Annotated in this window: 39 protein-coding genes and 2 pseudogenes (1 of these 41 cut by a window edge); 20 read left to right on the plus strand and 21 right to left on the minus strand. The window is 68.8% G+C overall.

The features are described from left to right. Both ACX9NE_RS10310 and ACX9NE_RS10315 read right to left on the minus strand, forming a co-directional pair. Nucleotides 1–626 carry the 5' portion of an alpha/beta fold hydrolase gene (locus ACX9NE_RS10310; protein ID WP_459361569.1) on the minus strand. 325 nt of this gene lie to the left of the window's left edge, so 626 of the gene's 951 nt are visible here — the first part of the coding sequence; its start codon is at nt 624–626; its stop codon lies off the left edge, out of view. Continuing rightward, nucleotides 627–1,169, minus strand: coding sequence for a phage holin family protein (locus ACX9NE_RS10315; RefSeq protein WP_459361570.1), 543 nt, complete (start codon nt 1,167–1,169; stop codon nt 627–629). 254 nt (nt 1,170–1,423) lie between these two features. Between ACX9NE_RS10315 and ACX9NE_RS10320 the strand changes: the two genes are divergently transcribed. Further along, a complete protein-coding gene (locus ACX9NE_RS10320; protein WP_459361622.1) occupies nt 1,424–2,110 on the plus strand; it encodes a S1 family peptidase in 687 nt (228 codons plus the stop codon). Here ACX9NE_RS10320 and acs read toward each other — a convergent pair. Beyond that, nucleotides 2,107–4,077: an acetate--CoA ligase gene (gene acs / locus ACX9NE_RS10325; protein WP_459361571.1), complete on the minus strand. Its 1,971-nt coding sequence runs from the start codon at nt 4,075–4,077 to the stop codon at nt 2,107–2,109. The two genes, ACX9NE_RS10320 and acs, sit on opposite strands and share 4 nt — an antisense overlap. 85 nt (nt 4,078–4,162) lie before the next feature. Here acs and ACX9NE_RS10330 point away from each other — a divergent pair, with 85 nt between their 5' ends. From ACX9NE_RS10330 to ACX9NE_RS10355, 6 genes are read left to right on the plus strand one after another with little or no spacing between them, the layout of a single operon-like run. Further along, on the plus strand, nt 4,163–4,687 hold the full coding sequence (locus tag ACX9NE_RS10330; protein ID WP_459361572.1) for a DUF4232 domain-containing protein: 525 nt from the start codon (nt 4,163–4,165) through the stop codon (nt 4,685–4,687). A 35-nt stretch (nt 4,688–4,722) separates the two neighbouring features. Continuing rightward, nucleotides 4,723–6,327 carry a peptide ABC transporter substrate-binding protein gene (locus tag ACX9NE_RS10335; RefSeq protein ID WP_459361623.1) on the plus strand — a complete coding sequence of 535 codons (1,605 nt, stop codon included), beginning with the start codon at nt 4,723–4,725 and terminating at the stop codon, nt 6,325–6,327. A gap of 1 nt (nt 6,328) precedes the next feature. Then, nucleotides 6,329–7,255 carry an ABC transporter permease gene (locus ACX9NE_RS10340; RefSeq protein ID WP_459361573.1) on the plus strand — a complete coding sequence of 309 codons (927 nt, stop codon included), beginning with the start codon at nt 6,329–6,331 and terminating at the stop codon, nt 7,253–7,255. Then, entirely contained in the window at nt 7,221–8,069 is an 849-nt protein-coding gene (locus ACX9NE_RS10345; protein WP_459361574.1) for an ABC transporter permease, read from the plus strand. The genes ACX9NE_RS10340 and ACX9NE_RS10345 overlap by 35 nt, the downstream gene beginning before the upstream one ends. After that, nucleotides 8,066–9,691: a dipeptide ABC transporter ATP-binding protein gene (locus ACX9NE_RS10350; protein WP_459361575.1), complete on the plus strand. Its 1,626-nt coding sequence runs from the start codon at nt 8,066–8,068 to the stop codon at nt 9,689–9,691. Before ACX9NE_RS10345 ends, ACX9NE_RS10350 begins: the two co-directional genes overlap by 4 nt. Before the next feature lie 35 nt (nt 9,692–9,726). After that, on the plus strand, nt 9,727–10,458 hold the full coding sequence (locus tag ACX9NE_RS10355) for an oxidoreductase (protein ID WP_459361624.1): 732 nt from the start codon (nt 9,727–9,729) through the stop codon (nt 10,456–10,458). Nucleotides 10,459–10,935: 477 nt separating this feature from the next. Here ACX9NE_RS10355 and ACX9NE_RS10360 read toward each other — a convergent pair whose 3' ends face one another. Further along, entirely contained in the window at nt 10,936–11,793 is an 858-nt protein-coding gene (locus ACX9NE_RS10360; protein WP_459361576.1) for an HAD-IB family hydrolase, read from the minus strand. 501 nt (nt 11,794–12,294) lie between these two features. Between ACX9NE_RS10360 and ssd the strand changes: the two genes are divergently transcribed. The 4 genes and pseudogenes from ssd to ACX9NE_RS10380 all read left to right on the plus strand — a co-directional run bounded on the left by ssd (nt 12,295) and on the right by ACX9NE_RS10380 (nt 15,302). Then, nucleotides 12,295–13,347, plus strand: a complete 1,053-nt coding sequence (ssd, locus tag ACX9NE_RS10365) for a septum site-determining protein Ssd (protein WP_459361625.1) — start codon at nt 12,295–12,297, stop codon at nt 13,345–13,347. Beyond that, nucleotides 13,344–13,949, plus strand: a pseudogene (locus ACX9NE_RS10370) (ATPase, T2SS/T4P/T4SS family); the annotation flags it as partial. The gene ssd and the pseudogene ACX9NE_RS10370, both read left to right, overlap by 4 nt. Nucleotides 13,950–14,133: 184 nt before the next feature. Continuing rightward, on the plus strand, nt 14,134–14,478 hold the full coding sequence (locus ACX9NE_RS10375) for an amino acid aminotransferase (protein ID WP_459361577.1): 345 nt from the start codon (nt 14,134–14,136) through the stop codon (nt 14,476–14,478). Beyond that, nucleotides 14,475–15,302 carry a tyrosine-type recombinase/integrase gene (locus tag ACX9NE_RS10380; RefSeq protein ID WP_459361578.1) on the plus strand — a complete coding sequence of 276 codons (828 nt, stop codon included), beginning with the start codon at nt 14,475–14,477 and terminating at the stop codon, nt 15,300–15,302. The genes ACX9NE_RS10375 and ACX9NE_RS10380 overlap by 4 nt, the downstream gene beginning before the upstream one ends. Here ACX9NE_RS10380 and ACX9NE_RS10385 read toward each other — a convergent pair. From ACX9NE_RS10385 to ACX9NE_RS10435, 11 genes are all read right to left on the minus strand, one after another. Then, nucleotides 15,299–16,381, minus strand: a complete 1,083-nt coding sequence (locus ACX9NE_RS10385) for a BsuBI/PstI family type II restriction endonuclease (RefSeq protein ID WP_459361579.1) — start codon at nt 16,379–16,381, stop codon at nt 15,299–15,301. The genes ACX9NE_RS10380 and ACX9NE_RS10385 overlap by 4 nt on opposite strands. After that, nucleotides 16,378–18,099 carry an Eco57I restriction-modification methylase domain-containing protein gene (locus ACX9NE_RS10390; protein ID WP_459361580.1) on the minus strand — a complete coding sequence of 574 codons (1,722 nt, stop codon included), beginning with the start codon at nt 18,097–18,099 and terminating at the stop codon, nt 16,378–16,380. The genes ACX9NE_RS10385 and ACX9NE_RS10390 overlap by 4 nt, the downstream gene beginning before the upstream one ends. A gap of 77 nt (nt 18,100–18,176) precedes the next feature. Next, nucleotides 18,177–18,374 (minus strand): ribosome modulation factor, encoded by a 198-nt coding sequence (locus tag ACX9NE_RS10395; RefSeq protein ID WP_459361581.1) that lies wholly within the window; start codon nt 18,372–18,374, stop codon nt 18,177–18,179. 90 nt (nt 18,375–18,464) lie between these two features. Continuing rightward, a complete protein-coding gene (locus ACX9NE_RS10400) occupies nt 18,465–18,788 on the minus strand; it encodes a hypothetical protein (RefSeq protein WP_459361582.1) in 324 nt (107 codons plus the stop codon). Nucleotides 18,789–19,066: 278 nt separating this feature from the next. Beyond that, nucleotides 19,067–19,777 carry a hypothetical protein gene (locus ACX9NE_RS10405; protein ID WP_459361583.1) on the minus strand — a complete coding sequence of 237 codons (711 nt, stop codon included), beginning with the start codon at nt 19,775–19,777 and terminating at the stop codon, nt 19,067–19,069. 92 nt (nt 19,778–19,869) lie between these two features. Next, complete coding sequence (locus ACX9NE_RS10410; protein WP_459361584.1) at nt 19,870–20,235, minus strand: hypothetical protein; 366 nt, start codon at nt 20,233–20,235, stop codon at nt 19,870–19,872. Beyond that, on the minus strand, nt 20,236–20,613 hold the full coding sequence (locus ACX9NE_RS10415) for a hypothetical protein (protein WP_459361585.1): 378 nt from the start codon (nt 20,611–20,613) through the stop codon (nt 20,236–20,238). It lies immediately after the preceding gene. Beyond that, a complete protein-coding gene (locus ACX9NE_RS10420) occupies nt 20,610–20,855 on the minus strand; it encodes a hypothetical protein (RefSeq protein WP_459361586.1) in 246 nt (81 codons plus the stop codon). Before ACX9NE_RS10420 ends, ACX9NE_RS10415 begins: the two co-directional genes overlap by 4 nt. Before the next feature lie 711 nt (nt 20,856–21,566). After that, nucleotides 21,567–22,121, minus strand: a complete 555-nt coding sequence (locus ACX9NE_RS10425; protein ID WP_459361587.1) for a hypothetical protein — start codon at nt 22,119–22,121, stop codon at nt 21,567–21,569. After that, complete coding sequence (locus tag ACX9NE_RS10430; protein WP_459361588.1) at nt 22,118–22,369, minus strand: hypothetical protein; 252 nt, start codon at nt 22,367–22,369, stop codon at nt 22,118–22,120. The genes ACX9NE_RS10425 and ACX9NE_RS10430 overlap by 4 nt, the downstream gene beginning before the upstream one ends. Nucleotides 22,370–22,981: 612 nt before the next feature. Then, nucleotides 22,982–24,409: a recombinase family protein gene (locus tag ACX9NE_RS10435; RefSeq protein WP_459361589.1), complete on the minus strand. Its 1,428-nt coding sequence runs from the start codon at nt 24,407–24,409 to the stop codon at nt 22,982–22,984. 4 nt (nt 24,410–24,413) lie between these two features. Here ACX9NE_RS10435 and ACX9NE_RS10440 point away from each other — a divergent pair. The 6 genes and pseudogenes from ACX9NE_RS10440 to ACX9NE_RS10465 form a co-directional block, all read left to right on the plus strand. Next, nucleotides 24,414–25,007: pseudogene (locus tag ACX9NE_RS10440) on the plus strand (CpaF family protein); the annotation flags it as partial. After that, on the plus strand, nt 25,004–25,807 hold the full coding sequence (locus tag ACX9NE_RS10445; RefSeq protein WP_459361590.1) for a type II secretion system F family protein: 804 nt from the start codon (nt 25,004–25,006) through the stop codon (nt 25,805–25,807). The pseudogene ACX9NE_RS10440 and the gene ACX9NE_RS10445, both read left to right, overlap by 4 nt. After that, on the plus strand, nt 25,804–26,388 hold the full coding sequence (locus ACX9NE_RS10450; protein ID WP_459361591.1) for a type II secretion system F family protein: 585 nt from the start codon (nt 25,804–25,806) through the stop codon (nt 26,386–26,388). The genes ACX9NE_RS10445 and ACX9NE_RS10450 overlap by 4 nt, the downstream gene beginning before the upstream one ends. A gap of 15 nt (nt 26,389–26,403) precedes the next feature. Then, nucleotides 26,404–26,604 (plus strand): DUF4244 domain-containing protein, encoded by a 201-nt coding sequence (locus ACX9NE_RS10455; RefSeq protein ID WP_459361592.1) that lies wholly within the window; start codon nt 26,404–26,406, stop codon nt 26,602–26,604. A gap of 23 nt (nt 26,605–26,627) precedes the next feature. After that, complete coding sequence (locus ACX9NE_RS10460) at nt 26,628–26,927, plus strand: TadE family type IV pilus minor pilin (protein WP_459361626.1); 300 nt, start codon at nt 26,628–26,630, stop codon at nt 26,925–26,927. 16 nt (nt 26,928–26,943) lie between these two features. Continuing rightward, nucleotides 26,944–27,270 (plus strand): Rv3654c family TadE-like protein, encoded by a 327-nt coding sequence (locus tag ACX9NE_RS10465; protein ID WP_459361593.1) that lies wholly within the window; start codon nt 26,944–26,946, stop codon nt 27,268–27,270. An 18-nt stretch (nt 27,271–27,288) separates the two neighbouring features. Here ACX9NE_RS10465 and ACX9NE_RS10470 read toward each other — a convergent pair whose 3' ends face one another. The 6 genes from ACX9NE_RS10470 to ACX9NE_RS10495 all read right to left on the minus strand — a co-directional run bounded on the left by ACX9NE_RS10470 (nt 27,289) and on the right by ACX9NE_RS10495 (nt 39,058). Further along, complete coding sequence (locus ACX9NE_RS10470; RefSeq protein WP_459361594.1) at nt 27,289–28,878, minus strand: PE family protein; 1,590 nt, start codon at nt 28,876–28,878, stop codon at nt 27,289–27,291. A gap of 474 nt (nt 28,879–29,352) precedes the next feature. Further along, nucleotides 29,353–30,390 carry a PAS domain-containing protein gene (locus ACX9NE_RS10475; protein ID WP_459361595.1) on the minus strand — a complete coding sequence of 346 codons (1,038 nt, stop codon included), beginning with the start codon at nt 30,388–30,390 and terminating at the stop codon, nt 29,353–29,355. A gap of 111 nt (nt 30,391–30,501) precedes the next feature. Further along, nucleotides 30,502–32,268: a PE family protein gene (locus tag ACX9NE_RS10480; protein WP_459361596.1), complete on the minus strand. Its 1,767-nt coding sequence runs from the start codon at nt 32,266–32,268 to the stop codon at nt 30,502–30,504. A gap of 803 nt (nt 32,269–33,071) precedes the next feature. Then, nucleotides 33,072–33,887, minus strand: coding sequence for a PE family protein (locus ACX9NE_RS10485; protein ID WP_459361597.1), 816 nt, complete (start codon nt 33,885–33,887; stop codon nt 33,072–33,074). 193 nt (nt 33,888–34,080) lie between these two features. Next, nucleotides 34,081–36,615, minus strand: a complete 2,535-nt coding sequence (locus tag ACX9NE_RS10490) for a PE family protein (protein ID WP_459361598.1) — start codon at nt 36,613–36,615, stop codon at nt 34,081–34,083. 115 nt (nt 36,616–36,730) lie between these two features. Continuing rightward, nucleotides 36,731–39,058, minus strand: coding sequence for a DEAD/DEAH box helicase (locus ACX9NE_RS10495; RefSeq protein ID WP_459361599.1), 2,328 nt, complete (start codon nt 39,056–39,058; stop codon nt 36,731–36,733). Nucleotides 39,059–39,379: 321 nt separating this feature from the next. Here ACX9NE_RS10495 and cspA point away from each other — a divergent pair, with 321 nt between their 5' ends. The 3 genes from cspA to topA all read left to right on the plus strand — a co-directional run bounded on the left by cspA (nt 39,380) and on the right by topA (nt 43,301). Continuing rightward, a complete protein-coding gene (cspA, locus tag ACX9NE_RS10500) occupies nt 39,380–39,583 on the plus strand; it encodes a cold shock protein CspA (RefSeq protein WP_003419650.1) in 204 nt (67 codons plus the stop codon). Nucleotides 39,584–39,710: 127 nt separating this feature from the next. Next, a complete protein-coding gene (locus ACX9NE_RS10505; protein ID WP_459361600.1) occupies nt 39,711–40,289 on the plus strand; it encodes a hypothetical protein in 579 nt (192 codons plus the stop codon). Nucleotides 40,290–40,493: 204 nt separating this feature from the next. Beyond that, a complete protein-coding gene (topA, locus tag ACX9NE_RS10510) occupies nt 40,494–43,301 on the plus strand; it encodes a type I DNA topoisomerase (RefSeq protein ID WP_459361601.1) in 2,808 nt (935 codons plus the stop codon). The last annotated feature ends 240 nt before the right edge of the window (nt 43,302–43,541 follow it).

Genomic DNA, 43,541 nt, shown 5'->3' on the forward strand with positions numbered 1-43,541 from the left:
TTGACGGTCTGTGAAAAGTCTTCGGAGGCAATCCATTTGGGTCCGCTGCGGCTGCGGACCAGTCGCTCGATCTCGGCGCCGTCGTGTCTGGTCAGTAGCCGCTCCGGCAGCAGTGGCGCCTGGTATCGCAGCAGTGTCGGCAACAGCGCACGGCTCTGGTCCCGCTGCGTGAGGGCGGATCGCCGCAGCGCCGCCGGATGCGGGGAGCTGACCAGCGCGACGCCGCGCACCAGCCGTGAGTGCAGCAGCGCGGTACCCCAGCAGGCCAGCCCACCGTCGGCGTGGCCGATCAGCGTCGCCGACGAATGCCCGAGCGCACGAATGAGTCCCGCTGTATCGCCGGCCAGCGTCCAGCCGTCGTAACCGCGGGGCGGCTTGTCGCTGCCGCCATAGCCGCGTAGGTCGACCGCGACCACTCGGGCGCCGGTCAGAGCGCGCAGCTGGTGCCGCCATGACCACCAGAACGACGCGAATCCGTGCAGCAGCATCACCAGCGGCCGACCGGCGGCGGCACCGGGGTTGTCGGCGTTCGCTTCGACGACGTGGAACCGGATGCCGTTGGCGTGTACATCCAGATGGCGCCAGGGCCCGTCGATGCGGACTATCGACGGAGCGGGAACCGGCATCTACCAGCCCGAGGGATCGGCGGGAGCGTTGTCCTCAGGCTTCTCGTGTCTGCCGCGATGCTCGGGAAGCTGCTTGGGGCCCGCCGTTGCCTTGTCGTGGCCGGGGGCGAATGCCGTGCGCGCTTCCTTGACGGATTCGATGGTCTTCTGAGGTCCGCGGATCCTGCGGACCTTCAAGAAGCCCAACAACGCGAGCGCGCCGGTGACCACGACCATGATCGCGAAGACGATCAGGAACGCCGCCCAGCGCCACAGCCAGGAGTCCAGCAACTCGGCGAGAAAGAAAAAGAAGAAGAACGTCGAGTAGAACAGCACCACCAGCGCGGAAATGAAGAAGACGCTGCCGGTCAGTCCTTTCTTGACGTCGCGGGTGATCTCCGCGCGGGCTAGTTCGACCTCGGCGCGCACCAGGGTCGACATCTGCGTCGTCGCGTCTTTGATCAGATCGCCGACCGACGGCTCGCCGGCCCTGGCGTGCGGGTCGGTCAGCGGAATCGTGGTCAGCGTGCTGGGCACACCGTTCTTGCGATCAGGTTTGCTCACAGACGGTCCTCTCCGTTTCGCGCTGGTCGGTGTCCCTGTGGGCCGCGTAGTGCGCGTCGTCGCGGTTTATGTTGCCATGCGGCCCCAGGACAAGACGATGCCGGCCGAGGCCAGCCGAAGGCCTTCGAAAATGCGACGGACCTGTGCGATTGATCCTCTACACTGGCCCACTGGTCTGAAATCTCTCATTCCACCGCTTGACAACCGAACGGGGTATCACTTTGCGGAAGGCGCCACGCGGCCTGAAATCCGCTTTGAAATCGGCTTCTGCCGAGGCCGTCGTGGCCGTTCTCCTGGGCCTTCTGTTCCTGCCGGCGAGCGCCGCGTCCGCTGACGACAAGGTCCCGCTGGGTGGTGGCGCGGGCATCGTCGTCAACACGGGCACGCTGTGCACGCTGACCGCGATCGGCCACGACAAGTTCGGCGACCTGATCGGGTTCACCTCGGCGCATTGCGGTGGTCCGGGTGCACCGGTCGCAGCCGAAGGCGCCGAGAATCGCGGTCCGGTCGGCACCATGGTCGCCGGGAACGACGGCCTGGACTACGCGGTGATCAAGTTCGACCCGGCCAAGGTGAACCCGGTGAACAACTTCAACGGGTTTGCCATCAACGGCATCGGCCCCGAACCCGTCTTCGGTCAGGTGGCGTGCAAGCAGGGCCGTACCACCGGCAACTCCTGCGGCGTCACCTGGGGTCCGGGTCAGGATCCGGGCAGCATCCTTATGCAGGTCTGCGGCGGGCCCGGTGACTCTGGGGCCCCGGTGACCGTCGACAATCTCCTGGTCGGGATGATCCATGGCGCCTTCAGCGACAGCCTGCCCAGTTGCGTCACCAAATACATTCCGTTACACACACCCGCGGTGGTGATGTCGATCAACACCGACCTTGACGACATCGTCGCCAAGAACCGGCCCGGATCGGGATTCGTCCCGATCGGCTAGGTTTGCTTCGCCTCGCGGATCGCGTCGAAGACGTTGGGGTCCAACAGCGTTGAGGTGTCGCCTAGGTCGCGGTTCTCTGCGACGTCGCGCAACAGCCGGCGCATGATCTTGCCACTGCGGGTCTTCGGCAGTTCGGGCACGATGTGGACTTCGCGTGGTTTGGCGATGGGTGAGATCTCGTGGGAAACCTCCGCGCGCAACTCCTCGACGGTGCCTTCGCTCACCTCGTAGTTGCCGCGCAGCACCACGAAGGCGCAGATCGCCTGACCGGTGGTGTCGTCGGTGACTCCGACAACCGCGGCCTCTGCCACCCCGGGATGCCCGACGAGTGCTGATTCCACCTCGGCGGTGGAGATGCGGTGCCCGGAAACATTCATCACGTCGTCGATCCGGCCCAGTACCCAGATGGCGCCATCGGGGTCGAAACGGGCGCCGTCGCCGGCGAAGTAGTAACCCTTGTCGGCGAACTTGGACCAGTACGTCTTGCGGTACCGCTCCGGGTCACCCCAGATGCCGCGCAGCATCGACGGCCATGGTTGGTCCAGCACCAGGTAGCCGGTGACGTGCGTTGCGGCCTTCTCCTTCTGGTCGTCCGGCGGAGCAAGCGGTTCGCCGTGGTCGTCGACGATCTTGGCTGAAATGCCGGGCAGCGGGGTCATCGCCGAACCGGGCTTTACCTCGCTGACACCCGGCAGCGGCGAGATCATCGCCGAGCCGGTCTCGGTCTGCCACCAGGTGTCCACGACCGGCACCCGGCCCCCGCCGATCACGTCGCGGTACCATCGCCACGCCTCGGGGTTGATGATCTCCCCGACCGAACCGAGCAGCCGGATGCTTGACAGATCGTGTGCGTCCGGGATGTCACGGCCCCACTTCATAAAGGTCCGGATCAGTGTTGGCGCCGTGTAATAGATTGTGACGCCATACTTTTCGATGATCTCGAAGTGCCGGTGCTCGCTGGGGGTGTTGGGCGTCCCCTCGTAGAGCACCACGGTGACGCCGTTGGACAGCGGGCCGTACACGCTGTAGGTGTGGCCGGTGACCCAGCCGATGTCGGCCGTGCACCAGAACACGTCGGTCTCGGGTTTGACGTCGAAGACGGCGTGCATCGTGTACGCGCACTGCGTCAGGTAGCCACCGCTGCTGTGCACGATGCCCTTGGGCTTGCCGGTGGTTCCCGAGGTATAGAGCAGGAACAGGGGCTGCTCGGCGTCGAACGCCTCAGGGGTGTGCTCGGGCGAGGCCTTACCCACGACGTCGTGCCACCACAGGTCCCGGTCGTCGTTCCAGGGGACGTCGATTCCCGTGCGCCGCACCACCAGAACTTTTTCGACGGGACTGTCATCGACCGCCACCGCCTCGTCGGCGGCTTCCTTCAGCGGCGCCGGCTTGCCGCGGCGGAACTGCCCGTCGGCGGTGATCAGCAGTTTGGCGTCGGCGTCTGCGATCCGGGTCCGCAAGGCGTGCGCGGTGAAGCCGCCGAACACCACGCTGTGCATGACGCCCAACCGCGCGCAGGCCAGCATCGCGATCACCGCCTCAGGAATGAGCGGCAAGTAGATGGCGACCCGGTCGCCGGCGACCAGGCCGAGGTCGGTCAGCGCGTTGGCGGCCTTGCCCACCTCCTGCTGCAACTGGGCGTAGGTCAAGGTGCGGCGGTGGTCCCGCGGTTCACCTTCCCAATGGATCGCGACGCGGTCACCGTTGCCGGCCTCCACGTGCCGGTCCACGCAGTTGTAAGCGACGTTGAGTTTGCCGCCGACGAACCACTTGGCGAACGGCGCGTCCGACCAGTCCAGCACCTCGGTATACGGCGTCGCCCATGACAGCCGGTCGGCTTGCGCGGCCCAGAACGCCAGCGGGTCTTCCTCGGCCTGCTCGTACAGCTCCGCCCGGGCGTTGGCCTGTTCGGCGAACTGCGTCGGAGGGGGGTAGGAACCAGGCTGCTCTGCTTCGGTGGCGGTCACGCGTGTGAGCGTAACTCCGCGGCGGCGCGGACACTGATGGGCTTCGATTCGTCGCCGTGAGTCCATCTGCCGGACAATGCATTGCATGGCATCCGCACTTCGTTTGGTGGCCGTTCTGGCCACTGCAGCAAGCTTCTCCGCCCCGGCTGCGTGGGCGGCGCCGACCGACCTGGCGCCGTGCGCGTCGGGGCAGGTGGTGGTGACTGCCGCCGGGCCTGAGGCGGCAGTGGGTCACCGCGCGGTGACGCTGATCTTCGCAACAGCGCAGGGCGCCGCACCATGCACGCTGACCGGCTACCCGGTGGTGGAAACCGGCAGCGGCGGACCTCTGGTCACCGCCCAGCCGACTCCGCGCGGATACATGGGCGGGTTGCCCGGCGACGTGGAAGTGTCGCCGACCGTCACGGTGTCGCCGTCGCAGCGGGCGGAATCGATCGTCGAAGGCATGTCCGTCAACGCCGGCGGCGATCCCTGTCCCAACTACACCGAGCTACGCGTCACGCCGCCCGGCGGGATCGGCGCCGTCACCGTGACCGCGGCGATCGAGGGCTGCCAGCTGCAGGTGCACCCCGTCACCGAAGTGATCATCGAACCGGTGCCGTCTATATAGCAGCGGCACGCTCTAGGGTCGCTGGTGTGGGTCGGATGCTGCGGGCGGTGCTGGCTGCCTTGCTGGTGACTGCCTGCCTGGCCGGGTGCGGTGGCGGCATGCTGACGCCCGACGTGGTGGTGGTCAACGGTGGCGAGCCGCCCAACCCGCTGATCCCGACCGGCACCAACGACAGCAACGGTGGCCGCATCGTCGATCGGCTGTTCGCCGGTCTGGTGTCATACGACGCAGCCGGCCGGCCCTCGCCGGAAGTCGCGCAATCGATCGAGAGCGTCGACAACATCAACTACCGGATCGTTCTCAAACCGGACTGGAAGTTCAGCGACGGCTCTCCGGTGACGGCCCACTCGTTCGTCGACGCCTGGAACTACGGCGCTTCGGGCGCCAATGCTCAACTGCAGCAGCAGTTCTTCAGCCCGATAGCGGGTTTCGACGGTTTGTCGGGTGCTACGGGCGACGGCAAGCCGACCACCATGTCCGGGCTGCGGATAGTGAGTGACCTCGAATTCACGGTGCGCTTGCGGGCACCAACCATCGACTTCATGTTGAGCCTGGGGCACAACGCGTTCTATCCGTTGCCGTCCTGGGCATTTCGCGATATGGCTGCATTCGGTCGCCACCCGATAGGCAATGGTCCCTACAAGTTGGACGACCGTCCCGACGAACCGGCATGGGAACACAACGTCAAGATCGACCTGGCAGCCAACCCGGACTACCACGGCAACCGTAGGCCCCGCAACAAGGGCCTGCGGTTCGAGTTCTACGGCAATCTGGACACCGCCTATGCCGACCTGCTCTCGGGCAATCTCGATGTGCTGGACACGATTCCGTCCAGTGCGCTGACCGTTTACCAACGTGACCTCGGCGGTAATGCCGTGCGGGGCCCGGTGGCCGTCAGCCAGTCGCTCGATACACCGCTGCGGCTGCCGCATTTCGGCGGCGAAGAGGGCAGGTTACGGCGGCTGGCCATTTCGGCGGCCATCAACCGCGCTCAGATCTGTCAACAGATCTTCAATGGAACACGCAGTCCCGCACGCGATTTCACCGCCAGTTCGTTGCCCGGCTTCGACCCGCACATCCCGGGCAACGAAGCGTTGGACTTCAATCCTGAACGTGCCCGCCAATTGTGGGCGCAGGCCAACGCGATCTCGCCGTGGAGCGGCAGATACGCCATCGCCTACAACGCCGACAGCGGCCATCAGGAGTGGGTGGACGCGGTGGCCAACAGCATCAAGAACACGCTGGGCATCGACGCGGTCGGCGCACCGCAGCCGACCTTCGCCGGGTTCCGAACCCAGATCACCAACCGCACCATCGACTCCGCGTTTCGCGCCGGCTGGATCGGTGACTATCCGTCGATGATCGAGTTCCTCGCGCCGCTTTACGCCACCGGCGCGGGATCCAACGACGTCGGATACTCCAGCCCCGAATTCGACGCCGCATTAGCTGCCGCGGAGGCCGCGCCGGATCTGCACCAGGCCGACATACTGGCCAACGTGGCGCAACGAATCCTGTTGCACGACATGCCCGCCGTGCCGCTGTGGTACTACATCAGTGTCATCGGATGGTCGGGCCAGGTCAGCAACGTCAAGCCCACCTGGAACGGGCTACCCGACTACGAAAACATCGTGAAGGGCTGAGATGGGCTGGTACGTACTGCGCCGCATCGCCGTCATGATCCCGGTCTTCCTGGGCGCCACGCTGTTGATCTACGCAATGGTGTTCCTGCTGCCCGGCGACCCGGTGGCCGCGATCGCCGGCGACCGGCCGCTGAGCCCGGAAGTCGCCGCACAACTGCGCGCCCGCTACCATCTGGATGATCCGTTCCTGGTCCAGTACCTGCGGTACGTCGGCGGACTGGTGCACGGCGACCTGGGCCGCGCCTACTCCGGCCTGCCGGTGAGTGCTGTTCTGGCCCACGCGTTTCCGGTGACGATCCGGCTGGCGCTGATCGCGCTGCTGGTGGAGGGACTGCTCGGCATCGGCTTCGGGGTCGTCGCGGGACTCCGCCAGGGCGGCATCTTCGACGCCACGGTGCTGGTCAGCGGGCTGGTCATCGTCGCGATCCCGATTTTCGTGCTGGGTTTTCTGGCGCAGTTCGTGTTCGGCGTCCGGTTGGGCTGGGCTCCGGTCACCGTGGGCGGACGGGCCAGCGTCGGCCGGTTGTTGCTTCCCGGAATCGTGTTGGGCCTGGTGTCGTTCGCGTATGTGGTGCGGTTGACGCGGTCCGCGGTCGCCGTCAACGCGCACGCCGATTACGTGCGGACCGCCACCGCCAAGGGACTGTCACGACCGCGGGTGGTGACAGTACACATTCTGCGCAATTCGTTGATCCCGGTGGTCACTTTTCTCGGCGCCGACCTCGGGGCGCTGATGGGCGGAGCGATCGTCACCGAGGGCATCTTCAACATTCACGGCGTCGGCGGCGTGCTGTACCAGGCGGTCACCCGCCAGGAGGCGCCCACGGTCGTGTCGATCGTGACGGTGCTGGTGTTGATCTATCTCATCAGCAATCTGTTGGTGGACCTGATGTATGCGGCGCTGGACCCGCGGATCCGTTATGTATAGGCGCCCCAAGTTCGTCATCGCCACCGCACTGATCCTATTGATACTCTTGGTCGCCGCGTTTCCGGCCTGGTTCACCGGCGTCGACCCCGGCTACGCTGACCCGGCCCAGAGCCTGCTACCTCCGTCGGCGTCGCACTGGTTCGGTACCGACCTGCAGGGGCACGACATTTATGCGCGCACCGTGTATGGCGCCCGGGCGTCGGTCACCGTGGGGGTGGGAGCGACGCTGGCCGTGTTCGTGATCGGCGGTGCACTGGGTGCGCTGGCCGGCTTCTACGGGGGCTGGGTTGACGCGATCGTTTCGCGGGTCACCGACGTCTTCTTCGCGCTGCCGTTGCTGCTGGCGGCGATAGTGCTGATGCAGGTGATGCACCACCGGACGGTATGGACGGTGGTCGTCATACTGGCGTTGTTCGGGTGGCCGCAAGTGGCGCGGATCGCGCGCAGCTCGGTGCTCGAGGTCCGGGGCAGTGACTACGTCCTGGCTGCACGAGCACTGGGCCTGAGCAGTTTTCGCACCCTGCTGCGGCACGTGGTACCCAACGCGATCGGCCCGGTGATCGCTGTGTCCACCATCGCACTCGGTGTCTTCATCGTCACCGAGGCCACTCTGTCCTACCTCGGCGTGGGGTTGCCGACGTCCGTGGTCTCCTGGGGCGGGGACATCAACGTGGCCCAGATGCGGCTGCGCGCGGGATCACCCATTCTGTTCTATCCCGCTGGGGCGCTGGCGATCACAGTGCTGGCCTTCATGATGTTGGGTGACGCGTTGCGCGATGGCCTGGATCCGGCCTCTCGAGCGTGGCGGGCATGAACGAGCCGCCCCTGCTGTCGGTCGACGGCCTGGAAGTGAGGTTCGGTGATCACGAGCCTGTGGTGCGCGGGGTCGATCTGAGTGTCCGTCGCGGCCAGACCGTGGCCGTTGTCGGCGAATCCGGGTCCGGGAAATCCACCACCGCGGCCGCGATCCTGGGGCTGCTGTCGCCTGGCGGACGAATCACCGCTGGCCGCATCACGTTTGACGGTCGCGATATCACCCGCGCCGACCGACGACTGATGCGGTCCATCCGAGGGCGCGAGATCGGTTACGTGCCGCAGGATCCGATGACCAACCTGAATCCGGTGTGGACGGTCGGTTTCCAGGTGCGGGAGGCGTTGCGGGTCAACACCGATGGGCGCGATGCGCGCCGACGCGCGGTGCAGCTGCTGGCCGAGGCAGGCATGCCGGATCCGGTCAAGCAGGCCGGGCGGTACCCACACCAACTCTCCGGCGGAATGTGTCAGCGCGCGCTGATCGCCATCGGTCTGGCGGGCCGGCCCCGGCTGTTGATCGCTGACGAGCCCACCTCGGCGCTGGACGTTACCGTGCAGCGGCAGGTCCTTGACCACCTGCAGCGACTCACCGGCGAACTGGGTACCGCATTGCTGCTGATCACCCACGACCTGGCCCTGGCCGCCGAGCGGGCCGAGCTGGTGGTGGTGATTTATCGCGGAAATGTGGTGGAAGCCGGTGCCGCACAATCGATTCTGCGCCAACCGAAGCACGAGTACACGCAGCGGCTGGTGGCCGCCGCGCCGGCGCTGACGGCACGCGACAAACGTTGCGCCCGGGTCGGCCCACCGGTGGCAGGGCCGGCGGGTGCACAAAACGACATCCTGGTGGTGTCGGAGCTGACGAAGGTGTTTCGGGAGACCCGCGGCCTACCGTGGCAACGGACGGGATTCCTTGCTGTCGACAAGGTGTCGTTGCGGGTGCGGCGCGGGAGCACGCTGGCGGTCGTTGGGGAGTCCGGCTCGGGCAAGTCCACGCTGGCACGGATGGTGCTGGGGCTGATGCAACCCACCTCGGGCAGCGTCGTCTTCGACGGAATGGACGTCAGGTCGGTGCACAGGGCGCTCGCCTTCCGTCGCCGGATCCAGCCGGTCTTCCAGAACCCGTACAGCAGTCTGGATCCGATGTACCCGGTGTTCCGCGCCATCGAGGAGCCGTTGCGCATCCATCGGATAGGTGACCGCCGCCGGCGTGCACAGATGGTGCGTGAGCTGGTGGAGCAGGTGGCGTTGCCGTCGTCGCTGCTGGACCGGCTGCCCCGCGAGCTTTCCGGTGGCCAGCGGCAGCGGGTTGCAATCGCGCGGGCCCTGGCGCTGCGTCCCGATGTCCTGGTGTGCGACGAGGCGGTCTCGGCGCTGGATGTGCTTGTGCAGGCACAGATCCTGGACCTGCTGGGCGAATTACAGGCCCAGCTCGGGTTGACCTACCTGTTCATCAGCCACGATCTGGCGGTGGTTCGGCAGATTTCTGATGACGTCATGGTGATGCGGGCCGGCCGGGTGGTGGAGCACGCAGCCACCGAGGCGGTTTTCGCCGCGCCCGTCCACGACTACACGCGGCAACTACTGGAGGCCATCCCCGGGACCTCAGCCAGGTCCCGATAGGTTGGCAACCTGTGACTGACCCGCTGGCTCCGCTGATGGACCTACCCGGTGTTGCCGAGGCGAGCGACCGGGCACGCGAGGCGCTGGGCCGGGCCCACCGGCACCGGGCCAACCTGCGTGGTTGGCCGGTGACGGCGGCGGAGGCCTCGTTGCGGGCGGCGCGGGCATCCTCGGTACTCGACGGTGGTCCGGTACGTCTGGATGACATCGCCGACGCCGCCGGCGTGAGTGACCCGGTGTTCGGTGGCGCATTGCGGGTGGCGCAGGCCCTCGAAGGCGGCGGGAACGCCCTCGTGGGGGTGTGGCAGAAGGCACCGTTGCAGGCGCTGGCCCGGCTGCACGTGCTCGCGGCCGCCGATCTCGTCGCCGATGAACAGCTGGGCCGGCCGCGCGCAGACGCTGACGTCGCACCGCGGCTCGAGTTGCTGGCCGGGCTGGTCAGCCGTCCGACCCAGGCTTCGGCGCCGGTGGTTGCCGCGGTGGCGCACGGCGAGTTGTTGACGCTGAAGCCGTTCGCAAGCGCCGATGGTGTGGTCGCGCGCGGCGTGTCGCGGTTGGTCACCATCGCCACCGGCCTGGACCCGCACGGCCTCGGCGTGCCCGAGGTGATCTGGATGCGTCAGCCCGCGGCATACCGGGACGCCGCGGTCAAGTTCGCCGAAGGCACTCCGGACGGTGTCGCGGCCTGGCTGGTGCTGTGTTGCCGTGCGATGAGAGCCGGCGCGCAGGAGGCGTTGACCATTGCTGAGTCGGTGCCTCGACGGTAGCTGGCGGGTCGCTGAGAAGATCATGCCGGAAATGCAAAGCGGGCGACGACCCGAATTATTCGAGTCGCCGCCCGCCAACACGGCTCTCGGTTACCAAGCGTGCATTCGTAGGCTGCGTGGGTGGCCTCGGCGCGTTTGCGACACTTCTCGCTGCAACCCCACCCAAAGGGCCGTCGGGGCGGTCCGTTCTTCGCAATTACGCAGGCCCGCAACACTTCTGCCATTATCGCGGCTATGACTCCGCGTGGGTGCCGGGAACCGTGCTGGGTGCCCGGGTCGGGAGATCGAACCTTCTCTTCCGGATCGACCTTGGCCTCACCAGGCTGCCGTGTCTCCTTTGTACTACTAGACCCCAGGCACAGCAAGGGCTAGACGCGTCAAGATTTATGTGTCGGAACTTATTTGCGCCGACTAACTATTTGCTGGCGTAGGCTTTTGCCACTAGAAGTGCCGCTAGAAGTGCCACGAGAAGTGCCACTAGAAGGCGAAGCGGCGCAACAGCGCATAGGTGACCGCGCCCGCAGCCGCCGCGGTGACACCCACCGCAGCCGTTGTCGCGATAGCCGCACCGGACGGCGCCGGAATCCGGTCGCGCAGCGACACGGGCCTGGAGAAGGACAACACCGGCCAACCGCGTTCCAGGGCTTCCCTGCGTAGTCCGCGATCGGGGTTGACGACGGATGGATGGCCGACGGCTTCGAGCATCGGCAGGTCGGTGATCGAGTCGGAATACGCGTAGCAGTGCTCCAATGGATAGCCCTCGCGCGCGGCCAACTCGCGGATCGCCTGCACCTTGCCCTCGCCGTAGCAATAGAAGGCGATATCCCCGGTGTACTTGCCGTCCTCGACCACCATCCGGGTCGCCATGGCATGGGTTGCGCCCAACGCGCGGGCGATCGGCCCGACGATCTCCTCACCCGAAGCGGAGACCACCACGACATCGCGCCCGCACAGTTTGTGGGCGGCGATGAGGTCCGCCGCTTCCGCGAACACCAGCGGTGTCACGATGTCGTGCAGGGTCTCGTTGACGATCGATTTAACCTGCGCCACGTCCCAGCCGATGCACATATTGGCCAGGTGTATGCGCATCCGGTCCATCTGGTCATGATCGGCGCCCGAGAGCAGGAAGATGAACTGGGCGTAACTCGACTTCAGCACCGCTCGCCGGTTGAGCAGGCCCTGCGCGAAGAAGGGTTTGCTGAACGCCAGGGTGCTCGACTTCGCGATGATCGTCTTGTCCAAGTCGAAGAAGGCGGCCGTGCGGGCGCTCGGAGCGATTGTCTCCGATGTTTGCACCGAGGTTTGCTGCGGCGCGGCCGAGTCCGGGGCGGTCACCAACCCAGCATAGGTCGGCGGTCCCGTGTCGCTGCGACGTCGGCCCCGATTTCGGCGTCCGGGTACCCCTGTTGTGTTTACGCCCACCGCATTTACCCGGCTCAAGCCCCGCCTTCCTTGCATTGAGTACTTGCGTCACTCCCGGCTGGCATGTGTATAGTAAGCATTACTCGGCCTTGAGCCGAGGGTGTATCAGCCCGACCCCCCGGGGCTGATACACGACGACCTCCGCCTCCTCCCCCCCTGGCGGGGGTCGTCCCTTTTCCGGGGTAAAAATTCTTCTCGGCTTCGCCCGGCGCCCGCTCGTTCATGCGTTGCGGGACGGTGCTGCTGTCGGCCCGACCATCGTCCGGCGAACGGGTTTGTGCACAGACCGCTCTCAATCCACAGATCGCGCTCTGGCACTGGTGTGCACCACCGTCCGGCCCGCACGGTGGACACGTGACCGAGCATTCTTCCGGGGGCCCCCGCTCCGAGCCGACCGGTTCCGGAGTACTGGCGATGCTGGCGGACCCGGTGCTGCGCGAAGAAGTCGACCGCGTCGCCGCGGCCGTCGGAGTGCGGGTGGTGCATGCCGGCGCCCGAACTCCGGCCGGCACCAGGACTTGGTCTGCGGCCGCGGCGGTGGTGCTCGACGGGGCGGCAGCCCAACAGTGTGCTCGGGCCGCGCTGCCGCGCCGACCGCACGTCACGGTCGTCACCGGCGCCGAAGCCGGCGTGCAGGCCTGGTCCGCGGCGGTGGCCGTGGGTGCCGAGCGGGTATTGCGGATGCCCGAGCAGGCTCATGATCTGGTCGGCGAACTCGCCTCGGCTGCGGAGTCGGCGCGAGAAGACCGGCGCCGTGGCGAGGTCGTGGCAGTCATCGGCGGTTGTGGCGGCGCCGGCGCCTCGCTGCTGGCTGCGGCCTTGGCGCACGCCGCCGGCGAGGCGCTGTTGCTCGACCTCGACCCGTGGGGTGGTGGCATCGATCTGCTGATGGGAGGCGAGTCGAGTCCCGGGGTGCGCTGGCCCGATCTGGCTCTGCAGGGTGGACGGCTGAGTTGGCCGGCGATGCGCGAGGCGCTGCCGCGACACCGCGGCATCAGTGTGCTCTCGGGCACCCGCCGCGGCTACGAGCTGGACGCCGGCCCAGTGGCCGCGATCGTCGACGCCGGCCGCCGCGGCGGGGTCACCGTGGTGTGCGACCTGCCGCGGCGGCTGACTGAGGCGGTGCACGTGGCGCTGGACAATGCCGACCTGGTGACGCTGGTCAGCCGCTGCGACGTGCGGGCGTGTGCGGCGGCCGCGACGCTCGCACCGGTGCTGGGGGCGATCAATCCGAATCTCGGGCTGGTGGTGCGTGGCCCGGCCCCCGGCGGCCTGCGCGCGACTGAGATTGCCGACATCGCGGGCGTGCCACTGTTGGCCTCGGCGCGTGCCGAACCGGGGCTCGCGGAACGACTCGAGCACGGCGCACTGCGGTTGGGGCGGCGGTCCGCGCTGGGTGCGGCTGCCCGGTCCGTGCTCGAGGTGCTGCCGAGCAGGCGTGGGTCCCTCCGCGGCAGGGCGGCATGAGCGAATCGTTGATCGAGCGCGTTCGGGAGCGCTTGGCGACCGAGTCGGGCCCGTTGCGGCCGAAGGTGGTGGCCGCGGCGATTCGCGCCGAATCCGGCGGGATTCTGGGCGACACCGAGGTGCTGGCCAATCTCCGGCTATTGCAGACCGAACTGACCGGAGCCGGCATCCTCGAGCCGCTGCTCTGCGCGGAAGGCACTACCGACGTGCTGGTGACGGCACCGCATAAGGTTTGGATTGACGCCGGAAATGGTCTGCGGCGCAGCCATATTCGATTTGTCGATGAGGCTGCGGTGCGGCGATTGGCCCAGCGGCTGGCGCTGGCTGCCGGGCGCCGGCTCGACGATGCTCAGCCATGGGTCGACGGACAGCTGACCGGAATCGGTGCCGGCGGATTCGCGGTGCGCCTGCACGCTGTCCTGCCGCCTGTTGCCACCGGCGGCACGTGCCTGTCGTTACGGGTACTGCGGCCGGCCACCCAGGACCTCGCGGCGCTGATAGCTGCAGGCACCATCGCGCCCGGCGCTGCCGAACTGGTCGCCCAGATCATCCAAGCCCGGCTGGCGTTCCTGGTGTGCGGTGGAACGGGCGCCGGCAAGACGGCAAGTGACCTATGGCACCGGAATTCCGTCTGGTCTAGGACAGCGCGCAAAGTGAATGATGCTGACGCGACCATCGCCGCAGCGCGACATATGCCCGATTCCGGCATTTGCGCTGGTAGCGACATATGTGCGAGTTTCATTGCAGCCCTTGGCAATTCGTGTTTCACGCAGTTAGCCTCACTGCATGACAACTACCACCAGCGCCGCGCCGGCCGACCCTGAATCTGCCGGGCTCGAACTTCTCGTTCAGGCCGCGGAAGACGCGACCGGCAGCAGCGCGTTTCGCGCCGTCCTGCAAGACCTCGCCGGCCTACTTCACGCCGAAGGCGCGCTGACCGGACTCGGGTGGGTGGACGCTCGACTGGTCGCCGCGGCCGTGTCGTTCGACGTCTGCACTGCTGCCGATCCAATCGCGACGCTGCGCGGCCGTGCCGCCGCTGTGCGCGCCGGCCGCGGCCCACGCTGCGTCAATCCCGCTGGCGTCGCCCAGGCGCTCGACGTCGCCGCGACCGTTCTGGACGTGATGTGAGCGGGCCCGCGCCGCGACCGTTCCCGCCAGCGTGGGCCGGCCTGGTCGACGCGTACCTCGCGGCTGAGGCGGGTGCGGGCCGGTCACCGGCGACGATCGCGACCCGCCGGGGGCATCTGGCGTTCATGGCGCGCGGGCTCCGGTGCGCGCCGGCGCGAGTCACGACGGCCGGCATCCTCGCGTGGTTCGGCCGGCAGACGTGGAGCATCGAAACCCGCCGCAGTCACCGCGCCACTGCCGTGTCGTTCTTCGGGTGGGCCTACCGCGCCGGCCACCTTCCGACGAGCCCAGCGGCCGACCTGCCGGTGATGCGTGCAGCTGCGCCGTCGCCGCGGCCGGCGCCCGACTCGGTATGGTTCGCGGCGATCGCCGGCGCGGATCCGCGGGTGCGGCTGATGCTCAGGCTTGCGGCCGAAGCTGGTCTTCGTCGCGCCGAGATAGCGCGCGTGCATCGTCGCGACCTGACCCGCGGGCCGGCCGGCGCCGCGCTCCTGGTCCACGGCAAGGGCGGGAAGCTGCGCGTCGTGCCGCTTGGCGACGGCCTGGCCGCGGCGATCGCCGGCGCCGACGGGTTCCTGTTCCCTGGCGACGAGGACGGTCATCTGTCGCCGCGGTGGGTTGGGAAGCTGATGGCCGGCGCGCTGCCTGACCACTGGACCGCGCACACTCTGCGGCACCGTTTCGCCACCCGAGCCTATCGGGGATCCCGCAACCTACGCGCTGTGCAAGTGCTGCTCGGACATTCCAGCGTCGCGACAACGGAGCGATACACCGCGGTCGATTCCGACGAGATACGGGCCGCGGCGATGGCTGCGGTCGACTAGATTTCGCTCCAAGAAAGTTCGTTACCTGGCTCGTCGAGGAACCAGCAGAACGTCCCGCTCGCAATGTCTTTCAGCCGCCGGCGGATGGTTGGAGCGTTGCGGGATGCGAACGCGGACAGGAACTGCAACTGCTCAGGCGCGATGTACTGCTCGACCGCCCACTCGGTGAGGTTTTCTTTGCGCGTCTCGTTGATCTCGCCGTCCGTCGCGACTGCTTCGATGATCCAGAACGTCGCCGGCGTGACGCCGACATCGACGACGATCGCGTCGGGCAGCACAGACGAAACGTTGATCGAAATGCCGATCTGAGCCAGCACCGCCTGATCTGCGACGTACAGCTTGTCGCCGGACTGGCTGATGGCGAGCACAACCGGCGTGGCAAGCCGTGCGGGTGCCCACTGTTCGATTACGCCCTTGAGGATCATCGACGACACGCCGGGGTCAAGCACCCGCTGTCCGTATCCCGGAAGCTGAACAGTGACTTCGTGCTCCGCTTTCGCCAGGGCGCTCGCGTAGTGCAGTTTCAGTTTCGCGCCGGGGTTCAGGTGCGCGTCCTGCCAGTCGGCGATCGCGGCGTCGAGTTGGTCGCCGTCGAGTGCGGGGTCGAACAGGTCCGCGAATGAAGCGGTGAGCGCCCAACGGGGCAGCGAACTGCTCGTCGCGATGCCCGTACGCATCCGCGCCGCGCCGTTCTCCCGCCATTTCGGCCAGATCTCATCGCGCAGCGTCTCGCGGGTAGTGTCTGCGTACCAGGGATGGTGACTGTCGCCCCACTCCTGCACCAGCGTCTCTATCCGCCGCCGGCCGACCGCCGCGGCGGCAGCGTAGGCCAGGCGCTCGTCGTCGCTGGTGTGAGCGTGGATCGTGTCTGACATCCACAGGACCGTTGACGGCCTACTCCACACGTTCTCCGGTTCGGGGTCGCCCTCGTCGTCGACCACTGCACCGACGTAGATCATCGCGGCGACGCCGGCCGCGGCGAGCGGATTCGACAGCACCGCGTCGAACGCTTCGGGCGGGAAGATCTTCACCAGCCGTTCGCGGACCAGATCGCGGTCGACGACGGGCCGCAGCGTCATGCGCTGGCCGGCCGATACGCGCGAGCGACGGCCGCGTCGAAGTCGGCCGCGCCAAGGTCCGACCATCCGGCTATGACGTCTGGCTCAGGCAGCGGCAGGGCCTCCAGTTCGTACGCGCTCACCGCGACGCTGCCAGACAGGCAGCGCAGAACCCGATCGGTCGTGACCGTCGCGAGTAGGCGCGCGAGAAGTTCAGCGGACACCGCCTGCGACTCGCCGCGGGCGGCGCGGATGACGTTCACATGGTTCTCGACGACGACGCGACCGCCCCACTCGGCGAGCACGTCCGCTGTCAGGTGAGCGGCGACCAGCCGCCGAGTTTGCTCCGGCGCCGTCGTGCGCTGCACCAGGACGGCCGGTTCGGTCAGCACCATGACGGACTCGTCGTTGCCGCGCAGTTTCAGGTACCGCGTCGAGTCCCGCGCCGCGTCGCGATGGACCTTGCCGCCGTCGATGTCTGCGGCCCACAGCACCGGCACCCGGCCGGCGCCCGGTCGCGACACAAGGTCGGCCTTGCGCCGGTTCCACACCAGCGGGCCCGTCGACACCCGCCAGCCGACCGACCGGAGGTTCGTCCGCATGCCGATTGCCGCCGCTGCGGTCGGCGCGTCGTCGGAGTGACGGGGCAGCAGCCACGGCAGTACCCCGCGCGGCGATCGTACGGTGGCGACCTCGCTGGTCTGCGGCCCGATCGTCGAAATAGTGACCCGCCGGACCCGCTTGCTGCTGAACGTCGCCAGGCACGTCTCTTGAAGCACGCCGCCGAACGACCCGCTTCGGTCGGCGACGAACGCGATCTCACGCAGCGGCGCCTGGTCCGCGAGCACCCGCCGCAGGTTCTCGAAGTACCGGCCGGCCAGGAACGAAGTCGGGACGAGCGCGGACAGAACACCGTCGCCGCCGATCGCGTCGAGGCCGGTCGCCATGAACAGGCCGTACAGGTTCGCGTGGCCGTAGAGCGATTCAGCGAAGCGCTCGCGCTCGGCCGACCCGAGTCGGACGCGGCCGTACGGCGGGTTCATCACGGTCGCCAGCGTCGGCACGTCTGTCGGTGCGAGCCCGTCGCCGACTGACGCGAGGGCGGGCAGCGGGCGCCGGCGCGCTCGCGGCGTGCGGGCCAGGATCGGCAGCATCTCCGACGCGAGAAGCACATTCGCGAGCCACACGGCGTTCTCGTCGGTATCGGTGCCCGCGATGACGTTCGGCAGGCCGGCGAGCGCGAGTTGCGCGTCCACGCGCGCGGCGGCGCCCAGGTGCTCGCGCAGGATCGGCAGTAGCAGAGCGCCGGCGCCGCACGCCGGATCGCGCACCAGGCCGCTGAGCGCTTGCGGTCGCTTCCACCCGAGCGCGCGCTTGGTCATCGCCCAAAGGGTGTCGGCGAGCACTTTCGACGTGTAGTGCCGGCCATGCTGCGCGCGGTCCTTCGGGTCAAGCTGGGAGACGTAGAGCATGCCCAGTTCTTCGGCCGTCGTGCCGGCCAAGTCGAGGGCCGCAGCGTCGCCGGTCCACGCCGGCATCGGAGCATCCGTGATCGCCCAGTCGACTTCAAGCCACTGCCCCGACAGGCCGGCCGCGCGAGCGCGCGTGGCCCACCACGTCGGCACGCCGGCCAGGACGGACGCCGCGGCCGGCGTGATGGCGCTGGAAGTGACCGGGGTTGAAGATGTTCGGTTCGTTCGGGTCGATCGCGCCGGCATGGGTTCCGGCAGCGCTGTCACCTGTTACCCCCGCGCGTCACATGTCGCATCTTCGCAAATTGGTCCGTCAGGCGAGCGCGCTACGCGCCGTCATCGTCTCAGTTTCTTCTCACGGCTTCGCGGTATCGCGCCATCGCCGGCCCGGTTTCGACGCGGACGCGCAGCATGCGCATGTACCCGCGCATCCACAGCTGCGGCAGAACCAGCGATTCGCCGCCGGCGTACGGGTTGCGGTCGCCAGGATCAGCGACCGACCCGGAGTACAGCGCGAACAGGTACTCCGCGCGCTTCGACACCGGCCAAGCATGCAGGCGCGCGCGGCTGAATCGTCGGACCCACGCCGACGGCGACGACCAGGACGCGACGACGACCCGACCGGCCGGCGCTCAGATCATCGACTCGTCCCAGCCCTCATTAGGCGTATCAACGATCGCCGACTTCGCCTTCGACGGTCCGGCTTTCGCAGCGAGGTCAATCGCCTGGATCTCGGCCGCAATGTCGCGCTGCTGCTTGATCAACGCTGCGAACGCCGGACCCGCGCTCTTCGAATCGTCGATCGCCTTCGCGATCCGGTACTGCAACGCGACGAGGATCTTCCGACGGTCACCAGTCCTCACGGCATCCGCGACTGACATCGGCGCCGTCCGCGAAGCGCGCTTAGCCGGCGCCTTCTCACCCGCCTTCACAGCGCGCAACCTGCGCTCGGTCACATCGAATCCCTTCTGTTCGCGTGAGAAAAAACTTGGGCAGGGGGGGCGGCGCCTATGCCATGGGTGGCGGCGGGGGTGGGGGTGGGGGAGCACTCCCCCTGGTCTGCTTGGTGTCGCTGGCGGTCACGTCCTGGTCCTCGTCGTGGGGTGGTCGTACCGTGCGGCCGGTGCGCACCTCGGCGTCGCACTGGGCGTCGCCATGGCGCTCCCGATGCGCCGGCCGCACGGCTGCGGAAGGCGGCACGCCCCGCGAAAGGGGTCGAGGCGCACCGCCGGTCTTAGGTGTCGTACGCCGTGGTGGCGAGTGCAGGCTGTTGCTGCTCGTATTCGGCGGCGTCGTCGGCTTCGTGGCGCTCGACTCGGGCCCTGAACTCGTCGACCGTGGGCAGGTCGAGCGGGACACCGTGACAGGCGAGGGTCCAGGCGTCGGGTTGGCGTCCGCCTGCCAGGGCGGGCTTGACGGCCGCGGCGTCGGAGTCAGTGAAGACCAGATACCGGGGCTGCGCGTTGATGCGCGCGGCGCCGGCGAACGCAACAAACCCGGAAGCGGCCGCGTTCCAGACCGCGATCGCGGTCTGTGCGTCGCGCCAATGTTGAACGGCGTCGAGTCCGGCGCTGATGATTGCCGCGGTATTCGACAGGTCATGCGTCGGCAGTTCGGCGGCTGCCGCCGCGAGGGCGGCCGAATGGGGCTCTAGGGCGTCTTGCCACGCCGTGAGGACGTCGCCGGCGTGCTCGACCAGCGCGGCGCGGCGCCGGTTCATCGCGCGGACGTTCGCCGCCTCGACAACGCCGTGCGACTGGAAGTTAGCGACCAGGCTGTCGATCGCCGCGCGCTGCACGGCCCGGTCGTCGCGGTAATCGCGGCCGGCTTCGAGGGCGTCCAAAATGGCTTCGTTAAGGTCGCCGGCGCCTCGCAGCGTCTCAGCAGTGCGGACGAGCGCGTCGGCCTGGTCGAGTTGCTTGATGAGGTCCGCCGGCAGCGGCACGCCGATGGTGTGCGCGGCGCTGCGAACCTGCGTGGCGAAGAAACGTGGTGTGAGTTGCATGGTGGTTGTCCTTTCACGGGGGTAACGGGTGGTCAGCGGGGTTGGTCGGGGTTGATGACGCGCAAAAACGCGGCCGTGTTTCGGCGGGGTTGGTTGGCTCGGTCGGTGATGGTGCGCAGGAACGCCACAGCGTTGTCTTTTTCGCCGTCGGGGGGCGCATCGCGGCCGCCGGCGTCGCCGGTGTCGGTGGTGTCGTCGCCGTCAGATCCGAACCGGCCGGCTAGATCCGCCATCCATCCGCGCTGGTGAGCGGATGCGGTTAGCGCTCGAATGAATTGGCGATCAGGGTCGGCGTCGTCGCCTTCCTCCGGGGGCAAGTGCTTCGCCCGTTCGGTGAGTTCCGCTAGTTCGTCGTCGGTCAGACTCGCGATGAGTCGTGCCTGCTCTCGCTGGTCCATTCAGGTCGTCCTTTCCAGGTGCTCTTGTAGTGCCATCTCGTCGATGAACCAGCGGCCGGCGATCTTTCGGCCACCTAGCCGCGGCGCCAGCCGTGCTGCTTGCCGGGTCGACACGCCTAACTGGGTGGCGGCCTGGTCGAGCGGGACAGTCGGGGGCATGGGTGAAGTGTCGCTAATCGCGGATTTGCGGACGTCCGACTGTCGCGCTGCCGACATGGCCGCGGAGAGTTCGCAGGCCAGCGCCTCGAAGGTGTCGGTCGGAAGTCCGGACAGCCGGCGGTTACGTGTCGCGATGAGGGCGGCCTGGAGCGCGGCGCGCAGGGCCGGCCCGCTCAGGACCACGACGCCGCCGGCCCGTAGCAGACCGGACTCGCTCATGTGTCTGCTCCGTCGGCGCCGGTGGTGCTCGTCGTCCTGGTCCTCAACGACGGCCGGCGTCTGCCGTGGGGCTCGCGGTCGAGGCGCACGGCGCTGTGAACGCCGATGCAGAACGGGCCGCACGGGGTCAGTTCGGCTTCGGCCTGTCGCGCTTGCTCGGTGGTCTCCCAATACGTCGCTTCGACGGTGATCGGTCCGGTTTGGGTGCTGCGGTGGCAGACCAGCGCGACGGGGGCGATCACTGTTTGTCCTCGGGTTGGTGGATGGGCTCGGTGATGTCCCGAACGGCTGGCGGTGTGGTTGGTGCGCCGTGGTCGCAGCGGACGGCGGGGTCGATGGGTGTGCGGTCCGGGCCAAGCCGCCAGCCGCATGGATCGCAGCGCCGGCACTGGCGAATCGCTGACGCTCGTTCCTCGCGCGCGGCCTGCTCGACGGCGACACGGCGACTCACGCTCGACCACCCCGCGGCTGCGGTCGCCCGCGTGCCGCGCTCGCGCGCGCGTTAGTACCGTGCCCGAGAAACGCAACGACAGGCTGCCGCCCTCGCTTCGCTCGGTTGCCACGTAGATGTCTCTGGTCACTCCATGCGGGTGGTTGCTTGCGGCTGCTCGCGTCGCGCACAAAGGGTTGGCTTCGTGAGTTGGTCGGCGCGGGCGAGCGTCGGAAGGCATCGGAAAGCGACCAGGAAGCAGATACGTGGCAAGGGGGCGAAGCCCCCGCGGCAGCCTGCTTTCGGGACTGGACTGTCGCGTCGTGAACCCGGCAGGAGTTACGTCTGCAAACTGAGCGCTGACACAAGCCCGCGTCAGTTCGAGACGTACCCATAGTGTCCCGGTGGGACATCGACCAATCTGTGCAGGTCACAGGTGGTCCGCTTGTAGCAAGGTCTGAAATGACCGATACCTTGTCCCAACAGGTGTCCCGCTGGGACATGCGCTGTCCAGCAAACACATTCACCACCCCCCGGCGGGGGCGTCGGACGGCCGGGGCGCTCGCTGTCCACGCTTGCGGCTGGTGTCTTTCAGCCGGTTCTCGTAGAACGCTTTTGGCTTGTTCTGATCGCGCAGATACAGGTATCGGTAGCCGCCTTGGACGGCTATCCAGATGCGTGCCTCAGCCAGTTGCTTGGCCTCGCGGGTCGCCTTCCAGTACCTGATCTGGCCGTCTGGGATGAACCACGAGTCCAGGTCGCCGAGCACCGTTTTGGATGCGAGGAAGTCTCGGCCGCGGGTCTGGTCTTTCGCCCAAGACAGCGCGGTCCAGTACAAGCCCCGCGCGGCCATTCCGACGTTGTTGAGCCAGTCGTTGTCCCAATCGTCGTCACTCATCAGGATCCACATTTCGGGTCCGCGGGACGTCGGTTGTGCGTTGGCCGGCCCGTCGCCGACTGTCAGGTCCGCGTATGTCGCGCAGATGTCCAGGGCTCGTTGCAGGTTGTCGCGGCGTGACGGCCGGCCTGGTCGACCGCGCCGCCGCGGCATACCCCAGAACGCCAACTGCTCGGTCACGACGCCTCGGTGTCCGCCCGGACGCGAGTCGGGCGTCCGGCCGCTGTCCGCCCGGACATTTCGACATCGCCACAGGTCAAGGCGTCGCGGGCGTCAGTCGCCGCGTCGAGCAGCTGGCCGGCCAAACCGATCGCAAACTCGGGCGTGACGGAGAAAGGGTCTGTTCCGCTGCCGATCGCGACGAGCACCAGCCCCGGACGCGACGCGTTGGCGCGGACGTGGACCTGTGGTTCGTCGGCGGGCTTCATCCCCGACCGCCCCGGAGGATCGCGACGATACGGTCGCGCTGCTCATCGGAAAGCGGTGGTGCTTCGGCGACGGCCTTCCGAATGTGGTCTTCGAGTTTGGCTGCGCGCAGGTTTTGTCGGGCTTCGGCGAGTGCGGGATCGTCAGGTGCGCGTTCGCCGGCCTGTACGCGCCGGGATAGGGCTGCGACGCGTGCTCGTTCTTGTGTCCATGTGGCCACGGGGGGCTCCGAGGGTCAGTTCAACCGCCCTGCTTCTGGGAGGGATTGACCCCCGGCCGTATTCCGCGACCGGTCGCCCACAACTGTGGGTACTACCGAATGCTAGCACTCCGTAACTTCGCTAGGCTTGCGCTCGACTCGCCCTGTGCTGCAAGGCGATTCAGCACGGCGTCCGCTGGCCGCGGTGCTGACTGGCCGCACAGCTTGCACCGGAGGTCATCGGCGAATCCGGATCCGGCAGTGCCTCGCTTTCGCAGGGTTCCGCGGGAATGCCAGCGGCCGTCGATCCGGATGAACTGGTCGATCTTGGCGACCTTGCCGCGGGCGTGCTTCCGGCTGTCGCACACCACGAAAACAGTCGGAGCACCACCCATTTCGCCGATGTCGGGCACGCTCACGCTTTCCATTCGATCTGGACGTATTCGGGATCGAACCCGCCGCGGGTGCGCGGCGCCGGCAGGACCGTGACGGTCATCAGCGCGTCGAGGATCGCGCGCCGCTGGCCGAGCGTCAGGCCGTCGGAACGGTCCTCGACCGTGCCGAACCACAGCGCGCGAAGATCCTTCGCGCCGGCGAGCATCTGCATCGGATTGCGCCGGCCGGCGGACGCGAGACTCTTCGACAGCTGGTCCTCTTTCGCGGCCAGCTGCTCGGTTCCGATCGCCAGCTGCCGCGCGGTGATCTGGCCGGCGGCGAACAGGCCGGCAAGTTCGTCCTGGCGCTCACGCACCGCGAGAAGTTCGACACGCGTCGCCGCGGTGTCCTGATCGGGGTCAGCCGTGAGGAACCGGTCGAGCAATCCGGGCTCAGACAGTCGCCGGACGATGACCTCTTCGATGTAGGCGTCGAGGCTGCCGGCTTCGCGGGTGACGTGTCCGCCGCCGTCGCGAATGTTGCGGTTCCCGCACCGGTAGGTGTTGCGCTTGACGCTGCCGCCGGTGCCCACGCGCAACTGGGCCTCGTTGCACACGCCGCACACGTACAGGCCGGAACCGAGCCAGCGGACCATCCCGCCGCGACCGCCATTGGTTCGGCGGGCCGGGTCGGACAGGATCGAACAGGCAGCCCGCCAGGTGTCTTCGGGCACGATCGGCGGCCAGACCGCTGGCCCGACGATCTCGCCGCGGTAGGACGACAGGCCGGCCGTGCGCGGCCGCATGATCGTGTCTTTGAGCGCGACCGACGTCCACGGTCCGCGGCCGGTCGCCGTCGGTATCCCGCGCTCGTTCAGGTCGCGGACCAGCGAGCGCAGCGATACCCCGGACACGATCGCCTCGGTCGCCTTCGTAATCTCGGCGGCTTCCGCCGGCCGGATGGTTACGCCGTCCTTCTCGAACCCGTAAGGCCGGATTCCGCCGTGCCAGCCGCCGGCCTTGGCCTGCTGCTGACGCGCGCGCCGAATCCGTTCGCCCTTGTGCTCGGACTCGTACCGGGCCCAGGCGCCGAGCGTCCGGGCTACGGCGCGACCAGAGGGCGTCGACAGATCCCACGCGCCGGCCTGCACGGTGTGGGTCTGGATGCCGAACCGATCCGACAGGTCGATATACGTCTCTAGTTCGAGCGGCGAGCGGTGCAGCCGGTCAGGGTGCCACGCGAGCACGACGTCCAGGGCGCCGGCTTCGACGTCGGCCAGCAGCGCTTCGTACTGCGGCCGACGCTTCCCGCTGTAGGCCGAAATGTCGTTGTCGACGAATACGGTCTGGACGTCGAGCCCGAGAGTGTTCGCGAGTTTCCGACAGTCCTGCTCCTGGCGCTCGACGCCGAGACGGGTGCCGTCTCGGTCCTGACTTATTCGCACGTAGATCGCTGCTCGCACTCCCATGGCTCTAGTGTGCCATAGGTCGAGAGTCGGAAAGACGACGCTGCTGGCCGCGATGCTCGGCGCCGTCGCGCCCACGGAGCGCGTCGTGTGCGTCGAGGACGCCGCCGAGCTGGCGCCCCAGCATCCCCATCTGGTCAAACTCGTCGCACGGTGCGCGAACGTCGAGGGTGCCGGCGAGGTGACCGTGCGCCAGCTGGTCCGGCAGGCGTTGCGGATGCGCCCGGACCGGATCGTGGTGGGCGAGGTGCGCGGGGCCGAGGTGGTGGATCTGCTGGCCGCCCTGAACACCGGGCACGACGGCGGCGCCGGCACGGTCCATGCGAACAGTCCGGGCGAGATTCCCGCCCGGCTGGAGGCGCTGGGTGCGCTGGGTGGGCTCGACCGCGCTGCGCTGCACAGTCAGCTCGCGGCTGCTGTCCAGGTCCTGCTGCACGTCGCACGCGATCGCACCGGCAGGCGGCGGCTCACCGAGATCGCGATCCTGCGTCAAGGCGACAGTGGGCGGGTTCTGGCGATCACCGCGTGGCACGCGGACCACGGGATGATGGACGGCGCCGCGGAATTGGATGCCGTGCTAGGAAGCCGGACACCCGCATGACCGGCGTGCAGCTCTGCGCACTGCTGCTGGCCTCGGCGCTTGCGGTGGCACCGGCATCATCGCGGGCGCGGCTTGCCCCGGCGGTGACCGCAGGCCGACGAAATCCGCCGGTCGCCCGGGTTGGCGGCTGGCTGTGCGGCTGCGCCCTGGCCGTCGTGGCTTTCGTGTTGCCGCTGTCGACGGTGCTGGCGGGTGCGCTGGCGGGTGCTGTTGCCGGCGTCCGTTACCGTCGCCGTCGCACTCGTCGGCGCGCCGCCCACGAGGGACGGGCACTGCAAGCGGGTCTCGATGTGCTGGTCGGTGAACTACGGGTGGGTGCGCACCCCGTGCAGGCGTTCGACGTCGCGGCCGACGAGACCGATGGGGCGGTGTCGGCGGCCATGCGGGCGGTTGCCGCGCGCGCCCGCTTGGGTGCCGACGTGGCGGCCGGACTGCGCGCGGCGGCGGGGGCGTCGGCGCTGCCGCAGCACTGGGAGCGGCTGGCCGCGTGTTGGCAGCTGGCGACGGAGCACGGCCTGGGGATCGCCACCCTCATGCGGGCGGCGCAGCGTGATATCGCTGAGCGACAACGTTTCTCGGCGACGGTGGCGTCGGGTCTGGCCGGTGCCCGGGCGACTGCGGCGATCCTGGCCGGGCTGCCTCTGCTCGGGTTGTTGCTCGGACAGCTGATGGGAGCCCGGCCGTTGCGATACCTGTTCAGCGGACACGCGGGCGGGTGGTTTCTCATGGTGGGGATCGGCCTGACCTGCCTCGGATTGTGGTGGTCGGACCGGATCACCGATCGCGTGGTCGCGGCATGAGCGTCGCGGCGGCCCTGTTGGCGGCGACGTTGCTGGTCGGTGTGCGTCCCTCGGTGGTGCGCGCCCGTGCCGGAATGCCTCCCCGGTGCTCGAATCGCCGTCGGGCACACACGCGTGGCCCGGACCCGCTGGCGGTGGCGTCCAGTTTGGATGTTCTTGCGGTGTGCCTGACCTCGGGTATGGCGGTCGCGACGGCCGCGGCTGCCGCCGCGCTGTCCGCGCCACCGCCGCTGGGTATGGTGCTGCGTCGCGCAGCCGACATGTTGGCGCTGGGTGCTGACGCCGCGACCGCCTGGTCGTCGCCGACGGATCCGCGCCGGGCGGACGAGCAAATCGACGGTCTGCTGCGGTTGGCCCGCCGTTCGGCGTCTTCGGGTGCCGCGCTCGCCGACGGCGTTGCCGACCTTGCGGTTCAGGCGCGCCATGACGCGGCGTCGGCGGCCGCCGCTGCCGCCGAGCGCGCCGGGGTGCTCATCGCCGGTCCGCTCGGCTTGTGTTTCCTGCCGGCCTTCGTCTGCCTCGGTATTGCTCCGGTGGTGGCCGGCCTGGCCGGTGATGTTCTGCAGTCGGGGCTGATATGAGAAAGGAATATGCTGATGCGCAACAATTTTCGGACGATGATCGCGCGGATCGCGTTGCTGGTGAGCGACGAGTCGGGTATGTCGACTGTCGAGTATGCGATCGGGACGATAGCGGCGGCGGCCTTCGGTGCGATTCTCTACACCGTGGTGACCGGCGACTCGGTCGTGTCCGCGCTCAACCACATCATCGGTCGCGCGTTGAGCACCAAGGTCTAATCCGCGATGACGGCGCGAGCACTATCGAGGCGGCCCTGGCGATCGCCGGCCTGGTGGTGGTGCTGGTGTTGTGTGTGGCCGGGCTCACAGCAGTGTCGATGCAGGTGCGTTGCGTCGACGCGGCCCGTGAAGCGGCACGCCTGGCCGCCCGCGGCGACCAGCGCAACGCGCAGGCAACGGCGCGCCGGATTGCGCCGGCCGGGGCGCGAATCCAGTTGCGGCACGACGGCGGTTTTCTGGTCGCTACCGTCGTGGCGCACTCGAAGTTGTTGCCCGCCTTGGATATCAGAGCTCAGGCGGTCGCTGCAGTCGAGCCGGGGTGAGAGTGGTTCGGCGACCGTGGCTGCGGTGGCAGCGGTGGCGGTGGTGCTGTTGTTCACCGCGGCGGGGGCGTACCTCGGGTCGGCAATAGCGGCGCGTCACCGGGCGCAGGCTGCGGCCGACCTGGGTGCCCTGGCCGGAGCAGGCGCGTTGCCGCAAGGGGTTTCGGCGGCGTGTGCGCGTGCTCAGGAGGTGGCGCACGGTATGCGGGTGATCGGTGTCGAATGTGCGGTCCAAGACCTCGACGTCATCGTCACCGTCGATGTGGCGGTGCCATTCGTAGGTCAGGCACGCGCGGCTGCTCGGGCGGGGCCGGCTGCAAGGGCCGGTCCGGGGTTCCGGTAGCGCTGAGCGCCGGGCGGGCTAAGCCCGGCCGTTTTCACCGGGTGCGCCCAACAGCCATCCGGCTGCGCCGCCGATGCCGGCGGTGCCCAAGATCGGCCCGAGGCCGGGGTTCCCCCCGTTGCCGCCGGTTCCGACCAGCACGGCGTTGCCGCCGTTGCCGCCGTTTCCGCCGGTGCTGCCCGCGAGATCCGCATTTCCGCCGCCGCCCCCTGCCCCGGCATTTCCGAACAGTCCGGCTCGGCCGCCGGTTCCGCCGTCGCCGCCTTCGCCGACAGCGACGAATCCACCGGGTCCGCCCGAACCACCATCGCCGCCGGCGCCGACCAACAGACCGGCATTGCCCCCGGCACCGCCGAGTCCGCCGCTGGTGCCGCTCGCGCCGCCGCTGCCGCCGAGCCCGCCGTCACCCCCGAGTGCTCCGCCGTTGCCACCCGCCCCGCCGGCGCCGCCCTGGATGCGGCCCGCCCCGCCGGCTCCGCCGTCGCCGCCCGCACCGAATACTCCGCAGCCACCGCCGTTTCCACCGTTGCCGCCCACTCCGGGTTGACCGTTACCGCCCGCGCCCCCGGCCCCCCCGGAACCGACGAGCAGTGCGCCGCGCCCTCCGGCCCCGCCGGCCCCACCATCGGTGCCGCCACCCCCACCTGCGCCACCGAGACCGCCGTCGCCCCAGAAAACGCCGGTGCCTCCGCCATCTCCACCGGCGCCGCCGAGGACGTGGCCCGACCCGCCTGCCCCACCGCCACCGCCGGCGCCGGCGATTGCGCCGCCGTGACCGCCGACACCGCCGGCTCCGCCGACGGTCGCTACGCCGAGGCCACCGATACCGCCCGTTCCTCCGGCACCGACGAGTCCAGCCGATCCGCCGGCCCCGCCCACGCCGCCGGTCGCGGTGCGGCTGGCTCCGCCGATACCGCCGTTGCCGCCGTTGCCCCAGAGCAGGGCGGCGCCGCCGGCCCCGCCGGTGCCGCCGTCCGTGATCCCGGTGCCCCCGGTCCCGCCGAGACCGCCGTTTCCGAGCAGCCCGCCTGTCCCGCCGGCGCCGCCAGCCGCGCCGGGCCCGGACGCCAGGCCCGATCCACCGAGCCCGCCGGCGCCGCCGTTGCCGAACAGGCCCGCTGCCCCGCCGTTGCCGCCCTTCTGACCGAGCGCACCGGACCCGCCGGCGCCGCCGTTACCGATCAAGATCCCACCCGGCCGGCCGTCTTGCCCGGTTCCAGCCGCCCCGTTGGTGCCGTTGCCGATGAGCGGACGTCCGGTCAGCATCTGGGTGGGAGCGTTTACGACGTCGAGGACAGCCTGCAGAGGCGCCTGCAGCAGCCCTGCATTGACGGCCTCGGCACTGGAATAGGCGGCGGCGCCGCCAGCCAGGGCCTGGACAAACCGTTCATGGAAGGCGGCAGCCTGAGCGCCGAGCTGGACGGCGGCATCGGCGTATGTCTCAAAGAAGGCCGCGATTGCGGCCGACACCTCGTCGGCGCCCGCGACGGCGATAGTCGTGGTCCGTATCGCCGCGGCGGTGTGAGCTGCCCGCAATGTGGAATTGATGGCTCCGAGATCGCAAGCCGATTCGGCCAGGGTCTCCTTCGCCGCGAACACGAATGACAACTAGCCACCTCCCGGTACGTCGTGGACGTGCCAGGAAAGCACGGTATCTCGCCGCAGCCGAACATTTACCGCTTCGGCGAAACTGGCTGAGCCGTAACGCTGTTCCCGCGGTGGGCGCGCAGCTGCCCGCCCGTGCCGGCATTGCCGTTCGCCGTCGCCCTTCCGCGTTGCCGAGGTTGCCACCGCTCGTCGCGGTGTCGCCGGCGTCACCACCCGCTGCCGAATAGTCCCCGATCCGCCGCCGGCCGACGGCGAGTGACGCGGGAATCGTGATCAACGCTGTCCCCTGGCACCGGCAAGTGCGACATGACCCAGGCGGCACACCGACATCGGGTCTGGTGGACTTGCGAAAGTCTCCAATCGAGCTCTCGGCTGGGACTTCAGACCCAATGGCGGTGGGAGATGCGCTCGTCGGCACGCCGGGATCGGCTGGAATCGGCAGTCACGCTGGGGCCGAGCAAGTTTGGCCGATAGTCAGCTGCGCTCACCCTCGCCGGTGCCAGACAGACCGGCCGCGGCCACCTCTTCGTTTGTGGGCAAGCGAACCGAGATCAGCCCCGCATAGGTTTCTGCTTCGAGTTCCACCCGACTGACGGTGACGTGGATCGGCACCCAATCGGTGTCGTTTCCGGGAAGGCGCAGCACCCTACTCGTCGCGCCGTTGGCGAATTCCTTTGTCATGGAAGCCAATAGAGCCCGATCGTCGGGATGGACCCGCTCTTTGTGGTCGCCGCCCCGCCAGTCGTAGAACGAGCAAGGCTCGTCCAGCCACTTCAGCAGGGTCCAATTCCTGAGGTCGACGAGGGCCCTGTGCACACCGGCCCGTGCCAGGCCCTTCAGGATTCGCTGTGCCAGGTCGTCGGTGACCACTGCCGGACCTTTACGTTCGGTGCGCCAGTTCATGGCGCGGGCCACCAGGTGGTCACGTCCGTCGGGTCCGGGTTCCAGCGCGCTGCGCGCGGTGAAACCGATGCGGATCGGATTACCTTCCCAGTCGGTGAGATCCCAGGTGCTGCAGAGGGTTTGACCGGGCTCAGCGCGCACTGCCATGGCCAGGACTTTGGTTTCGTTCGGGTTGAGCTCACGTGATGGCAGGTCCTCGGCGAAGGCCCTGCCATAGGTGACCTCTGCTTCGGGGTTCTTGCCGCTGTTGGCCAGCGACTCGGGGGTGTCGGTAGCCACGCCACAGGTCAGATCCCACTTCAGTGGACCGGCGACGGGCCGCTCGGGCGGTTCCTCGTGGATCGGTCCGGTCCAGACGTGTACCCCGTGCATGCGGCCGTCCGACATCACCACGGGCTCCGTGCGGATGACGCGATCGCTCTTGGGGGTGATGCTGGTCAGCGCCTGTCCCGTCTGCACCGATTCGGCGATCGCGGTTCTGACGGCCGCAAGATTGGGGCTGCGGCGCAGGAAAGTGGTGATCGGGACGAGGTTCTTGAGTTGCCGTCCCTGCGCTACGACGGCGGGTTCGTCGCCCAGCGTCTCCACGAGCAACCAGTCGTGGCCCATAGGGGCAGCTTAGGCGATGGTATGTCGAGCCGCCTGTCACGGCCGGGTTGGCCGGTCCGCGAGCATGGTGGGAATCTCATTGCGGTGAAGGCAGATCCGAAAGATCCCGGACTATGACACGTTGATCCCGTTCTGCCCGAGCAGCCGGCCGCCGGCGCCGCCGGCTCCACCGGCGCCTGTCGACAACCCCCCGAAACCGCCGTAGCCGCCGTTGCCGCCGTTACCGATCAGTCGGGCTTTGCCGCCGTTGCCGCCCTGGTAGCCGGTCGCGCCGGTCGTCGGCACGCTACCGCCGGCTCCGGCGTCGCCTCCGTTGCCGATCAATCCGGCGTCGCCGCCGTTGCCTCCCGCGCCGCCGCCAATCTGGCTGCCGTCGCCGCTGGCGCCACCGGCACCGCCGTTGCCGTACAACATTCCCGCGTTTCCGCCGTCGCCGCCGGCTCCGCCGAACACTCCGACGCCACCCACCGCGCCGGCACCGCCGTCACCGATGAAGCGCGCCGCACCGCCCGCGCCGCCGGTGCCACCGGTCTGGCCCACACCGCCTGGGCCGCCGCTACCGCCGGAGCCGACGAGTATGCCGCCGATGCCGCCCACGCCGCCGCGGCCGCCGAGGGCCCCGCTGCGGGTGCCGCCACCGACGCCTCCATCGCCGCCCGCGCCGAGAATCCCGCCGGCATCGCCCCCGGCGCCGCCGGCGCCGCCGTTGCCGGTGATTGAACTGCCGCCCTGGCCGCCGGCGCCGCCGTTGCCGGTAAGCAAGCCGCTGGTTCCGCCGCCGCCACCGGCACCCCCGTCGCCACCGATCGCACTGCCGCCGGCACCGCCCCCGCCCCCGTCTCCGATCAGCAGACCGCCCCGCCCCCCGTTACCGCCCGCGCCGCCACCGCCCCCGGCGTTGGCGAAGCCACCTGGTCCACCTTGACCACCGTTGCCGTACAGGGAGCCTGCGGCGCCGCCCTGGCCGCCGTTGCCGCCGACGGCGCCTTGGCCGCCCGCACCGCCGCGGCCGCCGTCACCGAAGAGTCCGCCGGCACCCCCGGCGCCGCCGTGGCCGCCGCCGGGCGCGCCGTTGCCGCCGTTGCCGCCGACGCCGCCGTTGGCGAACAGACCGCCGGACCCGCCGGCACCGCCGTCACCACCGACCAAGAGGCCGTTACCACGGCCCCCGGTACCACCGGCGCCACCGGTGCCGAGCAGGCCACCGGGGCCGCCTGCGCCGCCCGCCCCGGCGGCGCTCGGGGACACGGTCAAGGGGCCGTTGACACCCCCTCCGGTACCGCCGGCGCCGCCCTGACCGAACAGCAATCCGCCGGCGCCGCCGGCGCCGCCCGCCCCGGCGGCGCCGACCACTGCCGTTGCACCGGCTCCTCCGGCGCCTCCATTGCCGAACAACCCTGCTGCGCCGCCGTTTCCGCCGTTCCGGCCGATGCCACCGGACCCACCTGCCCCGCCGTTGCCGAACAGCAGTCCACCGTCCCCACCGTTCAGGCCGCTTCCGGGTGCTGCGTTGACGCCGTTGCCGATCAGTGGTCGGTTCAGGACCGCCCGGGTCGGCGTATTGATCACGTCCACCAACGCCTGCAGGGGAGAGGCGCCGACGGCTTCCGCCCCGGCATACGACGCGGCGGCCGAATTCAACTGCAGCACGAACTGCTGCCGCAACGTGGACACCTGCGCTTCCAGCATTTGGTACGCCCGGGCGTGCGCGCTGAACAGAGCGGCAATCGCCGTCGACACCTCATCAGCCGCTGCCGGCGCGACGGATGTGGTTCGGATGGCGACCGCGCTCTGGGCTGCGTCGATCATCGATTCGACCCCGGCCAGGTCCGACGCGGCCATGAGCAACGATTCGGGGGTGACGGCAAGATGGGACATGCGTGTTCTTCCTCCGGGCGCGTACATCCAGACGGTGTCCGCGCGTCAGTTGAGTGTCGGAGTAGGTATTTGGCCCGTCACAACACGGCGCGGTCTACCGCCGAGCGATTTGTCATACCGACAGGCGGATTTCCGGCGAAATTTTTTCGTGAAGTGGCCCACGTGCGTGTTGCGTTTGCTGCTCGAAGCCAGGTACGTTTCTGCTGCATTCGCGTTTTGGCAGTGTGGCTGGAATTGTGGTCCGATCACACGAAGCGAATCCGTGGAGGTCGGCCGTCGAGGGGTCGGTCGCCGTCCACCGGATTACGCAGTGCAATTCATGTCGATAATCATGTCGATCGTCTTCCATTGCTATCGGGCGGCATGGAACACGTTGTAGTGGCGATATCGGTAAAACTGCAGGTTTCCGGGCGGAGCGCGGCTCAGCCTGAGCGTGGTCCGCAATCTCGGCTCGAGAGTGCCCCGCCGGCTTCTCGTGCGGCTGGATCTCGGCAGCTTCCGTCGACGCGTCCATCCAGAGAATTTTGGAATTCCCGCTCGTGTGGAATGCGATCATTATCTTCATGCCTCCTCCGGCATTTCCTATGGCCGGTCCGTCAATGGAAATTAGCAGACGTTCGGCCCGGTGCCGATGGCTCAATATCGCCATTCAATATTTATTCCACAATCCTTCAAAGTTTCTGTCGGCCAAGGGCGCCCGCGCCGGCACATCATCGACCGCGGTGCAGAAAGGCGAGACAGAATTGATCCTCGAGATGTCGGTAACCGGGTTATACCGATACCGGTAACCGGCCGTCTTCCGTTTACCGGCCGGGGGCGCCCGACGAGAGCCCGCCACTGCCGCCGTTGCGTGCCGCGACGCCCGTCCAAAGGCTGCCGGCAGTGCATCGGGTTCTGATCGTCCACCCGTCACCGCAGGGGCCGACCAGATTCGAAGTAGCGCCGGCGGTGCGGCCAGAGGCGGCGCCGAACGAATCGGTGCGGTCCTCGAGCAACCGGTTCAGCAGGCCGCCGGCCCCGCCGGTCCTGGCAACGCCACCGGACCAGCCACCCACAGCTGCGCCGAGAACGCCGGTGCGAAGCAGAAGCCCACCACTGCCGCAGTTTCCGCCGGCCATTACGGCCTCGGTCGATGAGCCCCCGCGCACGCCCTCGGTTCCGCCGCCACCTTCCGGCCGGAGTGCTGCGCCGGCCCTCGGGTTTGCCGTGCCGCTCCCGCGTGAATTCCCGCCACGGTACTGACTTGTGTTGGGTGTAGCCGCAGTCTTCGTTGCCGCGGCGCCGGTGCCGGCCAGTGCGTCGGAGACCGGGTTCAGCACTGGTTGTAAGGGGGAGGCGTTAGCGGACTCGGCCGAGGAATAGGTGTCCGCACCGGCGCTGAGCTTCTGCACGAACTCAGTGTGAAACTTCTCCGCCTGCGCGCTGACCGTCTGATAGCCCCGGGCGTGTCCGGAGAAGAACGCCGCTACTGCGGCCGACACCTGATCGCTGGCGGCGGCCGATACCGCGAGCGTGGGCGCCGCCGCGGTTGCATTTGAAATGTGAAGCGTGGAGCCGATGCCGGCCAGATTGCGAGCCGCGGTCACCAAGCGGTCGGGCGTCGCGCTGACAAACGACATGACACCTCCCAATCGGTCTACGACGACAGACTCGGCCAGTGTCTGTAATCCGTTCGCTGCGCAACGACGGATATGAGCACCGTAGCGCCATTTCGGGCAAATGTAGCCAATGATTTTTGGAGAGTTTCGCTACGGCTGCTCGCCGGGCGGTTCGAGGTGCCCGTCGTTGCCACCGACGGGCAGCAAGCAGCGGTCAGGTCAGCCCGTCCAGACCGTCCGCGCCGATCAACTTGCCGCCGGAACCACCGGTGCCCGCGGTGCCGTTGATGCCGCCGACCCCGGCGTTGCCTCCGTTTCCGCCTACGCCGATCCATCCGGCGCCGCCACCGGCCCCTCCAGAACCGCCGAGTCCATTGGCCACACCGCCGGCTCCACCAGAACCGCCGATCCCCCACAGCGTTCCCGCGGTCCCACCCTGTCCACCGGCGCTGCCGTGGGATCCGAAGCCGCTTCCACCGGCCGCGCCGGAACCGCCGGCGCCGATCAGACCCGAGGCACCGCCGAACCCGCCGGCTCCGCCTGCGGCGCCGCCAAAGGTGTTGCCACCGGCTCCGCCGGCGCCGCCATTTCCGAACAATCGCGCGCCGTTGCCGCCGTCACCACCGGCGCCGCCCAGGATGTTGGGAACGATGGCGGCACCATGCGTTGATCCGCCCGCACCGCCGATCCCGCCGTCACCGAACAGGAGACCGGCATTGCCGCCCGCCCCACCAGCGCCGCCGGCTTCGTTATCGCCTGCTCCGCCGATGCCGCCCGCCCCACCCGAGCCGCCCAGCGTGCCGGCATCGCCGCCGGCGCCGCCGGCCCCGCCGGTGTTGATGCCATACCCGCCGTCCCCGCCCGCGCCGCCGCCGGCCAGCGGGCCGAGCAGTCCGCCTGTCCCGCCGGCGCCACCGCCCCCACCGGCAGGCCCGCTGAGGGTGGCGCCGCCAACCCCGCCTCGTCCGCCGGCGCCCACCAGACCGCCGGCGCCGCCGGCACCACCGATGCCACCGGAACCGAAGGCGGAGGCTCCGCCCATGCCGCCTATCCCGCCGTCGCCGGATATCCACCCGCCGGCGCCACCGGCGCCGCCCGCCGCGCCGGCGGCAGTTCCGGCGCCGCCGGTACCACCGGTGCCGAACAGCCCGGCGGCACCGCCGGCGTTACCGCTGCCGGCCGCGCCGGAGCCGCCGGCCCCGCCGTCGCCCAGCAGCCACCCGCCGGGCGCGCCCGCGGCCCCGGTGCCCGCGGCTCCGGGCGTTCCGTTGCCGATCAGGGGCCGCCCGGTCAGCGACTGGACTGGCGCGTTGATCGCGTTGAGCAGCTGTTGCTGCGCGATGTGCAATTGGCTGCCCCCGGCCGGCGCGTTGAAGCCGTCCAGACCCAGCAACGCCCCGCCGGCGCCACCTGCGCCGACGCTCGAGCCGGTTCCGCCGTTGCCGCCGTTACCGATCAGCACCCCGTTGCCACCGCTTCCCCCGGCCCCTCTACCGCCGCCTTCGCCGCCGGCGCCACCGGCGCCGCCATTACCGAACAACTGGCCGCCCTGGCCACCCGATCCGCCCGCCCCGCCGGTGCCGTAAGGGGCGACTCCGCCGGCACCGCCGACCCCGCCGAAACCGAGCAGGCCGCCGTCTCCGCCGGCTCCGCCGGCACCGCCGTTGCCGAAGAAGCCGAACCCGCCGTCCCCGCCCGCTCCGGCACTCGAGAACAGCAGTCCGGCGTTGCCGCCGGTGCCGCCGTCACCCCCGGAGCCTCCGATGCCGACGCCGCCCTGCCCACCTGCGCCGCCGTGGCCGAACAGCCGGCCCGCGTTCCCGCCCGCTCCGCCGACCGCGCCGGTGCCGCCATAACCGCCGGCGCCGCCCGCCCCGCCCGACCCGGCGAAGAACCCACCGCTGCCGCCTGCCCCGCCAACCCCGCCATTCCCGTTCCCGGATCCGCCCACGCCGCCGTTACCGCCGCCGGCGCCGACCAGCCCGGAGAGCAGTCCACCGGCTCCGCCCGTCCCACCGGCCCCGCCGGCCCCGGTGCCGCTGAGCCCGCCGGTTCCGCCGGTCCCGCCGGCACCCAACAGTCCGCCGTTCCCTCCGGCGCCGCCGACGCCGCCGTCCCCGCCCCTGGTCGCCGCCCCGCCTGCCCCGCCGGCTCCGCCATTACCCCACAGCCCACCGCCGGTGCCGCCGGCTCCGCCGGCCCCGCCGGCTCCGGTCGAGGAGTTGGCGCCCGCTCCACCGGCACCGCCCACACCCAGCAGCCCGGCGCTCCCGCCGTTGCCACCGCTTTGGCCCGTGCCTGCCGCGCCGGACCCGCCGGCCCCGCCATTGCCGATCAGCCACCCGCCGTCGCCGCCATTGAGCCCGCTTCCGGGGGCGGCGTTGGCTCCGTTGCCGATCAGGGGCCGCCCGGTCGCCGCCGTAATCGGCGCGTTGACGGCGTCCACCACCGACTGCAAGGGCGAGACGTTGGCCGCCTCGGCTCTGGCGTAGGCGTTCGCACCCGAATTGAGGGCCTGCGCAAACCGGTCGTGAAACGCCATCATCTGCGCGCTCAGGCTTTGGTAGGCCTGGCCATGTCTGGAGAACAGAGCTGCCAGCGCCGCCGAGACTTCGTCGGCACCGGCGGCCAGCACCGACGTCGTGGCGGAGGCTGCCGCCGAATTCGCCGCCTGCAGCGACGAGCCGACACCCACTACATCGGCTGCTGCCGCTGCCACCGCTTCCGGGCTGGCAATAACGAACGCCATCGTTTCGATCCCCTTTTGCATCAGTGGAGCCAGTACTCCGGCTACCACCGTCGCGCAGCAGGGGCCACAGCACCCTCGGTCAATCGGCGGGTTCGGAGTACGAAACTTTCTCCCCCTATCGAGGGAGGACGAGTTGTTCGGCGCGACCCAACTCCGCCAGCACCAGCCGCAGCACCTGCACCGCGCCCGCTTTGTCCAGTGGGTCGTTGCCGTTGCCGCATTTCGGCGATTGCACACACGAGGGGCATCCGCGCGGGCATTCGCAGGCCCGGATGGCCGCGGCGGTGGCTCCCAGCCAGGTCGCCGCCCGGCGGAAGCCGCGTTCTGCGAATCCCGCTCCACCCGGATGCCCGTCGTAGACGAATACGGTCGGCAGGCCGTCGGGGCCGAGCGCGGTGGACAGCCCGCCGATGTCCCCGCGGTCGCAACTGGCGACCAACGGCAGCAACCCGATCGCGGCATGTTCGGCGGCATGTAGGGAGCCCGGAATCCGTACCGCTTCAATACCGTGGCGAGACAACGCATCCGGATCGATGGTGTACATCACCGCGGTGGTGGGCAGCGAATGTTGCGGCATGCTGAGTTCGACGAAGTCGATCACCTCGCCGTTGCCACGACGGCGCAGGTAACCGATCACCCGGTGAGTGACGGTCACCGGGACCAGGCCCAGCGTGACCGCTCCGAAGGCAGAACGCTCGCCCTGTCCGGTCACCGCGATGTCGGTGATCTCCCGCGCGAAAGTGCTGTAGCCGGGATCCTCGGCGTGGACGAAGGCAATGCCCTCGTCCAAGTCCAGTGAGTCGACGACGTAGCTCTCGCCCTGATGCAGATATACCGCGCCGGGATGCACGCACGCCGGCGCCTGCCCGACGCCGGCGTTGCCCAACAGGCGACCGGTTTCGGATTCGACGATGGCGATCTGCCCGCCGATGGACCCCCGAATGTCGACGGCCGCATGCGGCTCCATGCCCGGAGCGGGAAAGTACTTGCCGCCCCGCCGTTTCAGCAAGCCGTCGTCGAGAAGACCCGCCGCGACCTCAATCGCGTCCAGCGACCGGACTTCGGCCTCATCGAGTGGAAGTTCGGTTGCTGCGCAAAGCAATTGCGGTCCGAGAAGATAGGGATTGCGAGGGTCGATGACGACTCGTTCCACCGGCTTGTCCAGCAACGCGGCGGGGTGATGCACGAGGTAGGTGTCCAGTGGATCGTCCCGGGCGATCAGCAGCACCAGTGCGCCCTGCCCGCGGCGCCCCGATCGGCCTGCCTGCTGCCAGAACGACGCGACCGTGCCCGGGAACCCGGCCAACACGACCGCGTCCAGCCCGGCGATGTCGACACCCAGCTCCAGGGCGTTGGTGGTGGCCAGCCCGCGCAGCCGGCCCTCGGCCAGATCGTTCTCCAGCGCACTGCGGTCCTCGGCCAGGTAGCCGGCCCGATACGACGCGACGGTGCCCGACAGCGCGGGCGCGACCTCGGCCAGACGGGCCCGTGTCCCCAGGGCGGTCAGTTCGGCCGCACGCCGGGACCGCACGAACGTCAACGTCTGCGCGCCCTCGACGATCAGGTCGGCCATCACCCGGGCGGCCTCGGCGCCCGCCGACCGGCGGACCGGGGCTCCGTTTTCGCCCACCAGGTCGGTCAGCAGCGCCGGCTCCCACAGCGCCACCGTGCGGGCACCTTGCGGGGAACCGTCCTCGGTGACCTCGGTGACCTGTTGACCGATCAGCTCGGAGGCCGTCATGCCGGGTGAGTCCGTCGTCGCGCTGGCGAAGATCACCGTCGGATACGACGAGTAACGCGCGCACAGCCGTAACAGACGGCGCAGCACCATGGCCACGTTGGAGCCGAAAACCCCGCGGTAATAATGGCATTCATCGACAACGACGAAACGAAGACCGCGCAGCAGGACCGCCCAGCGGGCGTGGTTGCGCAGTATCGACACGTGGGTCATGTCCGGGTTCGAAAAGATCCACCGGGAACGTTCGCGCGCGAATCGGCGCACCTCGGCGGGACTGTCGCCGTCGTAGGCGGTGGGTGCGACGTCGTTGAGGGCAGCCGCGGCGACAAGAGCGTCGGCCGCGCGCAGTTGGTCACGTCCCAGCGCCTTGGTGGGCGACAGATAGAGCACCCGCGCCCGCGGGTCGCCGGCCAGGGCATTGAGCACCGGAAGCTGATAGGCCAGCGACTTTCCCGATGCGGTGCCGGTGCTGACCACCACATGACGTCCGGAGTGTGCGAGGTCGGCGGCGCGTACCTGGTGTGACCACGGCATCCGGATGCCCCGGTCGGTGAACGCGCGCACCACGTCCGGCCGCACCCACGCCGGCCAGTCCTGCGGCCGGCCGACCCTGGGCGGCAACTCGGCGCTGTGGCGCAATGGGTGCTCATCCGGCGCCGCGCCGGCGAGGGCGGCGACCAGCAACTCGCTGCCGAAACTCGTCATCAACCACCTTTCCTGAGCCCTCGAGGACCGGGTTCGGCCCCGCAGGATGACACTGACGTAAATTCACCCGCCGATCCACGCCCGTGAGTAACCAGTCTGTGCCCGTGGTCTGTCGCCGACGCGATGAACATGGTTGACTAATTGCGGTCGCAGCTTCTGTGTTCGTGTAAAACTTTCGCAGGATCGACGTTGCGGTCGCGGTTCCTGCGAGGTTATCTGTCGGGTGAAGTTCCGGCGACTCCGCGAAGGTATGGCGGTCGTGGCTGGCCCGGGGCACCGAAAGGCGGCGCCCCGAACCCGAAGAAAAGGAAAGATCGAGAAATGCCACAGGGAACTGTGAAGTGGTTCAACGCGGAGAAGGGCTTTGGCTTCATCGCCCCCGAAGATGGATCCGCGGATGTATTTGTCCACTACACGGAGATCCAGGGGACGGGCTTCCGCACCCTCGAAGAAAACCAGAAGGTCGAGTTCGAGATCGGCCACAGCCCTAAGGGCCCCCAGGCCACCGGAGTCCGCTCGCTCTGATTCGAGCAGATTCTCCAACGGAACCCCCGGCGCCGTCCGGGGGTTTTCGTTTCTGCCCGGCGCGCACCGGCCCGCCGCGCCGGTGCGGAGCAGCGGCGGGTCCACTCGCTGGCCTACTGTCTGTGGCGTGAGCCAGCTTTCCTTCTTCGCGGCGGAGTCGGTGCCGCCCGCGGTTGGGGATCTGTGCGGACTGCTGGCGGCGCCCGGCCAGATAGTGCTGGTGGGGACCGGTGCGAGGTTGTCGGTGGTCGTCGACGGGACCTGGCGTGCCGCAGCGCTGGCCGAGATGATCCGGGAGGCCGGCCTGGTCCCCGAAATCACCCGGACCGACGAGAACCACCCGTTGGTGCGAACCGCCGCGGACCCGTCGCTACGCACTATCGCCACCGAATGGACGCGAGGTGCCGTCAAGACGGTTCCACCGCGCTGGTTGCCCGGGCCGCGGGAGCTGCGGGCCTGGACCCTGGCGGCGGGCAGCTCTGAGGGTGACCGTTATCTACTCGGGCTTGATCCGCACGCACCTGACACCCACTCGCCGCTGGCGTCGGCGCTGATGCGGGTGGGCATCGCTCCCACTCTGATCGGCACCCGCGGCGCCCGCCCGGCGTTGCGGATCAGCGGCCGTCGGCGCCTGTCTCGCCTGGTAGAGAACGTCGGTGAGGCTCCAGACGGTGCGGCGGCGGCAGCGCAGTGGCCACGGGTTTGACGACCCCCCGCGACCCATGCCAACGCGGCCCGGTTTGCGCGGGCCCGCCTAATGGTGCGAAATTGTCAGTTGCCCGCGGGGGCAAGGCACGGCGGCGGACCGATGGATCACCGGAAATCCGGAATATCGGGGAGCCGCCCTGTCATTGTTGCTGCGAGACGGTTCCGCCCAGGGACCGACATAGGAGATGGAGCGTAGGCGCAGTTGGTTGACCGGGCCCCCAAGAGGGCTAGCAGTGGCAGAAACGGGAGCACCCGGCGACTCGTGATCGTGGAGTCGCCGACCAAGGCGCGCAAACTCGCTGGTTACCTCGGCTCCAATTACATCGTCGAGTCCTCGCGTGGTCACATCCGCGACCTGCCCCGGGCCGCCGCCGACGTGCCCGCGAAGTTCAAATCCGAGCCGTGGGCGCGGCTGGGAGTCAACGTCGACGCCGATTTCGAACCGCTCTACATCATCAGCCCGGAGAAGAAGAGCACCGTCACCGAGCTCAAGGGCCTGCTCAAAGACGTCGACGAGCTCTACCTGGCAACGGATGGTGACCGCGAGGGCGAGGCGATCGCCTGGCATCTGATGGAGACACTCAAGCCGCGCATTCCGGTCAAACGGATGGTCTTCCACGAGATCACCGAACCGGCCATCCTCGAGGCCGCGGAAAACCCGCGCGACCTGGACATCGACCTGGTCGACGCGCAGGAGACCCGCCGCATCCTGGACCGGCTGTACGGCTACGAGGTCAGCCCGGTGCTGTGGAAGAAAGTGGCGCCGAAGCTGTCTGCGGGTCGTGTCCAATCGGTGGCCACCCGCATCATCGTGCAGCGCGAACGCGACCGCATGGCGTTCCGCAGCGCGTCCTACTGGGACATTCTGGCCCGGCTGGACGCCAGTCGGTCCGACCCCCAGGCCCAACCGCCGACGTTCACGGCGCGCCTGACCAACGTCGATGGACTGCGCGTGGCCACCGGCCGCGACTTCGACTCGCTGGGCGCGCTGCGCAAGGCCGACGAAGTCGTGGTGCTCGACGAGGCCGGTGCGACGAACTTGGCCCGTAACCTGCAGGGCGCGCAGCTCAGCGTCGCCTCGGCCGAGGAAAAGCCCTACACCCGCCGTCCGTACCCGCCGTTCATGACGTCGACGCTGCAGCAGGAGGCGGGCCGCAAGCTGCGGTTCTCCTCCGAACGCACGATGAGCATCGCGCAGCGGCTGTACGAGAACGGCTACATCACTTATATGCGTACCGACTCGACGACTCTGTCGTCATCGGCCATCAACGCCGCGCGTAACCAGGCGCGGCAGCTCTACGGCGAGGAATACGTCTCCCCGTCGCCGCGGCAGTACACCCGCAAGGTGAAGAACGCCCAGGAGGCGCACGAGGCGATCCGGCCCGCCGGAGAAACGTTCGCAACCCCTGACGCGGTGCGCCGCGAGCTTGACGGCGATGAATTCCGGCTCTACGAGCTGATCTGGCAACGCACGGTGGCCTCGCAGATGGCCGATGCGCGGGGCACCACGCTGAGCCTTCGCATTGAGGGCCGGGCCGCTGAGCAGCAGGTGGTGTTCTCGGCATCGGGCCGCACTCTGACCTTCCCGGGCTTCCTCAAGGCCTACGTCGAGACCGTCGACGAACTGGCCGGGGGCGAGGCCGACGACGCCGAACGCCGGTTGCCCAACCTGTCGCCGGGACAGCGACTGGACGCCATCGAGCTGACGCCGGACGGTCACTCCACCAACCCACCCGCGCGCTACACCGAAGCCTCGCTGGTGAAAGCGCTGGAGGAGTTGGGGATCGGCCGGCCGTCCACATACTCGTCGATCATCAAGACGATTCAGGATCGCGGCTATGTGTACAAGAAGGGCAGTGCGCTGGTGCCGTCCTGGGTCGCGTTCGCGGTAATCGGATTGCTGGAGCAGCATTTCGGCCGTCTGGTCGACTACGACTTCACCGCAGCGATGGAGGACGAGCTCGACGCCATCGCCTCCGGCAATGAGCGACGCACCAACTGGCTCAACAACTTCTATTTCGGCGGCGACCACGGGGTGCCCGACTCGGTAGCCCGCTCCGGCGGCCTCAAGAAGCTGGTCGGTGTCAATCTGGAGGGCATAGACGCGCGAGAAGTCAACTCCATCAAGGTATTTGACGACGCTGAAGGTCGCCCCGTGTATGTCAGGGTCGGCAAGAACGGGCCGTATCTGGAGCGCACGGTGCCCGGTGACGGCGGTGAACCGACTCCGCAGCGAGCCAACCTCAACGACTCGCTCACTCCCGACGAGCTGACTCTTGAAGTGGCAGAAGAGCTCTTCGCCACTCCACAGGAGGGGCGGGTGCTGGGCGTAGACCCGCAGACCGGCCACGAAATCGTTGCCAAGGACGGCCGCTACGGTCCGTACGTGACCGAGGTGCTGCCCAAGTCCGAGGGTGGCGACGAGGGCGGCGCCGGGGCGAAGAAGGGCAAGAAGCCCACCGGCCCCAAGCCGCGGACGGGTTCGCTGCTGCGCAGTATGGATCTGCAGACGGTGACGCTGGAGGACGCGCTCAAGCTGCTGTCGTTGCCGCGGGTGGTGGGGGTGGACCCGGCCTCCGGTGAGGAGATCACCGCCCAGAACGGACGCTACGGCCCATACCTCAAGCGCGGTACCGATTCCCGGTCGCTGCAGACCGAGGAACAGATGTTCACCATCACCCTGGACGAAGCGCTTCAGATCTACTCCGAGCCCAAACGTTCGGGGCGCCAGGCCGCTTCGGCGCCGCCGCTGCGCGAGCTGGGTACCGACCCGGCCTCGGGCAAGCCCATGGTGATCAAGGACGGCCGGTTCGGACCGTATGTCACCGACGGCGAAACCAACGCCAGCCTGCGCAAGGGCGACGACGTGATGTCGATCACCGATGAGCGGGCCGCCGAGCTGCTGGCCGACCGCAAGGCCCGCGGACCGGTGAAACGGACCGCGAAGAAAACCACGCGCAAGGCGCCGGCGAAGAAAGCACCGGTGAAGAAGGCCGCCAAGCGGAGCTAGCCTCCCAGTCGGCGGGAGCCGTGGGCGCCGCGGTCCTTGCGGCGGATGCCGTTGTGGTGCTGCGTTGTTGCGTGCCGATCGCCGCAGCGGGACGCCGGGCGGAATCGTCGAATTCAGATGCTGGATAAGGACGTACAGCCGACCCGGATACCGCACGACTCACATCGCCGGCGCGGGTGCAGACGGCACCGACCGCTCACCGCTTCCGTGGCTGGTCGGTCAGGAAATCACGCGGTCCCG

The organism is Mycobacterium sp. ML4 (genome assembly GCF_054515735.1).

Coding starts and splice junctions, on each gene's coding strand:
- ACX9NE_RS10490 (WP_459361598.1), bottom strand. CDS start 36,615: ATGGCGTTCGTTATTGCCAGCCCGGAAGCGGTGGCAGCGGCAGCAGCC.
- ACX9NE_RS10450 (WP_459361591.1), top strand. CDS start 25,804: ATGAGCGTCGCGGCGGCCCTGTTGGCGGCGACGTTGCTGGTCGGTGTG.
- ACX9NE_RS10435 (WP_459361589.1), bottom strand. CDS start 24,409: ATGGGAGTGCGAGCAGCGATCTACGTGCGAATAAGTCAGGACCGAGAC.
- ACX9NE_RS10430 (WP_459361588.1), bottom strand. CDS start 22,369: ATGAAGCCCGCCGACGAACCACAGGTCCACGTCCGCGCCAACGCGTCG.
- ACX9NE_RS10350 (WP_459361575.1), top strand. CDS start 8,066: ATGAACGAGCCGCCCCTGCTGTCGGTCGACGGCCTGGAAGTGAGGTTC.
- ACX9NE_RS10340 (WP_459361573.1), top strand. CDS start 6,329: ATGGGCTGGTACGTACTGCGCCGCATCGCCGTCATGATCCCGGTCTTC.
- ACX9NE_RS10475 (WP_459361595.1), bottom strand. CDS start 30,390: ATGGGCCACGACTGGTTGCTCGTGGAGACGCTGGGCGACGAACCCGCC.
- ACX9NE_RS10355 (WP_459361624.1), top strand. CDS start 9,727: ATGGACCTACCCGGTGTTGCCGAGGCGAGCGACCGGGCACGCGAGGCG.
- ACX9NE_RS10455 (WP_459361592.1), top strand. CDS start 26,404: ATGCGCAACAATTTTCGGACGATGATCGCGCGGATCGCGTTGCTGGTG.
- cspA (WP_003419650.1), top strand. CDS start 39,380: ATGCCACAGGGAACTGTGAAGTGGTTCAACGCGGAGAAGGGCTTTGGC.
- ACX9NE_RS10445 (WP_459361590.1), top strand. CDS start 25,004: ATGACCGGCGTGCAGCTCTGCGCACTGCTGCTGGCCTCGGCGCTTGCG.
- ACX9NE_RS10385 (WP_459361579.1), bottom strand. CDS start 16,381: ATGACGCTGCGGCCCGTCGTCGACCGCGATCTGGTCCGCGAACGGCTG.
- ACX9NE_RS10345 (WP_459361574.1), top strand. CDS start 7,221: ATGCGGCGCTGGACCCGCGGATCCGTTATGTATAGGCGCCCCAAGTTC.
- ssd (WP_459361625.1), top strand. CDS start 12,295: ATGCTGGCGGACCCGGTGCTGCGCGAAGAAGTCGACCGCGTCGCCGCG.
- ACX9NE_RS10375 (WP_459361577.1), top strand. CDS start 14,134: ATGACAACTACCACCAGCGCCGCGCCGGCCGACCCTGAATCTGCCGGG.
- ACX9NE_RS10485 (WP_459361597.1), bottom strand. CDS start 33,887: ATGTCGTTTGTCAGCGCGACGCCCGACCGCTTGGTGACCGCGGCTCGC.
- ACX9NE_RS10495 (WP_459361599.1), bottom strand. CDS start 39,058: ATGACGAGTTTCGGCAGCGAGTTGCTGGTCGCCGCCCTCGCCGGCGCG.
- ACX9NE_RS10330 (WP_459361572.1), top strand. CDS start 4,163: ATGGCATCCGCACTTCGTTTGGTGGCCGTTCTGGCCACTGCAGCAAGC.
- ACX9NE_RS10410 (WP_459361584.1), bottom strand. CDS start 20,235: ATGGACCAGCGAGAGCAGGCACGACTCATCGCGAGTCTGACCGACGAC.
- ACX9NE_RS10480 (WP_459361596.1), bottom strand. CDS start 32,268: ATGTCCCATCTTGCCGTCACCCCCGAATCGTTGCTCATGGCCGCGTCG.
- ACX9NE_RS10415 (WP_459361585.1), bottom strand. CDS start 20,613: ATGAGCGAGTCCGGTCTGCTACGGGCCGGCGGCGTCGTGGTCCTGAGC.
- ACX9NE_RS10335 (WP_459361623.1), top strand. CDS start 4,723: ATGCTGCGGGCGGTGCTGGCTGCCTTGCTGGTGACTGCCTGCCTGGCC.